The following is a 44,153-nucleotide window of genomic DNA, read 5'->3' as shown; positions in this document are numbered from 1 at the left end:
GCTCCGGGCTCGGTGGGCACGGCAGGCACGGCGACGCCGGCCCCCTCGGCGCCGCCCCGGCCGTCCGGTGCGCCAGCGCCAGGCTTCACGCCAGGGGCCGCGTCACGTCCGCCGCCCCGGGGTCCCGGGATGGGTGGACCGCCGCGCGCGGGTGGGCCTCCGGGCCGCTTCGCGCCGCGCCCCAGCACGCCGCGTCCGCCTCCCACGCCGGAGCAGATCCTGGCGCTGGCCACGCGCGAGCACGTGCCGGCGCGCATCGCCAAGGGTGAGCTGGAAGGGAAGATGAAGGCGCGCATCTGGCGCAAGCTGCACGCCGAGGAGGCGAAGCGCTTCGACCAGGTCTACGAGCTGATGGGCCAGACGCCGGGCCTGTCGCTGGGAGACGCGTTCGGCATCCTCCAGAGCGGCCTCACCGTGCAGGAGTTCATGGCGCGCAAGGAGCGCAGCCAGCGCAAGGCGGCCATCAAGCAGGCGCGCGGCCAGGTGGACAACGCGCTCGTCGCGGACTTCCTGGGCGCCTTCATCGAGCAGAAGACCGAGCTGTCGGTGGTGCTGGCGGAGCGGTCGCTGCTGGACACGCTGCTGGCGGAGGAGGCCATCGCCTTCACCTTCGAGCGCACGGGCCGGCTGGAGAAGCTCCAGGTGGTGCTCATCGCGCGCAGGGGTGACTGGGAGCGGCTGATGCCGACCCTGGAGCGCGACGCGAAGCTCACGCAGAAGCCGGCGCAGGTGGCACGGCAGCCGGACAAGCGCCCGTATTCGGACCCCCGGCCGTTCCTGCCGCACATCGGGCAGACGGTGAAGCTGGTGCTGCGCAACGGCATCACGGTGGAGGCGCCGCTCCTGCGCGTGGGCCGCTTCGACGTGCTGCTGGGTGAGCCCGGGCACGAGCTGTTCATCCCGCTGCACGCGCTCCTGCGCTTCGAGGCGCCCCCGGCCCCCGCCGAGGACGCTTCCGACGACGAGGCCGGTTCGACGCCCGACGCCGAGGGCTGAAAGCGGCTCGCGGTGCCGTTACTTCCGGGCGGCCCTGCCTTCATGGCGGGCCGCCCGTGTCCTTCCTCCCCCTGGAGACTCCATCCATGCGCCCCTTCTTCTCCCGCATCATCAAGCCCTGGCTCGCGCTCACCGCGGCGGCGGTCCTCGCGGGGGCGTCGCAGCAGGCGTGCACCAAGGAGTCCTCCGCGAAGGAGCCGGGCGCGCCCGCCGCACAGGAGGTGGGACGGCGGGAGAACGGCGTGCACGTGGTGGAGCTGGCCGTCACGGAGAAGGGCTACGAGCCCTCGCCGGTGCAGCTCAAGAAGGGCGAGCCGGTGAAGCTGGTGGTGACACGCAAGACGGACCTGACGTGCGCCACCGAGCTCGTGATGGACGAGTATCAAATCGACACGAAGCTGCCCCTGAACACGCCGGTGGACATCACCTTCACGCCGAACCAGTCCGGGACGCTGAAGTACGGCTGCGCGATGGGGAAGATGATCGCCGGCACGTTCGTGGTGGACTGAGGCCCCGGCCTCCTCTTCCGGAGCCTTCCGCATGCGCCCGTCCTCCCGCCGAATCCTCGTGCTCACCGTGGCCGCGGTCCTCGTGGGGGTGACGCAGTTGGCGTGCTCGAAGGAGCCCGCCGCCGCGAAGGCGCCGGAAGCGGACGAGCACCGGGAACGCCACGGCTACACGGCCATCCAGGAAGAGGGGCACCTGGTGAACGGGACGCTGATGCTGGAGCTGTCCGTCACGGAGAAGGGCTTCGAGCCCTCCTCGCTGGTCCTGCTCCACAAGGACAAGCCGGTGACGCTGCTGGTGACGCGCAGGACGGAGGCGACATGCGCCACCTCGCTGGTGATGGCCGACCAGGGCATTGACGTGAAGCTGCCGCTGAACACGCTGGTGGAGATTGCCTTCACGCCCCGTCGGTCCGGGATGCTCCATTACGGGTGCCCGACGGGAGATACCACCGGCCGCTTCTACGTGCAGTAGCGCCCCGCTCCGTTAACTGGCGATGTCCGCCCGGGCGGGTAGGCTCACGCGCCTGCATGGGCAGCTCGGAGCTCTTCACCCGGCACGTCTTCCTGGACCTCGAAACGACGGGGCTCGATCCCCGCGTGGACGAGGTCATCGAGGTGGGCTGCCTCTTCTTCGAGCACGGCCGGGAGGTGGACCGCTTCTCCCAGCTGTATTCGGCCTCGCGCCCGCTGAACCTCACCATCCGCCGGCTCACCGGCCTCTCCGACGCGCAGCTCTCCGGACAGCCCCGCTTCGACTCGGAGCGCGCCCAGCTTCGTGAGCGGCTCAAGGGCTGGACGGTGGTGGCGCACAACGCCCCGTTCGAGAAGGGCTTCCTGCCGGACGTGCTCGGCGGTGTGCCGGTGCTCGACTCGTGCGAGCTCATGCACTACCTGCACCCGGAGCTGCCCAGCCACTCGCTGGAGTCGCTGATGCGGTGGGCGAAGCTGGGCTCACAGCAGCCGCACCGGGCGCTCCACGACTGCGTGGCGGTGCACGCGGTGCTGGTGCACGCGCTGGATGGCTGCGTGCGTGACGGGCGCGCGGAGGACGTGGCGGACCTGCTGGCCACGATGGACCCCAGGGCCCGCGCGGCACTGGGGCCCACTCCGCTGCTGGATGCCCTGTCCGAAGAGGACGCACGCGACCTGGCGATGGACGCGGAGGCGCGCCCGCTGCTGGAGCTGCTCTCGCGGCTGTGGGAGGCGTGCCGAGCCACGCCTACGCCGCTGAACCTGGAGACGACGGGCGGCTTCCTGCGCGCGCGGCCGGAGCGCAAGCGCGCGAATGGCGGCAGGCCTCCCCCGGAGCCCGAGCTGGACGCGACGCCGCTGCCGGTGCGTCCGGAAGAGGTGGCCCAGGTCCTGGGGCCCGGCGGCGCGCTGGAGCGGGGCGGCGGGTTCCTGTCGCGGCCCGCCCAGTTGGAGATGGCGCAGGCGGTGGCGCGCACGCTGTCGGACGGCGGGCAGGTGGCGGTGGAGGCCGGCACGGGCACGGGCAAGTCGCTGGCGTACCTCACGCCCGCGGCGCTGTTCGCCGCTCGCAACGGGCTGAAGGTGGGCGTGGCGCCGCACACGAAGACGCTCCAGGACCAGCTCCTGGAGAAGGACCTGCCCCGGCTGCACCAGGCCACGGGCGGCGCATTCGGCTATGCGCTGCTCAAGGGCCAGACGAACTACCTGTGCCGCCGCCGCGCGCTGGAGGCCACGCGCGTGGAGCCGGGGATGAACCACACGGCGCGGGCGCCCCGGGCCTATGTGCGCGCGTACCTGCGGCGCAGCGTGGACGGAGACCTGGACCGGCTGAGCCACTGGTTCCGCGAGCGCTTCCCGGGCATGCACGGGCTGGTGCCGGCGGTGCGCTCCGAGGCGGCGACGACGCTGGGCGAGCGGTGCCCGCATCACCACAAGTGCTTCTACCACTCGGCGGTGGCGCAGGCGCGCGAGGCGGACGTGCTGGTCATCAACCAGTCGCTCGCGTTCGCGTGGCCCGCGCGCTACGGGCGCCTGGACCACCTGGTGCTGGACGAGGCGCACGAGCTGGAGGACGTGGCCACCACCGCGCTCACCGTGGAGCTGTCCGACCTGGCCTTCCTGCGCCTCACGGAGCGGCTGCACGGACGCGATGGGCGCCGGGGCCTCTTCGCGGAGCTGCGCCGCGCGCTCGCGGCCACGCGCCGGGACGAATCCCGCGTGCTGATGTCCGAGGTGGACGACGCCCTGCGCACGCTGCTCCAGGAGGCGCGCCTGCTGGGCGAGCAGGTGACGGCCCTGTGCGAGCCCGCGGCTGCCATGCCCGGTGAGGACGCGGACGACGCGGCCTACGCGCCGGAGCTGCGGGTGACGGACGCGGTGCGCGCCCTGCCCGCCTGGGAGCCCGTGCGCGAGGGACTGGTGGCGGTGCGCACTGCGCTGCAACGGGTGCACACGCTGCTGTCCGTGCGGGTGCTGGCGGCGCTGCCGGAGCTGGCGGTGAAGCAGCCTTCGCTGGAGCGGGAGCTGGCCGGCGCCACCACGGAGCTGGGTGAGCTGTCGGTGCTCGCGGGCGAGCTGGCCGGAGAGCCGGACGTGAAGCGCTGCTACGCGGCGCGGGCGGAGCCTCGAAAGCAGCGATGGAGCGTGGGCGCGCAGCCGGTGGACGTGTCCGAGTCCGTGGCGAAGGACTTCGCCGCGAACAAGCGCGCGCTGGTGATGGCGTCCGCCACGCTGGGCACGGGTGACAATGTGCCCTTCGTGCTGAAGCGGCTGGGGCTGAGGCCGCCAATTCTTCGCGCACCTTCGCCGTTCCATCTGGGACAGCAGGCGCTGGTGGTGCTCGTCACGGACGCGCCGCGCGCGCACGAGGAGCCGTTCATCGACTGGGCCTCCGGGCGCATCTCCGGACTGGCGCAGGTGATGGGCGGCCGGGTGCTGGGCCTGTTCGCCTCCACGCGGCGGCTGGAGCGGGTGTCGCGCGAGGTGCAGGCGCGGCTGGAGCCGCACGGCATCGAGGTGCTGCGCCAGTCTCGCGGACACGGCCGTTCGCTGGCGGCGCGGCAGGAGCGCGACACGGGCACGGTGCTGCTGGGCACCAAGAGCTTCTGGCAGGGCGTGGACATCCCCGGGCGCGGCGTGGGGTGTGTCTTCATCGACAAGCTGCCCCTGGAGCCGGCGTCACGGCCGCTGGTGGCCGCGCGCGAGGAGCCGCTGGCGAAGGCGGGCAACGAGTACCTGGGCTTCCTCCAGTACCGGCTGCCGCGCGCGCTGCTGCTCCTGCGTCAGGGCGTCGGGCGGCTCATCCGCTCCACCACGGACCGGGGCATCGTCGTGGTCGCGGACCCCGGTCACGCCAGCTACCGGCCGCTGCTGCTCCAGGCGCTCGCGGGCTACCGCGTGGTCGCGCTGCCATGGGCGCAGGCGCGGCTGCTGCTGCACTCGGAGCTGCTTCAGATGGGGCTCACCGCGGACACCGCGCGGGTGTGAGGCGCCTCGCGCGCTGAAGCAAGGCGCTGCTCTGCTCCACCGCGCTCGTGGGCCGCGTGCTTCGGGTGAGCGGCGCCTCGCGCGCTGAAGCGGGGCGCCTGCCCTGCCCTACCGCGCCAGCCGCTCGCGGTAGCGCGCCTCCAGGGCGCTCAGCTCGTCCACCCAGGGGCCCGTGGCGCCGCTCGTCTTCGCCTGCGCCAGGGCCTCTGACAGTGCGCGCGCGTCCTCTGTCTGCTGCGCGCGCAGCCGCTGGGTCATGTCCCGCGCGACCTCGAAGACGTCCTGCAGCTCGTCGCCTTCGCGCAGGCCGTGCTGCGGCGGGTTCAGGTGGCCTTCCGCGACCTCGCGCATCATGCGCTTGATGCGGAAGAGCGGGCCCACCATCCGGTGCGTCACCACGATGGTCGCCAGCGCCACCACCGCGATGAACGACACCAGGCAGCCGCCCAGCACCCACCACGTCAGCTGCTGATGGCGCTCCAGCTCCGCGCGCTGCGTGACGATGGCCGCGCGCTCCGCATCGTACTTGGCGTCGATGGCCTGCGCCTGCTCTCGGAACTGCTTCTCGAACGCCGGGTCGTTCATGTGGGCCATCAGCTCGTTGGAGAGCGTGGCTCCAGACAACTCGCGGCTCACCTCCGCCGCCGCCGAGCGCGCGTCCACCGCCGTCGCAGTCTCGTGCATCAGCGAGTTCGCCGCGCGCACCAGGAAGATGCCCAAGAGCGCCGCCATCACCAACGACACACCGACGATGTACGCGGTGAGCCTCAGCTGGAAGGGCGCGTCGAGCAGGAAGTTGCGCCAGCGGCGCTTCGTCGTCGGGGCCTGGGCCGTGGTCGTCGTCATGTCTCGCTGCTCCAGTCGAAGGTCGCGGCGGCTTCCTCGATGGCTCGGGGGATCAGGGCCTTCAACAGGTCCGCGGGCGGAGCCCCCGCGGCGTTCACTTCCACCTGTCCCATCAGGGACTGCTCCGGGTACGTCATGCACAAGAGAGCCAGGCGCAGGCCTCCACTGTCCGTCTTCTGGATCTCCGCCGTGATGCGGTAGCCGTGCACGCCCAGCTTCTTGAGCGCGCCCTTCGCCGCGGCCTTGGACTCCTTCTCCGGCGCCATCTGCGCGCCCCGGCGCACCAGCTTGGAACGAAGCCGCGCCTCCGTCACCTTCACGAGCTCCGCGGGCACGGTGCCCGTCTTGTCCTTCAGCGCGTCCAGCGACAGGTAGAAGCGCGGCCGGCGCGTCTGGTACGCCTTGATGGCCTTGATGGACTCCGCCACCGCCGCCTGCACCGTGGCGTCCGCCTCCCCCTGCACCGCCTGGAGGCAGTCGAGCCCCTTCGGCTCCAGCAGCGCGCCCAGCCCCTTGGCCACCGCCGCGCGCACCAGCTCGCTCGGGTCCTTGAGGCCGCCACACAGCGGTGTCACCGCCTCTGGGTCCTCGGTGGCGCCCAACACCAGCGCGGCTTGTGAGCGCGCACGCGGATCCCTTCCCTTTTCCAGCTGACGACCCAGGAAGGTGATGCGCGTGTCTCCCTGCGCCAGCGCAGCGCACGGCAGCAGGAAGAGGAAGAGCAGGAGTGCTGTCGGCAGCCGCATGGGGATGGGCAAAGAAGTGCCAACAGTGTAGCCGCGATTTACCTGTCCACGACAGTTGCCTCTCAGGGCAATCGCTCCCACCTTCGATGCGCACAAGGGCCGACGTCCTCCAGGGGGAGGGCGGCTGGGGTGCCGGGGACCCGAGGCGGGTCACTCCGGGCTGGGGGAGCAATGAAGCGCGGATACATCCTGACGGGTGTTCTTCTGCTGGCGGGGTGGATGGGTGGCTGCCGTGACTCGGACCGCCTGACGTCGGTGGGCAAGCCGCGACCTCCCGGGCCGACTCCTGTGGAATCCACGCCCACCCTTCCCGACTCCGAAACGTCCCAGCCCCCTCCTGGCCGGCCACCGCCGGAGCCGGAGGTGGTGGACCCGCCGCCCGACCCGGAGGCGGAGGTGTTGGACCCCACGCCCATCCCGACGACGGACGGCGTCCCGGGACCCCTGCCGGGCGTCTACACGGACAAGGGCGAGGCGCCGGTGACGGACCTCATCCGCGGGCTCGTGTCCTTCCCCATCCGCGACCCATCAGCGCTCGAGGAGCACATCGCGGACATCTACAAGCCGGGCGGATCCCGCTTCCGCCAGTACATGACGCCCTCCGAGTGGATGGCGAAGCACGCCCCTCCGGAGAAGGACGTCACCGTCGTCACGGACTGGCTGAAGTCCGAGGGCATGCAGGTGCCCTACGTCGCCACCAACCGGCTGCTGGTGCAGTTCGTGGGCACGGTGGCCCAGTTCAACAAGGCGTTTGGCGTGACGCTGCGAGTGCTGGAGCGCAAGTCGCCCCAGGGCGGAAATGATCCGCACGACGTCTACGGCCTCACGGAGACCATCAAGGCCCCCACGTTCGTGCAGCAGCGCATCCACGCCGTCGTGGCGCTGGACCTGCCGGCGGAGACGGGCACGCTGCCGGGCGAGTTCGGCCAGCCGTCCACGGAGCCGCCGAACCCCGTCAGCCGGGGCCTCACGCCGCAGCAGGTGGCGCGCGCGTACAACGTGGACTCGCTCTATCAGCAGGGCTACCAGGGCCAGGGCATGAAGCTGGGCGTGGTGATTGGCGCCAGCTTCCGGTGGAAGGACCTGCGCGCCTTCTGGAAGATGTGGGGCATCGAGCGCGAGGACCCCAAGGTCATCCAGACCATGGAGCCGCCCGTCACGCGCTACCGCGAGGGCACGCTGGACGTGGAGTGGGCCGCGGCGATGGCGCCCAAGGCGGAGGTGCTCGTCTACATGGGGCCGGACGCGCGCAACACGTCCATGCTCTACACCTACAACGAGGCCATTGGCCGGGGCGAGGTGAGCGTCATCACCACGTCCTTCGCCCACCGCGAGGACTCCGAACCCAAAGCGGTGCATGAGGCCTACAGCCACGCCAGCACCATGGCCGCCGCGCTGGGCATCACCGTCGCGGCGGCGAGCGGCGACTCCGCGGGCGTGGACGTCCCGGGCAACAGCCCCTACGTCACCGCCGTGGGCGGCACGCAGTTGAAGATGAACGGCATGACGGTGACGGGCGAGACGGCCTGGTACTACTCCGGCTCCGGCATCACCCGCACCTTCGCCACGCCGGAGTGGCAGAAGGGCATCGTCCCGCTGCCCGCCAAACGCGCGGTGGTGGACGTGGCGCTGAACGCGGACACCGGCTTCTGGTACACGTGGCTGGGTGTCACCACGCCCAACACCGGCACGTCGTTCTCCTCGCCCATCTTCGCGGGGATCATGACGGTGGTGAACGGCGCGCGCGCGGAAGCGCAGAAGCCGCGGGTGGGCTGGCTCAACTCGCAGCTCTACACGCTGCCCGAAGTGCAGCAGACGTTCCGCGACATCACCGTGGGTGTCACCGACCGTCAGTACGAAGCCGGGCCGGGCTGGGACATCCCCACCGGCTGGGGCGCACCCGACGCGGAGGGACTGCTGCGGACCCTGCCCTGAGCGGGCGGGTGACATAGGGCGGACGGGCAAACGAGCCCCGCTCCGGCTGTCATCCCGGATTGACGGGATGCGAATGCATGCGCAGGGCGTGCTGTTCGGGACAGGACCATGTCCCTGCTCCCCCTGCGTGCATCCTTGTCCTGCCTCCTGCTCCTTGCAGCCGCTTGCAGCAGTGCCGTCGCCGGGCCGAGTGACGCCGTGGCGGAGAGTCCCTCCATGTCCGCTCCGGGGACCATCGTCGAGACGCCCACCGCGCCTACCGCGCCCGAGGAGGACGCGAGCCAGGCACCCACGACGGAGACGCCCGCGGCCGAGACGCCGGTCGTCAGCGCGCCTGCCCCCACGACGGGCGTGTGCTCGCCGCTCAGCTCGCTGTCCACCCTGACGGGCAACCTGACGTCGTGGCTCCAGACAGCGCCCATCGCCGCGGCGAACAGCGGCGGCTTCAAGGAGCCGGGCGGCACGGAGCTCGCCGCGTTCGAGGGCGTGTTCCGCACGCTGCTCACCGAAGGTCCCACGCCGCAGGTGGTGCAGGATCTGGCGGGGATGGGCTACGGCGTGTCCACCTTCCGCAACGACACGGGCGGCGGGTGGCTGGTGGTGCGCGAGCAGGGGCTGCTGTCGCGTGGCGGCGGCACCTTCATCCTCAACCTGTTCCCCGCGCGCGACCTGTGGCTGGAGGCGCCGCACGCGGACTCTGATGAGGGCACGCTGCGTCAGACGGCCACGCAGCTGGTGACGCTGGGCGCTCGCGCGCTGCTCATCACCGGCAGCCACCGCTGCGCCGTCACCACCGCCAGCCCGTGCAGCGGAACCACCAGCGTGTGCGGCACGAAGGGCCTGCGCATCTCCGACGTCGCGCACTACGGCAACAACTTCTTCACCGCCGCGCACCGCGCGCTGCGCGACACATACCCGGGCGCCATCGCCGCCAGCATCCACGGCATGGACGCGGGCGACGGCCCCGAGGCCGCCGTGGTGAGCGACGGCACCAGCACACCGCGGCCGGATGCGCTCTCCAACCGCCTGCGCGACGCGCTCAACACCCACCTGACGGGCACCAAGAAGGCCTTCTCCTGCAACGCGGCGGATGACTCGGGCAAGCACCGCACCCTGTGCGGCACCAGCAACGTGCAGGGCCGCATCGACAACGGGGCCGCGGACGCCTGCTACACGGAGGCCGCCGCCGCCACGGACCGCTTCGTCCACCTGGAGCAGTCCGCCACGCTGCGCGGCACCGGCGCGTCATCCAGGGCCGTCCTCCAGGCGCTCGCGGACACCGTGCCCTGCACGCTCGGCGGCTCCGGCCTGGACTGCCCGGCCCTGGTCGCGCAGGACTGCCCGTGAAGTGTCTCGCGGGAGACGTCCGCACGTGCCGTGCCAGACAGCGTCGCCTCCTGTGAAGCAGGTGGGCTGATCCGCCCACGGGTCCCACACCAGTGTCCGGGGTTGGTCATTCAGTGACACTGAAGGCCCGAAGTTTCGGTTGGACAGCGGACGCTTCTCAGCGGCCAAGAGGGGCAACCCTGGTCGGGTCCGGCGCCCTCCCTAGATTCGAGCGGCCACCATGGCGCTCCTTTCGACCCTGACACTCTTTCCGGCCTACTCCCTCGATACCTCCATCCTGGTGGCGGTGCTCGTGGGCGTGCTCATCCTGGCGCTCCTCACGGAGACGCTCGGGTGGGTCTTCGTGGGCCTCGTGGTTCCCGGCTACCTGGCCTCGGTGTTCGTCATCCACCCGGAGGCGGGTTGCACCGTTGTCGCCGAGTCGCTGCTCACGTACGGCCTGGCGCTGGCGTTCTCCAGCGGACTGTCCCGCACGGGGGCCTGGAGTGAGTTCTTCGGCCGCGACCGCTTCTTCGCCGTGGTGCTCGCCAGCGTGGTGGTGCGCGCGGTCAGCGAGACGTGGCTCTTGCCCGTGCTGGGACACTGGATGGACGAGCGGTGGGGCACGTCCTTCATCGTCGACCGCAGCCTGCACAGCATCGGCCTGGTGCTGGTGCCGCTCACCGCGAACGCCTTCTGGAAGCTGAAGCTGCGCCGGGGGCTGTGGCAGGTGGCGGTGCCGGTGGCGCTCACGTACGTCATCCTCCGCTTCGTGCTGCTGCCCGGCACCAACCTGTCCTTCTCCAGCCTGGAGCTGATGTACGAGGACGTGGCGCAGGACTTCCTGTCCAGCCCCAAGGCCTACATCATCCTGCTGACGACGGCGTTCCTCGCCGCGCGCTTCAACCTCAAGTACGGCTGGGACTTCAACGGCATCCTCGTGCCCGCGCTGCTGGCGCTCACGTGGCTGGAGCCGTTGAAGCTCGCGGCCACGCTGGCGGAGGTGCTGCTGCTGGTCGCGGCCGCGAAGGCGGTGCTGTCGGTGCCGGGGCTGCGCACGCTCAACCTGGAGGGCCCGCGCAAGACGGTGCTCGTCTTCTGCCTGGGCTTCCTCGTGAAGTGGGGCATCGGCTGGGCCATGGGCGGCCGGATTCCAGGCCTGAAGGTCACGGACCTGTTCGGCTTCGGCTACCTGGTGCCCACGCTGCTGGCGGTGAAGATGCTGCAGAAGCAGGTCATCGCGCGCGTGCTCCTGCCCACGCTGCACACGTCTCTGGCGGGCTTCCTCATCGGCAGCCTCGCGGGCTTCGGGCTGTCGCTCATCGAACCGCGTCCGGCCACCGCGCTCACCGCGGAGGCGCCACACGAGCAGGTGCCCGGGCTGGGCCTGGACCAGTCTCCGCTGGGCCTGATGGTCATGGGCCGCGCCACCGCGCGCGAGAGCGACGTGGGTGGGCAGTCGCTGCGGCTGAAACACGGCGACCTGCGCGAGTACAGCGGGCTGTGGAACGGACTGGACGCGTGGCTGGAGTCGGGCCGCGCGGAAGACTTGAACGCGCTGCGCACGAAGGCGGTGGCGCTGGGACTGGAGCTTCGCGAGCTGCCGAAGCAGGACGGCGTGCCCGCGCGCTTCGCGCTGGTGGAGCGCGTGGAGGGCGCCGGCAAGGCGGGCTGGGACACGTCGCTGCTCGTCCCCGGCGCGCAGGGGCCGGTGCTGGAGGTGCCGCGTCCCCTGACGGAGGCGCCGAGCGCCGAGGCCGCCGCGCTCCTGTGCGAGCGCGTGAACTGCCGCGCCATCATCGTGAGCGGCGTGGATTCCCGCCGCGCGGGCCTGGTGCTGGGCGACGCGCTGGCGCAGTCGGAGACGCCGCTGCGCCACGCGCACGACGCGCTGTCCTCGCGGGAGCGGGTGCAGCTGCGCGTGGATCCGTCGCTGAAGCCGGGCCAGGTGGTGCTGCACACGCCGGACGGCAAGGCGCCCCAGGGTCTGGACATGCTGTGGCCCGGCGCGACGCTGACCGCGAACCCGCCTCCGGAGCCCGGTGGCAACTGGGGTGAGTCGCGGGTGAGCGTGCTGCGCGCGGGCGCCGCGGACCTGGCCTCGCTGGTGATTGAGCACGCCCAGGCGCTGGCCGCGTCGATGACGGAGCGCGACGCGCTGGGCACGCTGATGGTGACGCCGGAGGTGGCGCGCGTGCCGGCGGTGCGGCCGTCGGACGCGGAGCTGCTGGTGCTGGAGCAGCAGGTGGCCTCGCCGCTGTTGGGCGGTGGGACGGCGGACGTGCCGAAGGAGCTGCGCTCGCGCTGGGCCGGGGCCATGGCGGCGCTGATGGGCCTGCGGGTGCACCCGGTGACGGAGTGCGCGGGCGCGACCACGGGGTGCTGGTGGGTGACGGACGCGGAAGCCACGCCGGGCCGGCTGGGCGCGGGGCTGATGGTGCGTCCGGGCGGTGCTCCGCTCGCGCTGGAGGTGCCGTCGCCAGCCCGCGAGGCGGGCACGCTGCCGGTGGCCGCGGAGCTGTGGCACGAGTCGCGTTCCACCGCGCTGGTGTTCGCCACCGCGTCCGGCGACATGCCCCACCCCGCCACCTTCGGTGAGCTGCGCACGAGCTTCCAGGCGTTCCACCAGGCGGTGCACCGCGCGCTGCCGAAGGAGCAGGGCTGGGTGCTGCACCTGCGCGGCTTCTCTGGCCGCCCGTCCGTGGAAGCAGACGTGCTGGTGGACGTGGGCAGCCCGGTCCTCACTCCGGCGCAGCGGCCGGCGGACCTGGAGCGGCTGTTGTCGCAGGAGGGCCCGCTGGGCTGGCTGGGGCAGCGCGTGCGCTACCACGACGGCTCTCCGGAGCTGACGGGCCTCAACGACGCGAGCCCGCAGCAGGTCTTCTCCCGCACCTTCGGCGGGGCGCGGCTGGCCACGCTGTGGCTGTCCGAGCCGCTGCGCGGCGCCTTCGTGGGCCCGCGGCTCGTGGCGGAGGAGCTGGCCATCACGGGCCTGTTGCCCGAGGAGCCGCGCGAGTCTCCCGAGCGCGCGCTGCTGGCGGACCGGCTGGTGGCGCCGACGCAGCCGGTGTCCGCCGCGCTGAAGGAGCACTTCGCGGAGCTGACCGCGAGCGCGGAGCGCTACGTCGCGCAGCAGAACGTGCATGACCTCCGCGCGCTGGCGCAGACGAAGCGCGTGGGCAATGTGACGCGTCAGGTGAAGTCCGGCTTCAGCGCCGAATACGGCCTGCCCTTCCTCCTGGTGGAAGCGCGGCAGGGCAAGCAGGTGCTGCGCGCCGTCTATTTCCTTCAGCAGCACCCGTCGCCGGCGAAGCGCGCGGAGCTGACCGCGGGTGACGCGGAGCTCGCGAGCACGGTGGACCTGGCGCTGCGGCACCGCCGTCCGGTGGTGCTGACCGGGGAAGTCTCCCGTGAAGAGGCCCGTCGATGAAGACCCGCAGCCGCGCCCTCGTGGCGCTCCTTGGACTGATGGTGGGCCTGGCCCTTATCTGGGGCGCGAGCCTCGCCGTGCTGAGCAACACCGACACGCCCACCGCGCGGCGCGACGCGAAGTTCGTCAACGCCGAGCGCCTCATCTTCTACCGCCTGGAGCCGGGCCGGGAGATGCGCGTGCGCGTCCCCGCGGAGGCCGAGGAGCTGCTCATCGTCACGCACGAGCTGCTTCCGGACGGCTCGCCGTACGCGCCGGAGAAGCAGTACCAGTACGGCCTCAAGGCCATCCTGCGCGGGCCGGACGGCGTCCTGCTGGAGCGCTCCATCTTCACGCGCACGCGCCAGAGCAAGGGCCAGCCGCAGGAGGACGGCACGTTCCTGCAGGAGAGCGCCTTCACCACGCACGCGGATCAGCAGGTGACGGACGAGCGCGAGTTCGTGCTGCGCCTGCCCAAGGAGCGCCCGGACTACTCCGTGCTGTACCTGCGGGCCGCGGGCGCGAACGACACGCTGCTGGCGCGCGTCTACGTGCGCGCGCACCGCACGCTGCCGCTGCTCGCGTCGCAGAAGCTGGCCCAGGCCCGCGCGGAGGTGCGCGCCGGGCGTGCCACCTTCGAGCCCTTCGAGAAGCTCTCCACCGACACGCGCCGCTGGCTCGCCGAGGAGCACTGGGAGCGCCTCAACGCGGAGGGCGAGGCGGGCACCGACTACCAGATTGAACCCGTCTACCGCACCCCCTACCGGCTGCCGCTGGTGGAGGCCACCGAGTCCGTGCAGGAGCGCCTGGGCGCCGGCCGCGCCGTGGCCCTCAACGTCACCGGGCCCACGAAGCCGGTGCTGTGGCTGTGGAGCGACGCGACGGACGCGCATCCCCAACCGCACGGACCGGTGACGGTGCAGACGCTGTCCGCGGACGGCACGGCCCACACGCTGGAGCTGCCGGGCCCCGTGGCGGGTTCGCCCATGTCGCATCCGCTGGAGCTGCCGGCGGGCGTGCACACGGTGATGGTGCGCAACGACGGCCAGGAGGACCTGCGCTACACGGTGGAGGGCCCGTTCGAGTCGTGGCTGCTGCCCACCGAGTCGCGCCCCCAGCCGGGCGTCGCGTCGGAGGGCCGCGTGGCCTTCCTGCCGGACACGCGCCGCACGGAGGCGTTCGCCACCGGCCCGGCGTGCCCGGTGCTGGAGCTGGACATCGATCCGCGCATGGACGCGGTGGGGCGGCTGGTGCGCATCGACGCGCGCTCGCTGGACCGCGCGCCCTCGCGCGAGCCGCTGCACCTGAGCCTCACGGTGCTGGATGCCCAGGGCCAGTCCCTGGGACAGGCTTCGCTGGACGCGACGCCGGAGCCCGCGCCGTTCGAGAGCGCGGCCCTGGTGCCGCTGCCGGGCGGCGCGCTGCCCTGCACGCCCGTGGCGACGGCGGCCCAGGACGCGGGCTCTGGAGAAGTGACTGACCTGCCGGCGTGGGTGTCGGGCGCGACGAGCGCTCGGGTGTTCCTGCCGATGGGGGCGCGCAAGCTGCGCGTGGAGGCGCCACGCACGACCATCGTACAGCTCTACAGCTTCCTCTCCAGCGGTCAGCCCATGGCGGCGTCCGCGCCGTACACGAACGGCGCGCTCACCGGCGTGCGCTGGCGCAACGCGCCCGTGGATCAACGCGCGTGGCACCCGATGCGCCCGGCGAACCTGAACGCGCTGATGCAGGGCGGCGCGCGGATGGAGCTGCTCAGCCAGGTGCGCCTGGAGCCCGCGGGCCCCGAGGAGGAGACGCCTCCGCCTTCGGGCGACGCGGTGGTGGTGCGCCCGTATGGCACGCCCCCGGTGGTGGAGGTGCTGGAGTCCGGGCCGGCGGACACGGTGGACATGGTGAGGGCGCTGTCCACGGTGCTGGAGCCGGGCCGCGCGGTGCGGGCGCGCTTCGATGCGCGCACGCCCACCCGTCCGGAGGTGCGCCTGTCGCTGAAGGACGCGGCGGCGCTGGGCAACGAGGTGGAGGTGCTGCTCGACGGCGAGCCGCTGCACCGCTTCACCGTGCGCTCCACGCGGGCGCGGGAGCTGCTGCCGCCGCTGCCGCCGGGTGAGCATGAAGTGCTGCTGCGTTCCACTGCACCGGGGCTGACGGCGCTGCTCAACCGGCCTCCGGCGGCGGGCAGCGGGCTGCGCTCGCGCACGGTGTATCCGGTGGGCCAGGGTGGGCTGCGTGTGCCGGTGCGCAAGACGGGGCCCGGCTCGGTCACGCTCAACGTGGTCGTCTACACGCCGGTGGCGGAGGGCGCGACCGAGCCCCAGCTGTCCGTGACGGTGGATGGCGGCAACCCCGTGCGCCGCGCCAGCGTGCTGGTGCCGCACGTCACGCGCGCCGAGCGCACGGTGGTGCTGCCGGCCTCCGAGCGCGAGCCGGCCATGCCGGTGGGCCGCCCGGGCGTGAAGTGGTACGCGCGCACCGTGCCGGTGACGCTGGGCGAGGACATCGCGCCGGGCGTGCACACCGTGCGCATCCAGTCACTGGGCACGGGGCCCATGTGGGCGCGGTTCTTCATGTTCGGTCAGGCGGTGGAGAACACCGCGCCGCGCATGTGGAACCGGGGCGGCTGGCAGCCGGACGAGGACATGTTGTGAGGTTCCTCGGGAGGACCGGGTCGTGGCGCCCGCTCGTGGCCGCGGGAGTCGTGTCGCTGCTGGGCGCTGGCGTGAGCGCCTGGGCCCAGACGGTTCCGAGCGCTGCGACGACCGCGAGCGCCGCGACAGGCGCGAAGGCTTCGAAGCAGGACGCGGCCCGCGACGCCATGCGCACGAAGGCGGCCGCGCGGCCCGCTCCGGAGCGCGTGCCCCAGGAGGATCCATCCGTGAACGTGCCCGAGCAGTCGGGGTGTCGCGTCGACGCGCGCTTCTCGGGGCTGTGGCCCCATGCGGACGCCGTGACGTTCCACCCCACCACGCTGGAGGAGCGGACCGCGTTCTCGAAGCTCATCCCCGCGTTGCTGGCCGCCGCGCCGAAGCAGAAGGACGTGCCCCCGGAGCTGACGAACGTGGCCGCGTCCGTGGGCTTCTTCCTGGAGACGTGGACCACGCCGCGCGACACCTTCTGGGTGCTGCGTGAGCGGCCGGACGGTTACCACGGCGCGGGCGCCTATGTGATCCGCACGGGCGAAGCGACGAACGACGTGGTGCAGGTGCCGCACCCCTACTTCGACATCGGGACGGAGGACATCGGCTCCGCCCTCTTCGTCTGCCCGCCCGAGGGCCGCGCGCCGCGCCTGTTCATGACCGCGACCGCGCACCGCTACAAGGGCACGCCCGGTGAGACGCCCGAGGATCCGGAGCACCCCGCGGACGTCGCGCACAACCCGGAGCACCTCTTCCAGACCGTGACGGACCTGGCCGCGCGCCAGCTCGTCGCGCCGCACGTGGTGCAGCTGCACGGCTTCGGCGAGTCCAAGGTCCAGAAGGGCCGCACGGAGAAGCTGGCGGCGGTGATCAGCGACGGGACGCGCAGGCCCGGGAGGTGGGCCCGGAAGGTGGCCACACCATTGGAGGAGGCGCTCGGCCCTGGAGTGAAGCTGTTCCCGGACGGAGTGCAGGTGCTCGGCGGGACACAGAACGCGCAGGCCCGTCTGCTCCAGTCGTATCCGCAAGCCCGCTTCCTGCACCTGGAAATGTCATCCCGTACGCGCAAAGCGCTGGTGACCCCGGCGCGTCTGGACCGGCTGGCCCAGATTCTGTTCGCACCCTTGGAGGACTGAGCGCCGATGTTTCCTGTTCGACGCCGCGCCCGTTACACCCTGCTCGTGGGAGCGCTCGCGGCGCTGCCCGTCATCGCGCAGCCCGCCGTCTCCCAGCCGTCCGTCATCGCCCGCAGCGAGGAGGGCATGACCTGGCAGCCGCGCGCCATCCGGGGGCCGGTGGCACTGGAGGACCTCCGGGGCCACGCGCCCTACGTGCCTGGCGGCATTCCGCAGGTGACGGGCGCGATGGAAGTCACGGCCCAGAAGGGCGCGGCCGTGTGGCTGGGTCCGCTGGACGTGGTGCGCGTCACCGGCCCCGCCGGGGCGCTGCGCTTCACCCGCGTGCCGCTGTCGGAGGGCGGCGAAGCACCCGAGCTGCGCGTGGAGGAAGAGGGAGTGTCGGAGCGTCCGGGCCGCTGGTACCTGGCGGAGCCTATGGGCGCCGGCAGCATCTGGTGGGTCTCGGCGACGAAGAACGCCCGCATCGTGGTGGAGCGGCCCACGCACACGTCCACGGCGCGCACCGAGGAGCGGATGCGGGACGCGCTCCTCAAGTGGGTGGACGGCAAGGGGCCGCGCCCGGCGCTGGCGTTCGACGCGGCCACACGAGCGCGGCTGGACGTGGACGCGGCGCTGGAGGCGGAGCTCGTGAAGGACGAGCCTGAGTCCTCGCCCTTCCGGACCGCGGTGCGCGACTGGCGCAAGGCCTCCGCGCTGCGCGAGTGGGCGCTGGTGTCACCGCTCTACGGCCGGGCGGTGCGCGTGGAGCGCCCGCGTCCCACCGGCACGGAGGTGGTGCTGGACGGAATGGACGCGCCCTGGGTCCGCCCGGAGGAGAAGGGCTCGGTCTGGGCGTTGGAGATGGAGGGCCCGGGCGTGCTGTCGCTGGAGGCGCGCGCAGTGCTGGGCGATGGCACGCCCGCCGAGGCGCCGACGGTGGAGGTGTACGGCGTGGGCGGGGTGCTCGCGCAGGCGCAGCTCACGCCGCAGCCCGCGTGGGCGGAGGCCGCCGAGGGCGCGGCGCTGCCGGACGGGCGCACCGCGCGGGTGCTCGCGTCGGGTGAGCGCGTGGGCATCGCGGAGGAGATGCGCGTGGCGCTGCCTCCGGGCAAGCACAACTACCGCGTGAGCTGGAAGGGCCCCGCGCCGCTGATGCGTGCGCGCGTCGCCACGCGCCGGCCCACGCTGTCCGAGGCGCTGTCGCACCAGACGCACTGGACGGAGCTGGCGGAGAAGGCGTGGGAGGTGGTGAAGAAGGACCCCGCCGCCCGCCCGTCGCTGCTGCGTCAGCGGCTGGTGGCCCTGATGCCGGACCTGGCGCGCGGCACGTACGGACGCATCAAGACGGAGGGCCTGTCGCCGCTGCTGACCGTGATGGCCGCCCTGGGTGACGGCGACACGGACGTGGCGGTGGAGACGCTGAAGGGCGCGGATGCGTCGCCGCTCGCGTGGCACCTGCGGCTGCTCACCGCGAAGAAGCTCCTGGACGCGAACAAGCCGGACGTCGCGCACGCGCTCCTGGGCACCGCGCCCGCGCTGCCGGACGCGGGCTTCCTCACCGCCGAGGCGTCGGAGCTGGTGGCCCGCCTGCCGCTGGGGGATCCGCTGCGCAGCCGCGAGCTGGCCGCGCTGGAGCTGGCGTGGCGCGCGGATCCGCTGTCGGAGGACATCCGCCGGAGCTACCGCACCGCGTGGTGGCGCGCGAGCCGCTGGTCGCAGGTGACGCCCGCGCCCCGCGACGACGGGACCGAGGTGAAGGCCTCGCACTGGCTGGACCTCCAGGGCATGGAGGCCGATGCGTCGATGACGGGCAGCGCGCTGTGGCCGCTCGCCGCGGGCGGCACCACGCACGTGCAGGCCACGGGGCTCGCCGAGGCCCCTACCCTGTTGCGCGCCTACGTGATGACGCCGCCGGGCGCGAAGGCGAACCCGGTGCTGAGCGTGGGGAGCAACGCCTTCCCGCTGCTGCCGCTGTCGGCGGTGGAGCCGGTGGAGATTGCCCTGCCTCCGGGCGAGCACGCCCTGAAGCTGGAGGGCGTGGAGGGCACACGCGCGTTCCTGTCACTCGCGCCCGCGAAGGCGCAAGGGACGCCGGGCGAGGTGGGCTACGTGCGCTCGCAGTGGCCGGTGAAGGTGGAGAAGAAGGCGGTGCGCTTCCGGGTGCCGGACGCGAAGCTGCCCTCACCGGTGCGCGTGCAACTGCGTCCGTTGAATGCCACCGCGGGCAAGCCGCTCGTGGTGCGCATGAACACGGACGTGGGCCATCCGCGCAGGCTGGTGCTGATGCCCACCGCCGCCAGCCCGCGCCACGTCGCGCTGGAAGGCGCGAAGGGCACGTCGTCCGCGCCGGTGTCCGCGGTGGTGACGCTGCCCGCGCAGGCGCGCGAGGTGTGGTTCGAGCCCGAGGATCCGAAGGCACAGCTCGCCGTCTCGCTCGCGGTGCGCCGCGCGGAGGTGGCCACGTCCGAGGAGCCCCCTGCCCTGCCGCGGCAACCGCAGGCGGGCACGGCGTACGAGACGCTCCAGACACTCTCCCGCGCGCTGCGCACGGGGCCCGATGAAGTGGAGCCGCGCCTTGCTCGCGCCGAGCTGCTGTCGTCGCTGCAGGAGGACGGCTTCGCTCGCGCGGACGTGGGCCGGCTGTTGGACGTGCAGGCGAAGCTGACGCCGGAGCAGCAGCGGCGCCTGCTCGCGCTGATGGACCGCCTGTCGCAGGCGGCCCCGCGCACGGTGCGCTTCACGCAGGCCATCACCCAGCCCACGCTGGTGTCCCCTGCCTTCCCGGCGCTGGACACGGACGGCGCGAAGCTCGCGGCCACCAGTGCACAGGTGCGCGAAGGCCACATGGACGCGGCGCTCACGGCGGTGTCGGGAGACAAGAGCCTCGCGGGCCGTTACCTGAGAGCGCGGTTGCTGTCGGCGTCCGGCGAGGACGCGGCGGGCGCGCTGGCCATGGCGGCGCTGTACCGCGAGACGGGCCTGCCGCAGGTGGGCCTGGAAGCGCTCGGCATGCTGGAGCGGCTCCAGGACTCGCCCCAGGCGTGGAAGGACGGCGGTGCGCCCCTGGGCGCGGCGCTCGCGGGCCAGCTCCAGGCGTGGGCGGATCATCCGGATGTCCGCCGCATGCGCTTCACCGCGGGCCGCTGGACGCGCTGGGAAGGTCTGCGCGACGCGGAGGAGACCGCTGGCTCGCTCCTCGCCACGTCGGAGGCCGGCACGGACGACGAGGACGTCGCCATGTCCGTGCGCAAGGCGCTGCTCGCGCCCCCGTGGAAGCTGTCGGAGGCGAAGCTGCTGCCCGCCGGTGCCTCGCGCGTGATGAGTCTGGTGGTGAAGCAGCCCCGGCCCCTGGGCGCGGAGGTCCTCTGCGGCACCACCCCGCGTCCGGGCGTGGCCGCCGCAGGCACCTGCTCGTTCGCGCTCCGCGTGGACGGCCGCGTGGTCCGCGAGCTCCAGGTCCCCGAGGGCGAGACCGCCATCCTGGGCACGCGCCTGGACGTCCCCGGCCGACACCAGGTGGAAGTGGTGATGGCGCGCGCCGACACGCAGCAGACCGGCCTGGTGCGCTTCGTGGAGTCCGAGGAAGCCAGCACCCACGCCCGCGTCATGGCCGCCCCGCAGCCCCTCTCCCTCCTGCGCAGCCGTCCGGGCGCGCCGGTGGTGATGACCGTGCTGGGCCCTACCGCCCTGCGCGTGCGCGCCACCGCTCTGGCCCCCACCGCGGGCCGCGAGCTGCTCCTGCGCAGCACGCCGCTGCCCTCCGGTGACGGCACCGGCGGCTCCAGCGCGGAGGAAGGTCCGCTCATGCACCTGGGCCTGCCCGAGGACGCCGACCCCGGCCTCCAGGGCGCGTCCCAGCCGCTGGGCCGCATGGGAGAGACGTGGCTGCTGCTGCCCTCGCGCGGTCCGCACCGCGTGAGCCTGGAGTCGCCCGCGGGCGAAACCCTGGTGCAGGTGCAACTGGGTGTCGCATCGGATCCGAGCGCGCTCGCGGCCCCCTCGTGGGCCCAGGGCACCACGGGCCTGGAGCCGCTGCCCTGGCCCGCGCTGCCTCCCAGCCTGTCGCTGCTGCCGGAGGGCATGCCTCCGGAGGCGCGCACCGGCGGCCTGGGCATGGTGTCCGCGGAGATGGGCTATCGCAGCGAGGACGTGGAGGAAGGCGAGCTGCTCAACCGCCCGCTCCAGACGGGCCTGGAGGTCCGCCTGTCCCTGCGCCGTGAGCTGTCCCCGGGCCGCGCGTGGCTGCGCTTCACGCCCGAGGCGCGCTACCCGCTGAACCAGTCCGCCGTGCTCGGCGGCACCGTGGCTGGGTACGTGAATCAACTGCCCGGCGACCTGCGCCTGTCCATGCAGGGCTCCGTGTTCTCGCAGACCATCGACGGCACGATGCGCTGGAGCGCGCGAGGCCGCGTGGCGGCGGACCGCTACGTGCGCCTGTCCCCGGACGTGGGCCTCATCCCCGGCCTGGGCCTGACGCTGGAGCCCATGCAGGGCGGCAGCGCGGTGGACGCCACGCGCTACGACCAGAACGTCTACTGGCTCTACGGCAAGGACCACCCGCGGCGCCTGTCGCCCCGGCTGTCGCTGCGCTGGCAGCCCTTCCAGGACCACGTGGTCACGCTGGGCATGTCCGCCGTGAGCAACGCGAACATCTACACGGTGGACAACGCGGGCGCCTACGCGAGCTGGGCGGCGCTCCTGGGCGGCAAGCTCCAGGGCACGCGCGTGGAGCTGGGCTACGGCGCTTCACAGCGCTTCCAGGATGCTCACCGCGCCACGGAGTACCTGCGCCACCGCGTGTCGGGCCGCCTGGACTGGAACGTGTGGATGGGCAGGGGCGGCAACCGGCTGATGCTCTTCGCGGAGGACCGCGCCTTCCTCTCCGGCCCGTACGGGATGCAGAACATGTTTTCACTCGGAGCGCGGTGGGATTGGACGGGTGGACGTGGGCTGAAGGACGTCACGCCCACCGAGGAGGAGTTCGAGGAGCTGCTCGATGAACGACGTTTGCAGCCTTGAGGAGGGGTGAGCTGTCCTGATCCGAACGCGTGCATGGAGTCGCCGGGCAGGTTTCTCAAGCAATGAATAGCTCTGGCCGCGACATGCACCCGGCGAACGAACCTCTCGAGTCCCAACTGCTGGAAGCCCTGCCCCCGCTGCACCGTCGAGTGCGCGGGGCCCAGGTCGAGGTCCTGGCCCAGCGGCTGGTGGAGTCGTGCCCTCGCCCCGCCGGCCTGGAGGGACTGGCCCCGTGGCTGGGCGTCGCCCTGGAGGCCCTGGAGACGGAGCTGGCCGCGGTCCACGCGGAGATCGTCCAGTTCACGCGCCAGCACAACGAGGCGCAGGATGACGCCGCCCGCCGCCAGGTGCTGGTGGAGCACATCAAGGCCACGGTGAAGGACCGCAAGGACCGCAAGGAGGACCTGCGCGCCCTGGACCGGTGGATGGGCTTCGACGCCCTGCGCGAGCGACTGGAGAAGCGCCGCCACAAGCTGCTGATCGAAGAAGAGACGGCGCTCCGCGCGCTGACGGGAGTGCTGGACAAGGCCCACGAGCAGGAGCTGCGACCCGCCGCCGTGCCGCTGGCGAGGCAGCTGCTGGACCGCGCCGTGGACGCGCCCCGGGCGCAGAACCGCTCCGCCGCGCTGGAGGCCTTCCGGCAGCTCGCGCGGACGGTGCCGGGCGTCGCCGCGTCGCTGCCCGAAGTGGGCCCCACGCTGACGAGCCTCGCGGGCCAGGAGGACGTGAGTCCGTTCTTCCAGGCGGAGGCCCTGCGCGCGCTGCTCTCGGTGGACGCGCTCACGGGCCTGGCCCTGCTGCGCCAGCGTCTGCGCGCGAAGGCGCCGTCGGAGAAGGACTTCCTCTTCCGCCGCCAGGTGCTGGAGCAGTGCGCGCCGCTGCTCTCGGAAGAGCACCGCATGCCGCTGCTCACCGAGGTCGCGCACCACGACCCGAGCGAGTACGTGCGCATGGGCCTGTGCGCCCTCATCGCGCAGCGCCCGGACGGACAGCCACTGCTGCGCCGTCTCGCGGGCCTGGAGCAGATGCCATCCGTCGCGGGACAGACGCTGTCGGAGCAGAGCCCGCGCGTGCGCACCGCCGCCGTGCTGGCCGCGGTGGACGCGGCGCTCGCGGCGCCAAAGGTGAAGGGCCCTGCCCTCCAGGTGCTGGTGGACGTGCTCGGCCGTGACACCGCGCCGCTCGTGCTGCGCGTGTCGTGCGAGCGCGCCGCCGCGCTGGCGGAAGCGCTGGGCGCCGCCGGACTGGGCCCCGCGCACGCGGCGCTGCTGGACGCGGTGGAATCCCTGGCGACGCAGCCGGGCGCCACGGGGCCGGTGGTGGAGGCCGCCGCCGCCGCCGCGCAGGTGCTGCGCCGGGTGAAGGACCCCGTGCGCCAGGCATGGACGGCGTTCCTCGCGGGCCGAGTCTCCAAGCTCCGCCCGGGCAGCCGCACGCGCATCCCGCTCCAGCCGGCGCCGGAGGACCTGCCGCCGATGCCGGAGGGCCCCGCGTGGCTGGGCGCCATCCTCGCGGACCTGTCGCAGGACGGGCACGGCCTGTACGCGGAGCGCACGGACAAGACGCTGACGCTGTGGCACGGCGACCGGCAGGAGCGCCGCCTGTGGCGCATGTGGCACGAGCTGGGCCGCCCCGCGCCGAACAAGCGCCAGGCGTTCCTGCACACCACCGGCCGCGTGATGTCCGGCACGCTGCGCGCGCACCCGGGCCACCTGGATGAAATCACGGAGACGCTGGTCCCCGGCGAGCGCGTCCACGTGGCGAGCCAGGGCAGCTGGGGCCGTCACCTGCCCACGGTGGACGACCTGCTGGACATGCCGCTGTCGAAGGACGGCAAGGTGCACCTGTTCAGCAGCCACGGCGAGACGGTGCTGGTGCCGCCTGCCTCGCGCCTACGCCGGCTGACGAACCGCCTGAAGGTGTCGAAGGACTACCGTCGGCTCGCGTCGCTGCGGCTGGACTCGCTGGGAGGCGAGGAGCCCCGCGAGCGCCGCCGCTTCGTGGAGCAGGTGGAGCGCGAGCTGGGCGTCCAGGTGCGCTTCACGCCGTACGGCCAGCACAAGCAGGTCCCCGCTCCGCTCGCCACGCTCTTCCACGAGCCGGAGGCCGCGCCGAAGCCCACGTCCACGCTGCACACGCCCGCGCTGCTGGGCCTGCAGAGCGGATTCCTGGCGCTCCTCACCGAGCGCATCATGGAGAACGAGGGCTACTTCCTCGGCATGGGAGGCAACGGCATCGCGGCGCTGGGCCTCTTCACCGCGGCGCTCTTCTCCGTCTTCCTGGGCGACACGTACGTGAAGCGCCAGAACGTGCGGAAGTCCCGGGAGAAGATCCCGCTCGTCATCGGCGGCTGGGGCACGCGCGGCAAGTCCGGCACGGAGCGCCTGAAGGCGGCGCTCTTCTCCGGCATGGGCTTCGAGGTGTTCGCGAAGACGACGGGCTCGGAGGCGATGTTCGTGCACAGCGCCCCGGGCGCCGGGCCGTCCGAGTTCTTCATCTTCCGCCCCTACGACAAGGCCACCATCTGGGAGCAGAAGGACATGGTGGAGCTGGGCGCGCGCCTGGGCACGGAGGTGTTCCTCTGGGAGTGCATGGCGCTGCAGCCCAACTTCGTCGAGCTGCTCCAGAACGACTGGATGAAGGACGACTTCGCCACGCTGACCAACGCCTATCCGGACCATGAGGACATCCAGGGTCCGGCGGGCATCAACGTCGCGTCGGTCATCACCAACTTCATGCCCAAGGGCGGCCGGGTGGTGACGACGGAGGACCACTTCCTCCCGCTCTTCAAGCAGGCGGCGCAGGAGAAGGACACGACGCTGCTGCACAGCGCGTGGTGGGAGGCGGAGCTGATTCCCGAGGAGTTCCTCGCGCTGTTCCCCTACCGCGAGCACCCGCGCAACATGGCGCTGGTCGCGACGCTGGCGGAGCAACTCGGCGTGTCGCGGCCGTACGCGCTGGCGCTGATGGCCGAGCACGTGCAGCCCGAAATCGGCGTGCTGAAGGTCTTCCCGCCAGCGAAGGTGCGCGGGCGGCAACTCCAGTTCATCAACGGGCACTCGGCGAACGAGCGCACGGGCTTCATGAACAACTGGATCCGCACGGGCCTGGGGGACGTGGATCCGGAAGCGAACCCGGAGCGCGCGGTCATCACGGTCATCAACAACCGCTGGGACCGAGTGTCGCGCTCGGAGGTGTTCGCGCGCATCATGGTGGAGGACGCGCCCGCGGACCGGCACGTGCTCATCGGCACGAACCTGGAGGGCCTCCAGAAGTACGTGCGCGACGCGTTGGATCGGCACCTCTTGAGCACGGAGGTCGTCGCGGTGGAGGAGGTCGCGAGCCCCGAGGGCCAGGCCCGCGCGGAGGCGCGGCTCGCGAAGGAGCTGACGAAGCTGAAGGTGCCGCGTCCCACGACGGCCACGTTCATGGACCGGCTGGAGCGGTACGCGGCCGGCGCGGGACTCCAGGCGACTGCCACGCTGGCGCTGACGGCCGCGGTGGAGAAGGCGCTGGAGGGCGGAGACGACGACGTGGGCGTGGAGAAGGTGCGCCGCGCGCTGGAGCGCGAGGTGGGTCCGCTCATCGACGAGGCGCTGTCTCCGGCGACGCGCGCGCTGCCGCAGACGCTGCCGGAGGTGCTGACATCCGCGACGAAGGACGAGGTGCGCGAGCACGCGCTGTATCTGCTGGCCCGCATGGCGGTGCACGCGCGGCTGAAGGCGCTGCTGCCCCGAAGTGAAGCGGATGCTCAGGGCCGAGTGAAGGCGTTCCACGCGAAGTTCCGCGACGCGTACAAGGCCATGATGCTGGAGCAGTTGGTGCCTGTGTCCGACTCGCAGGCGACGGGCGACCAGGTGGTGGACGCGTGCGCTCGCGCGGTGGCGCCCGGGATGCAGGTGAGCATCATGGGCGCGCAGAACATCAAGGGCACGGGCCTGGACTGGGTGTACCGCTGGATGGCGCTGGACCGGGTGACGACGGCGCTGAAGGCGCTGGAGGGCACGTCGGTGGAGGCGCGGCGGCGGGCGCTGGAGTCGCTGGAGACGTTCGACGACTCGGGCTTCGTGGACGCGGGCCTGGCGCGCACGGTGCTGCCGGGGCTCGTCAGCAAGGCCGCGTCGCCGGATGAAGCGGACCGGCTGCGCAAGCTGGCGGAGCGCGCGAGGACGCGGCACGAGTTGAAGATCGCCGCGCTGACGCACACCGCGGCGGGTGGCGCAACGCAGGTGGTGGTGCGCAAGCTGGAGAAGGTCTTCGACTACCTGGACAGCGTGACGCGCCGCCGGCTGAGCGAGATGTTGCTGGAGGACCTGGAGACGGGCCGCGTGTCGCACGCGCGAGCGGCGGTGGAGACGCGCAAGCTGTACGAGCGCCAGAAGGGCGGCTGGCTCTTCCGCGGCCTCAAGAAGCAGCCGAAGCAGCTGGTGCCGGTGGTGGAGGCGCCCACGCCCGTCATGCCGGCCCCCGCGGAGGCGGTGTTCAAGGCGATGGTGGAGCTCCCCAGCACCAAGGTCCCGGTGCAGGTGCACCACGTCCCCCTGGACACCAACGCGCTGACGAAGATCGAGGGCCCCGTGCTGCTGCGCGACGAGCCCTTGAAGAAGCAGGGACCGGACGTGCTGGGGCCCGAAGCGGCGGATGACGCAGGCGAGCCGCTGTCCTGAGTCCCCCCGAGACAGAGACCCGAGGAGCGATGTTCATGGAGGAGAGTCCCATCACGGACGCGGTGCTCGGGGAACGCGTCCCTTCCCTCCCCCGCCTCAAAGCGGTGGAGCCCCTGACGCGCGGGCGCGTGGAGCCCCTGTGCGTGGCGGAGGTCCGGAGCCTCGCGGCCTTCAATGCATTGGAGGCGGAGTGGAACGCGCTGGTGAAGCGCGCGGACGACCAGGTGTTCCACCGGCACGAGTTCGTGCGCTGCTGGATTGAAAACTTCGCGCCCGGCGCGGCCCTGCGAATCCTGACCGCGAGGAACGCGCTGGGCATGCTGGTGGCGGTGCTGGGGCTCCAGGAGGAGCAGGGCCACCAGTACGGCGTGCCGGTGCGGCAGTTGTCGTCGCTGACGAACAAGCACTCATGCCGATTCGACCTGGTGGCGGAGGAGCCCAGGCACGCCGCGGTGGCCTTCCTGTCGCATCTGATGGGCGACCCGAGCTGGGAGGTGCTCCGGCTGTCGGACGTGCCGGAGGGCGGCGCGGCGTGGGAGCTGCTCAACGCTGCGAGGGGCGCGGGAATGCCCTGGGGCGCGTGGCCGAGCGCACGCTCGCCCTACCTGGTGTTGCCTTCCACGGTCGCGGCGTGGACGAAGGGCCGGAGCAACGCGAAGCCGCTGCGCAGGAGGCGCAGGCGCCTGGAGGAAAGGGGCCGCGTGGAGGTGGAGCGCGTGGCCGAAGTGGAGGGCCTGGGGTCGAAGCTGGAGGAGGCCTTCGCACTGGAACAGAGCGGCTGGAAGGCGCAGGAGGGCACGGCGATCGCGCAGGCGGAGCACCGGCGCGGCTTCTACACGGGGTTGGCGCGCACGGCGGCGGAGCGCGGCTGGTTGGGATTGTATTTCCTGCGGCTGGACGGACGGGCCATCGCGTTCCAGTACGGGCTGGAGTACGGCGGCCGCTATCTGGCGATGAAGCCGGGCTACGACGAGACCCTGGCGGAAGTGAGCCCGGGGCACCTGCTGACGGAGAACCTGATCCAGGACTGCATCGGAAGGGGCCTGGGCGAGCTGGACTTGTTGGGGGACGACGCTCCCTACAAGCGCGAGTGGACGGAGCAGGTCCGGCAGCACCACTGGCTGTTCATCTACCGGGACACCTGGATGGGGCAGACGCTACAACGCTCGAAGTTCCGCTGGGCTCCAGTGGCGAAAAGGATGGTGGGCAGATGGGTCCGACGGCGCTGACGTTCTACCGAGCCGCGAAGCGGCTCCAGGCGCTCCCGAGGCTCGCGAACATGGTGGCCACGGTGGGCGACCGCCTCCACAACAGCCACGTGGACACGAAGGCCGTGCTGCACCCCACGGTGGAGCTGGGCTACGGAGGCATTGGCGTGATCATCGCGCCGGGCGTGGAGATTGGAGCGAAGAGCTTCATCTCCCAGAACGTGAGCCTGGAGCCCCTGCCCGGACGTGTCGGCGTGCCCCGCGTGGGCCGCGACGTCTACATCGGCGTGGGCGCCCAGGTGCTGGGCCCGGTGGTGATTGGCGACGGCGCGAAGATTGGCGCCAACGCGATCGTGCTGGACGACGTGGCGCCGGGGACCACCGTGGCGGGGATTCCGGCCCGCGAGCTGAAGCAGAAGGTCCCGCCCACGGGGACGTGAAACTCAGCCGCCCTTGGGCATCTTCAGCGCCATCGCGACCAGAGAGAGCGTGAGGTCCTCGGGCTGGTAGGGCTTGAACGGGTTGAGCGTCGTCCCGGTGGAGTCCAGGTGATCCAGTCCGGACAGGGTCACGGACTTGGAGCCGGGGATGAACGCGTCCTGCGGGAGCACCAGGCCGTCCGACTTCACGCCGTAGCGCTGATGCATGTACTCCTGCATGGCGAACAACGGCGACGTCGGGTTCGCGGTGGTGGAGGCCATGGAGACGGTGGGGATGCCCGGCGGCATCGGGTGCTTCGCCAGGAACTCCTTGCGCGAGTCGTACGTCAGGTCCTCACCGGCCTGGATGCTGCCACCGAGCGCCTCGACGGCGCCGCCCACGCCGTAGCGCACGAGCGGGTTGTCCAGCAGGTCCTGCGCCATGGGCGAGCCGCCGTAGGGCGACTGGATGGTGACCAGGGCGCGCACGTGGTCCTTCAGCTCCGGGTACATCGACAGGGCCGCAGCGGAGTCCAGGCCGCCCTTGCTGTGGCCGATGAGCACCACCTGCTTGCCGTTCTTGGAGGCCTCGAGCACGGCCTGCCGGACGATGGCGGCGTTGTGCTCCACGCCCATGTCCGTGTCCACGGGAACGCGGCCGACCTGCAGGCCCTGCGCTTCGAGCGCGTCCAGGTTCTTGTCGAAGTAGATCTGCTTGGGCGCGGCCTCGGAGAGCAGACCGCCCACGGCGAGGAACACGCAGTTCTTGGCCTCGGGGGGCATCACGTTCTGGCCCGCGCGCACGGCCTGGTTGAGCTTCATGAACTCCGCGGTGGAGTCCTTCGCCGGCGGATACGCCTTCTGGATCCAGCCGATCTTGTCCGCCTCGCCCTTGCCGGGCCAGGGGATGGGAAGGCGCAGGGCATTGACCTGCTGCGACCCCGCCGGAGCCACCGACGAGAAGCTGTCCCCCTTCACGATGGCGTTGAAGCCCTGCGCGCCCTTGGCCCGGGCAGGAGCCTCCGGAGCGACCCGCGTCTGCGTGGACGGCGTGAGGCTGGAAGGACGCGTGACCTGGACCATGAGGGGACCTCGGGAGGGGGAGCCGAGTTGAGCAGCAGGGAGGCTTGCCTACATTGTCGGTCAATGGCGCCGGGAGTTGCGTGCCCGTTCCAAGTCCGTGAGAAGCCGAGACTCAGAGCATGTGTCGCAGCGCGGCGAACTCCGCTGGCTATGGCTGATCAGGCGGACCGCACACGTCAGAACGCTGGCTGTTCATACCAGGGACGCTGCACCGGATGACGCTTCTCCCAAATCCCTTCGGCAACACGGTCCCACTTGCCGCGAGTCGACCGATAGCGGACCTGGAAGCCCACGGGCGCCGTCTTCCAGTAGGTGGCTGACCAGGGCCGCCGGACCGTCCACACCGCGCTCCCAGGCACCAAGACTCTCGACGGTTGCGAGGACGCCCTGGCGAACTCCTCCTCCGCGAGTTCATGTCCCCCCGCCTCAATGCAGTGTTCTTCCCCATCACTCCAGCCCGTGAAATAGCGGCTCCAATCCGGCCGGGCCAGCGACTCCCACACGGCCCCGCCCTCGGGCGTCAGTCCATACCAGAAGCCCGAGTAGCGCCCCGGCGCGCACGAACTCATCGCGAGCGCGCTTTCAATCTCCGGGAGCGTCCGGGCGAGAGCGTCTGTTTCAGAGTGTTTCACCCTGATGAGCCCGGCCTCGCACAGGGAGGCCAGCATTGGCGCCAGCTCCCGCGCCGCCAGCCCATGGGGGCGCCGGTTGGTGATGACCTCGATGTTGGGACTTCCCAGGACAGCCAGGTTCTCTCTCAGCTCTACGACGGCATCCAGAAACCAGAAGCTCCTGCGATCAATGCGCATGGCAAGGCCCTGGCGAAGCAAGCTGCTCGCTCGCATGTGGGCCAGGGCCACTCTACCGCGATCGCCCGCCTGCACTCGGAACCTGGGACCGCAAGCGCTGCCAGCAGCCCCCCCGCCGCGCCCTTGCCCCTGTCGCCATCCCTGCCTACATGCCCCGTCCGCCTCGGGATGACCCGTCCAGGAACTGCTGCGCATCAAGATCCACGCGGCACCAGCCGAGAGCAGGTGGTGGATGGCCCCGAGTGCGGCAGCGCCCGGACCGAGTTCGCAACGGGCCCGCGGCGTCCGATGGGCCCGATGCGTGCGGTCGCGAGCCCCTCGGGTTTTAGAGGAGAACCAGGAAGTGAAGCTGCGCTGAGCGCCGATGGACTCTTCCATGCTCCGCATGAAACCGAAGAAGCAGGAGTGAGGTAGAACCGGCGGCATGTTCAAGAAGCTCCACATCCAGAACTTCAAGGCGTGGAAGGACACAGGCGACATCCAGCTCGCGCCGCTCACGATGTTCTTCGGAACGAATAGCTCGGGGAAGACGAGCCTCCAGCAATTCCTCCTCCTGCTGCAGCAGACAGCACAGTCGCGAGACCGGAAGCGGGTGCTCCACCTGGGTGACGAGAGCACGCTCGTCGACATGGGGACCTTCCCGGAAATGCTCTTTCGCCAGAACCCTGCCGCGCTCCTCCGCTTCAACATGGAGTGGAGCATGAGGGTGCCGGAGGAAGGAGTGCCGGACTCAATCGAGGTTCCCTCCACCTCGCAAGGCAAGATGGAGAACTTGCCACTTCCTTCCCGCTCCTTCGAGGCCCTGATTGGCCAAGAAGACAAGCAGTCCGCCAGAATCGAAGTAAAGCAGTTCATCTATCGGCTGAACACACCACGGTCCACGCTCGGCATCGGCATGGCCAGGCGCGCTCATGGGCCAGGGTACGAATTACTTCTGGAAAACTTGGCGTTTGCCAAAAAAGAAGCTGCAGGGGAGGCGCTATCAGCCCCCATTCACTTCTACGGGTTCCCCCATGAAGCCGATACGCACTACAAGTTCCCCGGCGACATCGACAGCCTTGCGCTCGAACTCGAAGACCAACTGGACGCAATCCATTACCTGGGCCCACTGCGACAGCCCCCCCATAGAACCTATCTCTGGTCGGGTGAGGCCCCTGAGAGCGTAGGCGAAGACGGCCGCCTCGCGGTTGCCGCGCTTCTGGCCGCGAATGAGCGCTCAATCGAGGTGGAGGACCAACCTGCCCGTCCTTTTGCGCAGTTGATCGCGGAAAGGCTGGTCAGCATGGGACTGCTGGAGTCCTTCGAGGTGCAGCCCATCGCCCCCAATCGGAAAGAGTACGAAGTCTTTGTTCGCACTCCTGGCAGCCCGATGGCGGTTCGCCTGCCGGACGTTGGGTTCGGCGTGTCCCAGGTCATGCCTGTATTGCTTCAATGTTTCTACACCGAGCCCGGCTCCACATTGCTCTTCGAGCAGCCCGAGCTCCACCTTCATCCCAAAGCACAGACGGAGCTCGCGGACGTTTTCATCGACGCGATTCACGCCAGTGAGGATGGGCAGCCTCGAAACATCCAATTGCTCGTCGAGAGCCACTCCGAGCACCTCTTGCGCCGGATCCAGCGGCGCATCGCGGAAGGGAAACTGCTGCCGGAGGAGACAGCCATCTACTTTTGCTCGCCCGGCCCGGAGGGCTCGCGCATCGAGAAGCTGAAGCTTGATGAGTACGGGAACATCATCAACTGGCCGAAGGACTTCTTCGGCGACGACATGGAAGACCTCGTCGCGATGACCGAGGCGGCGATGAAGCGCCAGCAGGAGCAGTCCCCCGAATGAACGCGTCCCCTGCGCTATTCGTCGTCGACACCAACGTGCCGCTCACCGCCAACAATGCGAACACGGTCAGCCCCGCGTGTGTTCAGGCCTGTGTCCGGGCGATCAACTCAGTGATGCAGAGCGGACGCATCGTTCTTGATGACGACTGGATCATCATCAACGAGTACAAACACAAGCTATCTCCTACGGGCCAGCCAGGCGTGGGAGACCGCTTCCTCAAGTGGGTCCTGACCAATCACGCCAATCCGGCTCGCTGCGTCCGGGTTTCGCTGACGCCACGCCAGGACGATCCCCGCGACTTCGAGGAGTTCCCCCGTGACCAGGCGCTTGCCGGCTTCGATCCGGCGGACCGCAAGTTCGTCGCGGCGAGCTGTGCCCACGAGGAGCGGCCGCCCATCCTCCAGGCAACGGACAGTAAATGGTGGGGACTGCGGAGAGAGTTCGAGCGCTGCGGGGTCCGCATCCACTTTCTCTGCCCCAAGGACATCGAGGAACTCCACGAGCGTAAGGGTGGCGAGTGATGGCTGACGACTTCTTCAAGTTCCCCCACACCCCGCACCTCGCCTGGCTTTCCGCCAGACCGGTACGCCATGACAAAGTGCTCTCTCCACCTGAGGCACGCGAGTTCCTCGATGGCGAGGTCCTCGTCGAGGAAAAGATAGACGGGGCGAACCTTGGCATTTCCGTAGGCCCTGACGGCGAGCTGCGAGCCCAGAACCGCGGCGCCTACCTCGGTCCCCGAGCATCCCCCCAGTTCCAGCCGCTGTGGCCCTGGCTGGAGACAAGGCGCCAGCAGCTTGTCGAAACCCTGGGCCAACACCTGATGCTCTTTGGCGAATGGTGCTTCGCGGTCCACAGCGTGCACTACGACGCCTTGCCCGACTGGTTCCTCGCCTTCGACGTCTACGACAAGCGGGCCGGACGATTCTGGTCCTCCCCGAGACGAGACGCCCTCGTGGCCTCGCTCGGCCTCGCGGCCGTCCCGACTGTCGCGCGCGGGCATCTGACTGCGGACGACGTGGTGAACCTGCTCGGCCCCTCGCGCCACACCCATGCCCCCATGGAGGGCATCTACCTCCGTCGCGATGAGGGGGACTTCCTGCTCGCGCGCGCGAAAATCGTTCGTCCCGAGTTCGTCCAGGCCATCGAGGAACACTGGTCCTCCCGCCCTCTGGAACGAAACACCCTGGCTCCGCGATGACGCGATAGGGGGGCGCGGCATGGAGCGCGATGGCCAGAGGGACGCCCGGGGCCGGAACCTGGGACTCCAAGCGTTCACAGCAGGCCACCCACCCCGCCCCTGGCCGCTCCCCTGCCCTCCGGTCGTCAGCCCGGACTACATGCCCCGTCTCAGGGGGGATGACCCGTCCAGGAACTGCTGCGCCCGGCCCTCTTGTGGCATATACCCACACCATGCCTTCCGCCCTCACCGCCTCCCAGATCCGCGAGGCGTTCCTCCAGTTCTTCGAGGAGCGCGCCCACCGCCGTCTCGCCTCCTCCTCGCTGGTGCCCGTTGGCGACCAGACCCTGCTGTTCACCAACGCCGGCATGGTCCAGTTCAAGGACGTCTTCACCGGCCGTGAGCAGCGTGACTACCGCCGCGCCACCACCTCCCAGAAGTGCGTGCGCGCTGGCGGCAAGCACAACGACCTCGACAACGTGGGCTACACCGCGCGCCACCACACGTTCTTCGAGATGCTCGGCAACTTCTCCTTCGGCGACTACTTCAAGGCCGACGCCATCTCGTTCGCCTGGGAGTTCGTGACGAAGCGGCTGGGCCTGGCCATCGACCGGCTCGCCGTCACCGTATTCAACGGCGAGAACAACATCCCCTGGGATGAAGAGGCCTTCGACCTGTGGGCGAAGGAGGGCGTGTCTCGCGACCGCATCCTGAAGCTCGGCTACAAGGACAACTTCTGGGCCATGGGCGACACCGGCCCGTGCGGCCCCTGCTCCGAGATCCACTACCACCAGGGCGACGACATCCCCTGTGTCGAAGAGGCCGCGGGCCGCAAGTGCCAGGGCGTCGCGTGTGATTGCGACCGGTGGCTCGAAATCTGGAACCTCGTGTTCATGCAGTTCGAACGCAAGGAGAAGGACGCGCCGCTCATCCCGCTACCCAAGCCGTCCATCGACACCGGCGCCGGCCTGGAGCGCATCGCGTCCGTCGTCCAGGGCAAGCGCTCCAACTACGACACCGACCTCTTCCAGGGCATCCTCTCCACCGTCAGCGAGCTGTGCGGCAAGCCCTACACGCAGGAGACCGGCGCGTCCCAGCGCGTGGTCGCGGACCATGCCCGCGCCACCGCGTTCCTCGTGGCGGATGGCGTCCAGCCCTCCAACGTGGCGCGCGGCTACGTCCTGCGCCGCATCATGCGCCGGGCCATCCGTCACGGTGCCACGCAGCTGGGCATCAAGGAGCCCTTCTTCTTCAAGGTCGTGGACCGCGTCATCGAGCTCATGGGCGACGCGTTCCCCGAGCTGCGCGACGGCCGAACCTTCATCCTCGAAGTCGCCAAGCACGAGGAGGAGGGCTTCCGCCGCACGCTCGACCGCGGCCTCAAGCTGATGGACGAGGAGCTGGTCAAGCTCCAGGCCTCCGGAGGCAAGGTCCTCTCTGGCGATGTCGTCTACCTGTTGCACGGCACCTACGGCTTCCCGTGGGACCTCACGCAGATCATCGCGCGCGAGCGCGGCTACGACGTGGACCTGGAGCGCTTCAACAAGCTCAAGGTGGAGGCCGAAGACCCGGACTTCCTCCCCGACGCCAAGAAGTCCACCAAGGACGTCTTCCAGACCGTCCTCACGCGCACCGCCCCCACCCAGTTCCTGGGCTACGACGGCGAGGGCCACGAGGGCGAAGGCAGCGTCATCGCCCTGGTGCAGGACGGCGTGGAGGTGCCTCAGGTTTCCGCGGGCGCCACGGTCGACGTCGTGCTGGACCGCACGCCCTTCTACGGCGAGTCCGGCGGCCAGCAGGGCGACACGGGCCGCATCGTCGCGCACGGCGGCAAGACCGTGGTGCAGGTGAAGGACGCGCAGCGCCCGGTGCAGGGCCTCATCGTCCACAGCGTGGAGGTGAAGGAAGGCACGCTGAAGGTCGGCGACATGGTGCAGACGTCCGTGGACGTGGAGCGCCGCAAGTCCATCCGCGCGAACCACTCCGCCACGCACCTGCTGCACAAGGCGCTCAAGCGCGTGCTCGGCGAGCACGTGAAACAGGCGGGCTCCGTCGTCGCGCCGGACTTCCTGCGCTTCGACTTCTCGCACTTCTCCCCCGCCACCCAGGAGCAGTTGGAGCAGGTGGAGGACCTGGTCAACACCTGGGTACGCGACAACGCGGATGCGCAGACGCGCGTCATGAACCTGGACGACGCGAAGAAGTCCGGCGCTGTCGCCATGTTCGGTGAGAAGTACGGCGAGACCGTGCGCGTCGTCACCGTGCACCCGGAGTCCACGGAGCTCTGCGGCGGCACGCACGTGAAGCGCAGCGGCGACATCGGCCTGTTCAAGGTGACCAGCGAGAGCGGCGTCGCGTCCGGCGTGCGGCGCATCGTGGCCGTGACGGGCGTGGGCGCGCTCCAGTTCGTGCGCGAGCAGGAGCACGAGCTCAAGAAGGTCGCGGCGCTCCTGCGCACGAACCCCAAGGAGGTCGCCACCCGCGTGGAGGCCACCCAGAAGCGCGTGAAGGAGCTGGAGCGCAAGGTGGAGGAGGTCTCGGTGAAGGCCCAGTCGGCCTCGCAGAAGGACCTCCTGGACCAGGCGCGCGAGGTCAACGGCATGAAGGTGCTGGCCACGCGCGTGGACCCCGCGGACGACAAGGTGTTCCGCGGCATGGCGGATCAGCTGCGCGACCGCATCGGCTCGGGCGTCATCGCCATTGGCGGTGAGAAGGACGGCCGCGCCGTCATCCTGGTGGCGGCCACGAAGGACGTCGTCGCCAAGGGCATCAGCGCGGGCAACCTGGTGCGCGAGATGGCCAAGGAAGTGGGCGGCAAGGGCGGCGGCAAGCCGGACATGGCGCAGGCCGGTGGCCCGGACGCGGACAAGCTGCCCGTGGCGCTCGAGAAGCTCTTCGAGCTGGTGAAGGGCGCGAGCCCGGCGTGAGTCCTCGCGCTTCAACCCGCGCCCTGGCGTTCCTGACGGCGGCCCTCCTGTTGGGGGGCTGCACGAAGGAAGCCTCCACGTCCGAGGAGGGCCAGGAAGCCGACGCGCGCACGCTCCAGAAGCTGCGCGCGGAGGCGGACCGGGTGAAGCAGGGCGGCGCCGTGGCCACGCGTCCACAGCCGCCCCAGCGCGAGCCAGAGGAGTCGAAGCTGGCGGGCCTGGCCGCGGGCATGGGCGACAACGGCCCGCGCAAGCTGCGGCTGCCCGAGCGCAACGACACCGTGCACGTGGACACGGTGGCGGTGAAGGTGACGGGGCTGGAGGCCTCGCACTCGGTGAAGGGCTCCAGCAAGGCGGGGCTGAGCCTCACGACGGAGGACCTGTTCCTGCGCGTGGAGCTCATCACCCAGAACGTGGGCGGGATGCCCGCGCCGCTGACGCTGGAGGGCGTGAAGCTCACGGACGCGAAGGGGCAGACGTATCCGCTGGCGCGTGATGCGCAGGCGGTGGCCGGCACGAAGCCCCTGCCCTCCACGTGGGAGCCCGCGCAGCGCACGGAAGTCGTGCTGCTGTTCGAGGTGCCGCCAGACGCCGTGCAAGACGATGGGCTGGCGCTCGTGGTGCAGGGCGCTGGCGGGGACGTGCGGATCCCCTTGCGATGACCGGGCCGGCCCCCAAGCTCCTCCCCCTGCGCATCCGACTCCCGTACACGGGGGAGGAGGAGTTCATCGAGCGGTATGGCTCGAACGTGGGGCGCGGTGGAGTGTTCGTGGCCACGCGCGCGCTCAAGCCGGAGGGCACGGGGCTGGCGTTCGAGTTCGTCCTCGCGGACGGCACGCGGCTGTTGCGCGGTGAAGGCGTGGTGCTGAAGGCGCAGCCGGACGCGGGGAGTGCCCGCACCGGGATGACGGTGCGCTTCACCAAGCTGGACGCGGCGAGCAAGGCGCTCATCGATCGCATCGTCGCGCGGCGGAGTGGGACGGAGGTGGCGCCGCCGGGGCTGGTGCGACGGACTCCGGCCGTGAATCCGGCACGGCCTGCGTCAGGCAGCGAGGCGCCGGCACCGGTGGAGCCTCCGGCGAAGGTCGCCCTCGAGGAACCGAGGACGCGCGCCGCGCCGCCGAAGGCGTCCATGACGTTGCCGGCCGTGAAGCTGCCCGTCGAGGAGCCGCCGCCGGACCTGGCTGAACCGGATGAGCCGGTGTCGCTGTTTCCGGAGCACGCGGTCGACGAGGAAGAGGAACTGGCGCCACTGCTGCCGGCGGTGGACTTTCCGCGGAAGCCGCGGAGGCATCCGGTCGGCCTGGAGGCACAACGGGCGACCCAGGAAATGTTCACGGTCCAGCCGGCGACTCGTGCGTCCAGCGGAGTCCAGGCCGGGGAACGGAGGCCCGCGACCACCGGCACCTTCGCGGCCGTGAGGACGCCGGAGCCTCCCGAGGATCCACAGCAGGTTGAGGCTTCCGCGGGCGAGGCTGAGACGAACGCGCTGGCCGACTCATCTGCGGCCGATGCAGCGCGTGCGGAAGCTTCGAGTTGGGAGGCACCCGCAGGTGCCGAGAACGCCGCAACGGCTTCATTCACTGACGCCCCTGCATGGGATTCGACTCCGAGCACAGCGGATGCCCCACCTGCTCCGGACGTCGATGACGGTCGCGTGGAAGCGCAGGCCGCGGTGTCTGATGGGGACGCCTCCGTTCCGGATGCACGCGAGGCCGAAGCGCATCCGCCGGAACCCGAGGCATCTGGCGCTCCTGACGCGGGCGAAGCATCCGCGCACCACTTCACTCCCGCGTCAGTGGACGCGTTTGATCCGAACGCCGTGCTCGGAGCCGCGCACGCTCCCGAGCACTCCGGGTGGAGCGCTGAGTACGCGACGGAGGAGACTGGCGACACGGCCTCCGCGTTCGCGGACACGCCAGGCGAAGCAGAACCGGCACGCGTGGAAGCAGCAGCCGTGTCCGGTGGGACGCAGGCGGACTCCGACCCGGCGTTCGACTTCGACGTCGACCTCAGCATGGAGCCGGAGGCGGCCCCCGCACCCGCGGAGCCCGGTTCCTCGTTCGCACCGGACTCCCATGCGGCGGAAAGCGCCGCGGAGGCGACGCTCCCTCCCGAAGAGAGTCGCGACTGGGCTCCCTCGGACTCCGACGCCGTCAGCGCCCACGAACCGCTCCATCCGGAGGCGAGCAGTGAGTGGACGGCTCAGGACTCCGACACCGAGGGAGCCTCTTTCGCGGCAACGTTGCCTTCGGAAGAACACGATGCTCGGGCTGTGTCGGACTCCGATGCCGAGGGAGTCGATACCGAAGCAGCGCATCCGCCGGCGGAGCACTTCTCGGCCGCCCCGGACTTCGACGCAGGCGCTGGCTCGACTGAGGAGCCCCTCCCTCCAGCAGAGGCCTCCTCGGCGGTCACGGACGCCGACGCCGTAGAAGACTTCCGCCAGGCGACGACGCATCAGGAGGAACTCCGTCCGGCGGATGCTCCGGGTTCCGACGCAGTGGAAGAGGCTACGAAGGAAACGCTTCCTCCTCCAGAGCCACTCGCGACGCCGAGCCAACGGGAGGCCGAACGCCTTCGCGCATGGGGCATCGACCCGGACTCCCTTCCGCGCGAGCTCAGCACGGACACGGAGGATGTGGATCCGTTCAGCGCGGCGCTTGAACAAGCTGTCGGGGCCACGGACACCGACGAGCCCGAGCGCGACACGCAAGCCATCACGACATCAACGGTCGCGCCTACTGCGAGTTCGGACCATGTGTCCGAGCCCGTCTCCGCGCCTCCGCTGGAAGAAGAGGACGCATCGACAGTCGTCGTGGTCGAGCTGCCGACCGAGGATGCATGGACGGCGCTCGTCGGATCCTCCGCCCCCTCTGCATCCGAAGACACGCCCCCAGCAGTGGCTGCTCCCGCGGTGGACGCTTCGCCCGAACTCGAATCGGCGTCGGTCCAAGCGCCAGAGCACGATGAGGCACTCGCTTCGGTTCTGGCTGCGGAGTCCCATGAAGAGACGCGGTCCGCATCCCCGGTAGCACCGGCCACGGTGACCCCCGAAGAGCCCCCGCCTCCGACGGTGTCCACCCCGGCGGCCCTGGACGCCTCGAATGCGCTCGCTTCCGACACGAAGCCGCCCGTCGAGGAATCGACGCCCCTCCAGGTTTCCACCAGCGCCTCCGCGTCACCGGTCGCTTCGGGCGAAGCCACACCGCACTCCGCGGCGAATGCTCCCAGCGGCAACGAAGCCACCACTCTGGTCAGCCCGGCCGACGAGCAATCGCCGCGGGAATCCGCCGCGGAGCAGCCCACACGGAACAACGAAGCCCCCGGTGCGGACAGCTCGACGTCGGAGCAACAGCCCGCACCCGACAGCGGAACCACCGCACAGGTCAGGACGCCTTCGCAGCAGGCATCCGCCACGGAGCAGCCGCCTCGTTCCAGCGAAGCCACCGCGACGGTCAGCGCTGAGTCGGAACCCCAGCCCCCTCAAGCATCGGCCGCGACAGAATCCCCGCGCGCCAGCGAAGCCGCCGAGCCCAGCAACGCGGCTTCGGAACAGCCGCATCCCCAATCATCGGCCGAGACAGAATCCCAGCGTTCCAACGACGCCGCCGCAACCATCAGCGCGACTTCGGAACAGTCGCATCCCGAAGCCTCGGCCGCGCCAGAGTCCCCGCGCTCCAGCGATGCCTCCGCCCCCATCAGCGCGGCTTCGGAGGAGCCGCATCCCCAAGCCTCGGCAGCGACAGATTCCTCGCGCGCGAGCGAAGCCGCAGCACTCATCAGCGCGGCGTTGGGACAACCATCGGCCGCGGCAGCCTCCCCGCACTCCAGCGAATCCACCGCACTCATCAGCGCGGCGTTGGGACAACCATCGGCCGCGGCAGCCTCCCCGCACTCCAGCGAATCCACCGCTCCCATCAGCGCGGCGTTGGGACAACCGTCGACCGCGGCAGCCTCCCCGGGCTCCAGCGAATCCACCGCTCCCATCAGCGCGGCGTCGGAACAGCCGCGTCCTCAAGCATCGGTCGCGACAGAATCCCCGCGCTCCACCGAAGCCGCCGCACCTGTCCTCCCGGCCTCGTCACAACCCTCCACCGCGCCCCAGCCCCCGCGCACCGACGAACCCGCGCCGCCGCCGCACGCTGACGCACAGAGCAGCGCCGCCACCGCGCGCAGCCGCCGCCGCACGCTCTTCGACCTGGCTCCCGCCGTGCCCGTCACCCCGCCCGCGGCGGCGGAGGTCGTGCTCGGCATCGACGTGGGCACTTCGCACGCTCGCGTCGCCGCGCTCATCGACGGCGTCGCCACGCCCATCCCCATCCCCGGCACGGACGGCGCGGGCCTTCCCTCCGTCATCGCGGTGAACAGCGCCGGAGAGTTCCTGGTCGGTGCCGCCGCCCGCGTCGAAGCCGCCCGCGCACCCCGCCACGCCGCGACCGGCCTCAAGCGCCTGCTCGGCATGCGCGCCCGCTCCCCCAACCTGCGCTGGCTCTCCCCGCAGCTCCCCTTCCCCGTCGCCACCGACCGCCAGGGTGACGCGGGCGTGGAGCTCGATGGCCGCCTCGTCGCGCCCACCCTCCTCACCGCCATGCTGATGCGCGAACTGCACCAGGCGGCCACCACGCACCTGGGCCGCAAGGTGACGCGCGCCGTGCTCTGCGCGCCTTCGCACTTCACAGAGCGCCAGCGCGCCGCCCTGCGCGAAGCCGCCACCATGGCCGGCCTGGACGTGCCCCGCGTGCTCACCAACAGCGCCGCCGCGGCGCTCGCGTACGCGCACGGCCGGGGTCTCGCTCGCAAACGCGTCCTCGTCGTGGACCTGGGCGGCGGCGGCCTGGAGGTCTGCGTCGTGCAAGTCACCGGCGACGACCTGGAGGTCGTCACCACCGGCGGCGACCCCACCCTCGGCGGCATGGAGTTCGACGCCCGCATCGCCGAGGCGCTCGTCAGCGACCTCTCCGAACAGGGCCACCCCCGCCCCGAACACCCGCTCGACTGGGGCCCCCTGCGCACCCTCGCTGAAGCCACCAAGGAGACCCTCTCCACCCAGGACAGCGTGGACGTCACCCTGCCCACCGGCCCCGGCCCCAAGCTCGACCGCGAGCGCGTGGAGGCCCTCACCGCCGACCTCGCCCAGCGCGTCGTCTCCGTCACCCGCGAGGTGCTGGAGTCCAACGCCCTGTCCCCTCAAGGCCTGGACGCCGTGCTCCTCGTGGGCGGCCAGTCCCGTTCACCGCTCGTGCGCCGCCGCCTGGAGGAGAGCCTGGGCGTGCCCGTGCGCGACGACGGCGTGGACGCCCGCACCGCCGTGGTGCGCGGCGCCGCGCTGCTCGGTCACGCGCTCCTGCTGTCGGAGACCGGCAAGCCCGCCGCCAGCGTCTCGGAGGTCCTCACCGCCCCCATCGGCGTCGCCGAGGACGCCGGCACCTTCCGCCGCGTGCTGGAGCGCAACACCCGCCTGCCCACCGCGAAGACGCTCGTCATCCCCATCACCGTCCCCGGTCCGCTGGCGCTCGCCTTCTTCCAGGGCACCGCCGCCACCGCCACGGAGAATGAATGGCTCGGCGCCCTCACCCTCACCGTGGAGCGCCCCGGCGAGGTGGAGGTGCACCTGGAGCTGTCCACCGACGGAACCCTCGCCTTCAGCGCCACCCTGCCCGGCGCGAAGCGGCAGCCGGTGACGCTCGCGAAGGAGGAGCTGGACGACGCCTCCCGCGATGCACTCATCGCCCGCTCGCCCTTCCACACCGAACCGGAAGCCCGGCCAAGCGGCCTGCTTTCCGGCTTGAAGAAGCTCTTCGGCCGGCGCTGAGGCCCTCGGCCTCCTGGCTCCGTCCACAGGGCGGGTGCGCTGCCCGGCCCTCCCGTCCCAGCTTCCATTCCAGGTCCCACACTTCAAGCAGGAGGAACCTGGTCATGAAACGCACTTCGATGGTGGCAGGACTGGTGGTGGCCGGCACATGCGTGGCGGGACCGGCCCTCGCGATGGATGCGAGCGAGGTGTCGCGCAAGCTCAGCTTCAGCGAAGAGGACGCCACGGCCGGCCTGGACGTGGGCGTGGGCCTGGGCGGCTTCACCGGCGACCTGGGCGACGAGACGGGCGTGGGCGGGCTGTTCAACATCAACGCCAATGCCCAGCCCTGGAAGTACATCGGCGTGGAGGTTGGCTACGAAGGCCAGAACATCCCCATCGATGACGCCCGCGTCCGCGGAGGCAACCACATCTGGCGCAACAACGGCACGTTCATGGGCAAGCTCGGCCCCGTCGTCGACCACAAGTGGCACCCCTTCGTGGGCGCGGGCTTCGGCCTCAGCTTCCTGCACGCGTCCTCGGGCTCCGCGCCCATCTACGGCAATGACTGGCAGACGGAGTTGCCGCTGGCCGCGGGCATCGAATACCGCCTGGGCCACCTGTCCGCCGGCGTGCGCGCCACCTACCGCCTCGTCGGTGGCGAGGACCTGACCACCATCCCCGGCACCACCGAGGAGGCCAAGGGCAACCTCTTCAACGGCAACCTCACCGTGGGCGGCCGCTTCTAGCCGGCTCCGCGTCCGCGGGACTCACGCCCCCGCGGACGCATCACATCCTCACAGCTCGAAGCGCGTCATCAGCACTTCCGGACGCGGATCTTCCTTCCACGCGTCCAGCACCGCCTGCGCCGGCGACCGGCCCGAAGCCGCCACCGCCTCCAGCGGCGCGAGCAGCGGCGCGTCCTCGGGGTCCAACCGCTGCAGCCCCCGCTTCGCGATGGCCACCATCTCCCCGGCCAGCCGGTGCAGCTCGCGCGGCCCCAGCTTCCCGGACAGGCCCTCGCGGCGCGCGGTGTCGTGGAAGGCCAGGTGCTCGGTGAAGGTCAGCCGCGGCAGCAGCAGCTCCGCCTCCTCCAGCGCCTGCGCGTCGTAGAGGATGCCGCGCCAGAGCGCGCCCAGCGCCCCCGTCATGGCCGCGCTGGCGCTGTCCGCGCCGCGCACCTCCAGCACCTTCTTGAGCCGCACCTCCGGGAAGAGCGTGGACAGGTGGTCCGTCCAGTCCCCCATGTCCGGCGGCTTGCCCTCGTAGCCCTCCTTCATCAGCTGGCGGAAGGTGAGCTTCGGGTGGCGGTACTCGCCCTCGCGGCGCAGGAACAGGAGCGGCGCGTCCAGCGCCCAGTCCACATAGGCCTGATAGGAGAACGAGCCGTCGAACCACGACGGCAGGTAGCCGCAGCGCGTGGGGTCCACCTCTTCCCAGACGCGGCTGCGGAAGGACATGTAGCCGGACGGCTTGCCCTCCAGGAGCGGGCTGTTGGCGTACAGCGCCACCAGGAGCGGCGACAGGCGCGCCACCGCCACCGTCTTGCGCACACAGTCCGCCTCGTCCGCCCAGTCCAGCGACACCTGCCCGGTGGACGTCATCAGCATCATGTTCAGCGCCAGCCGGCCGCGCTCCGGCAGCGTGCGGCGCATCACCTGGTAGCGCGTCTTGGGCATCCAGGGCATTTCGCCCGTCGTGCCCACCGGCCGGTAGCCCAGCCCCACCAGCCGCAGGCCCAAGCCGGACGCCGCCGCCTTCGTCTCCTTCAGGTGCTCCAGGTTCTCCTGGTGCGCCTCCCGCGCCGTACGGAACGGGCTGCCGGACAGTTCGAACTGCCCGCCCGGCTCCAGGGAGATGGCCGCCATCCCGCGCTGCAGCGCGATGACCGGCGACTGGGGCGTCTCCCGGAAGGGCTCGTAGCCGCCCGGCGCGATGCGCTCCAGCAGGGCGCCCACCCCGTTCGGTCCCTCGTAGGGCACGGGTTGGGCGGACCCCACGGGGTAGATGAACTTCTCGTGCTCCAGCCCCAGCCGGTGCTGGGTCCGGGGCTTCTCCCCTTTGCGAAGCTCTTCCACCAGGGGGGCGGCGGAAGTGAGGGGCTCGGAGGCCACGCGCTTGAGGTCGAGGGACATGAGGGCGCCCTATATAACGGGGCCCGTTGGCCTTGCCCTCATTTGAGCACCCTGCCCCCATGCGCCCTGGAGGAAATCCGACAGACGGGGCCGGGGGGACAGGG

Annotated in this window: 27 protein-coding genes and 1 pseudogene; 21 read left to right on the top strand and 7 right to left on the bottom strand. The window is 71.0% G+C overall.

What is annotated here, in order from left to right; genetic code table 11:
* From D7Y21_RS43480 to D7Y21_RS18370, 4 genes are all read left to right on the top strand, one after another.
* A partial coding sequence (locus tag D7Y21_RS43480) for a hypothetical protein (protein ID WP_304988565.1) occupies positions 1–996 on the top strand: 996 nt, incomplete at its 5' end.
* 86 nt (positions 997–1,082) lie between these two features.
* Positions 1,083–1,505, top strand: a complete 423-nt coding sequence (locus D7Y21_RS18380) for a cupredoxin domain-containing protein (protein ID WP_121714710.1) — start codon at positions 1,083–1,085, stop codon at positions 1,503–1,505.
* A gap of 31 nt (positions 1,506–1,536) precedes the next feature.
* Positions 1,537–1,977 (top strand): copper transporter, encoded by a 441-nt coding sequence (locus D7Y21_RS18375; RefSeq protein WP_121714708.1) that lies wholly within the window; start codon positions 1,537–1,539, stop codon positions 1,975–1,977.
* A 56-nt stretch (positions 1,978–2,033) separates the two neighbouring features.
* The gene (locus D7Y21_RS18370; RefSeq protein WP_121714706.1) at positions 2,034–4,964 is read left to right on the top strand and encodes a helicase C-terminal domain-containing protein; all 2,931 of its coding nucleotides are present in this window, start codon (positions 2,034–2,036) and stop codon (positions 4,962–4,964) included.
* Positions 4,965–5,072: 108 nt separating this feature from the next.
* On the opposite strand, the gene D7Y21_RS18365 is transcribed toward D7Y21_RS18370, so the two are convergent.
* Positions 5,073–5,810 carry a HAMP domain-containing protein gene (locus D7Y21_RS18365; protein ID WP_120566306.1) on the bottom strand — a complete coding sequence of 246 codons (738 nt, stop codon included), beginning with the start codon at positions 5,808–5,810 and terminating at the stop codon, positions 5,073–5,075.
* Positions 5,807–6,556, bottom strand: a complete 750-nt coding sequence (locus D7Y21_RS18360; protein ID WP_120566392.1) for a HEAT repeat domain-containing protein — start codon at positions 6,554–6,556, stop codon at positions 5,807–5,809. The genes D7Y21_RS18365 and D7Y21_RS18360 overlap by 4 nt, the downstream gene beginning before the upstream one ends.
* Before the next feature lie 366 nt (positions 6,557–6,922).
* Between D7Y21_RS18360 and D7Y21_RS18355 the strand changes: the two genes are divergently transcribed.
* The 9 genes from D7Y21_RS18355 to D7Y21_RS18310 all read left to right on the top strand — a co-directional run bounded on the left by D7Y21_RS18355 (position 6,923) and on the right by D7Y21_RS18310 (position 28,311).
* On the top strand, positions 6,923–8,491 hold the full coding sequence (locus D7Y21_RS18355) for a protease pro-enzyme activation domain-containing protein (RefSeq protein ID WP_233612173.1): 1,569 nt from the start codon (positions 6,923–6,925) through the stop codon (positions 8,489–8,491).
* 216 nt (positions 8,492–8,707) lie between these two features.
* Positions 8,708–9,838 (top strand): hypothetical protein, encoded by a 1,131-nt coding sequence (locus D7Y21_RS18350; RefSeq protein ID WP_121714702.1) that lies wholly within the window; start codon positions 8,708–8,710, stop codon positions 9,836–9,838.
* Between the two features lie 220 nt (positions 9,839–10,058).
* Positions 10,059–13,247, top strand: a complete 3,189-nt coding sequence (locus tag D7Y21_RS18345) for a poly-gamma-glutamate biosynthesis protein PgsC/CapC (protein ID WP_121714700.1) — start codon at positions 10,059–10,061, stop codon at positions 13,245–13,247.
* Positions 13,244–15,871 carry a hypothetical protein gene (locus D7Y21_RS18340; protein ID WP_121714698.1) on the top strand — a complete coding sequence of 876 codons (2,628 nt, stop codon included), beginning with the start codon at positions 13,244–13,246 and terminating at the stop codon, positions 15,869–15,871. Before D7Y21_RS18345 ends, D7Y21_RS18340 begins: the two co-directional genes overlap by 4 nt.
* A 35-nt stretch (positions 15,872–15,906) precedes the next feature.
* Complete coding sequence (locus D7Y21_RS41830) at positions 15,907–16,995, top strand: hypothetical protein (protein WP_158627313.1); 1,089 nt, start codon at positions 15,907–15,909, stop codon at positions 16,993–16,995.
* A 6-nt stretch (positions 16,996–17,001) separates the two neighbouring features.
* On the top strand, positions 17,002–21,996 hold the full coding sequence (locus tag D7Y21_RS18330) for a hypothetical protein (RefSeq protein ID WP_121714696.1): 4,995 nt from the start codon (positions 17,002–17,004) through the stop codon (positions 21,994–21,996).
* Positions 21,997–22,058: 62 nt separating this feature from the next.
* Positions 22,059–26,663 carry a hypothetical protein gene (locus tag D7Y21_RS41825; RefSeq protein ID WP_158627312.1) on the top strand — a complete coding sequence of 1,535 codons (4,605 nt, stop codon included), beginning with the start codon at positions 22,059–22,061 and terminating at the stop codon, positions 26,661–26,663.
* A gap of 35 nt (positions 26,664–26,698) precedes the next feature.
* A complete protein-coding gene (locus tag D7Y21_RS18315; RefSeq protein ID WP_199735440.1) occupies positions 26,699–27,892 on the top strand; it encodes a GNAT family N-acetyltransferase in 1,194 nt (397 codons plus the stop codon).
* Positions 27,874–28,311, top strand: a complete 438-nt coding sequence (locus D7Y21_RS18310) for a serine O-acetyltransferase (RefSeq protein ID WP_120566299.1) — start codon at positions 27,874–27,876, stop codon at positions 28,309–28,311. The genes D7Y21_RS18315 and D7Y21_RS18310 overlap by 19 nt, the downstream gene beginning before the upstream one ends.
* 3 nt (positions 28,312–28,314) lie before the next feature.
* Here the strand turns inward: D7Y21_RS18310 and D7Y21_RS18305 are convergent, their stop codons facing one another.
* Both D7Y21_RS18305 and D7Y21_RS18300 read right to left on the bottom strand, forming a co-directional pair.
* Positions 28,315–29,373 (bottom strand): triacylglycerol lipase, encoded by a 1,059-nt coding sequence (locus D7Y21_RS18305; protein WP_120566298.1) that lies wholly within the window; start codon positions 29,371–29,373, stop codon positions 28,315–28,317.
* A 176-nt stretch (positions 29,374–29,549) separates the two neighbouring features.
* Positions 29,550–30,182, bottom strand: coding sequence for a hypothetical protein (locus D7Y21_RS18300; RefSeq protein ID WP_147469317.1), 633 nt, complete (start codon positions 30,180–30,182; stop codon positions 29,550–29,552).
* Positions 30,183–30,606: 424 nt separating this feature from the next.
* On the opposite strand from D7Y21_RS18300, the gene D7Y21_RS18295 reads away from it, so the two are divergent.
* The 6 genes and pseudogenes from D7Y21_RS18295 to D7Y21_RS18270 all read left to right on the top strand — a co-directional run.
* Positions 30,607–32,013, top strand: coding sequence for a DUF3696 domain-containing protein (locus tag D7Y21_RS18295; protein WP_121714691.1), 1,407 nt, complete (start codon positions 30,607–30,609; stop codon positions 32,011–32,013).
* Entirely contained in the window at positions 32,010–32,534 is a 525-nt protein-coding gene (locus D7Y21_RS18290; RefSeq protein WP_120566295.1) for a hypothetical protein, read from the top strand. The genes D7Y21_RS18295 and D7Y21_RS18290 overlap by 4 nt, the downstream gene beginning before the upstream one ends.
* Complete coding sequence (locus D7Y21_RS18285; RefSeq protein ID WP_120566294.1) at positions 32,534–33,214, top strand: RNA ligase family protein; 681 nt, start codon at positions 32,534–32,536, stop codon at positions 33,212–33,214. Before D7Y21_RS18290 ends, D7Y21_RS18285 begins: the two co-directional genes overlap by 1 nt.
* Positions 33,215–33,243: 29 nt before the next feature.
* Positions 33,244–36,120: an alanine--tRNA ligase gene (gene alaS, locus D7Y21_RS18280; protein ID WP_370038823.1), complete on the top strand. Its 2,877-nt coding sequence runs from the start codon at positions 33,244–33,246 to the stop codon at positions 36,118–36,120.
* Positions 36,117–36,782 (top strand): hypothetical protein, encoded by a 666-nt coding sequence (locus tag D7Y21_RS18275; protein WP_121714687.1) that lies wholly within the window; start codon positions 36,117–36,119, stop codon positions 36,780–36,782. Before alaS ends, D7Y21_RS18275 begins: the two co-directional genes overlap by 4 nt.
* Positions 36,779–37,072, top strand: a pseudogene (locus tag D7Y21_RS18270) (TIGR02266 family protein); the annotation flags it as partial. The gene D7Y21_RS18275 and the pseudogene D7Y21_RS18270, both read left to right, overlap by 4 nt.
* Before the next feature lie 2,534 nt (positions 37,073–39,606).
* On the opposite strand, the gene D7Y21_RS42805 reads toward D7Y21_RS18270, so the two are convergent.
* Both D7Y21_RS42805 and D7Y21_RS42800 read right to left on the bottom strand, forming a co-directional pair.
* Positions 39,607–40,101: a hypothetical protein gene (locus D7Y21_RS42805; protein WP_233612176.1), complete on the bottom strand. Its 495-nt coding sequence runs from the start codon at positions 40,099–40,101 to the stop codon at positions 39,607–39,609.
* A gap of 36 nt (positions 40,102–40,137) precedes the next feature.
* Entirely contained in the window at positions 40,138–40,377 is a 240-nt protein-coding gene (locus D7Y21_RS42800; RefSeq protein ID WP_233612175.1) for a hypothetical protein, read from the bottom strand.
* Between D7Y21_RS42800 and D7Y21_RS42795 the strand changes: the two genes are divergently transcribed.
* Both D7Y21_RS42795 and D7Y21_RS18260 read left to right on the top strand, forming a co-directional pair.
* On the top strand, positions 40,367–41,935 hold the full coding sequence (locus tag D7Y21_RS42795; RefSeq protein ID WP_233612174.1) for an Hsp70 family protein: 1,569 nt from the start codon (positions 40,367–40,369) through the stop codon (positions 41,933–41,935). The genes D7Y21_RS42800 and D7Y21_RS42795 overlap by 11 nt on opposite strands.
* Before the next feature lie 104 nt (positions 41,936–42,039).
* Positions 42,040–42,663 carry an outer membrane protein gene (locus D7Y21_RS18260; RefSeq protein ID WP_120566291.1) on the top strand — a complete coding sequence of 208 codons (624 nt, stop codon included), beginning with the start codon at positions 42,040–42,042 and terminating at the stop codon, positions 42,661–42,663.
* A 48-nt stretch (positions 42,664–42,711) separates the two neighbouring features.
* On the opposite strand, the gene D7Y21_RS18255 is transcribed toward D7Y21_RS18260, so the two are convergent.
* Entirely contained in the window at positions 42,712–44,049 is a 1,338-nt protein-coding gene (locus D7Y21_RS18255; RefSeq protein ID WP_121714685.1) for a glutamate--cysteine ligase, read from the bottom strand.
* Between the last annotated feature and the right edge of the window lie 104 nt (positions 44,050–44,153).

This window comes from Corallococcus sp. AB045, assembly GCF_003668895.1.
Lineage (GTDB): Bacteria > Myxococcota > Myxococcia > Myxococcales > Myxococcaceae > Corallococcus > Corallococcus coralloides.
Note: the sequence above shows the minus strand (reverse complement) of the source record. Positions and strands in the feature narration are given on the sequence as shown.

What these genes read in the sequence shown, in the direction of transcription:
- D7Y21_RS18255 (WP_121714685.1), bottom strand. Translation starts at nt 44,049, where the DNA reads ATGTCCCTCGACCTCAAGCGCGTGGCCTCCGAGCCCCTCACTTCCGCC.
- D7Y21_RS18310 (WP_120566299.1), top strand. Translation starts at nt 27,874, where the DNA reads ATGGGTCCGACGGCGCTGACGTTCTACCGAGCCGCGAAGCGGCTCCAG.
- D7Y21_RS41825 (WP_158627312.1), top strand. Translation starts at nt 22,059, where the DNA reads ATGAATAGCTCTGGCCGCGACATGCACCCGGCGAACGAACCTCTCGAG.
- D7Y21_RS18260 (WP_120566291.1), top strand. Translation starts at nt 42,040, where the DNA reads ATGAAACGCACTTCGATGGTGGCAGGACTGGTGGTGGCCGGCACATGC.
- alaS (WP_370038823.1), top strand. Translation starts at nt 33,244, where the DNA reads ATGGCCAGAGGGACGCCCGGGGCCGGAACCTGGGACTCCAAGCGTTCA.
- D7Y21_RS18330 (WP_121714696.1), top strand. Translation starts at nt 17,002, where the DNA reads ATGTTTCCTGTTCGACGCCGCGCCCGTTACACCCTGCTCGTGGGAGCG.
- D7Y21_RS18340 (WP_121714698.1), top strand. Translation starts at nt 13,244, where the DNA reads ATGAAGACCCGCAGCCGCGCCCTCGTGGCGCTCCTTGGACTGATGGTG.
- D7Y21_RS18345 (WP_121714700.1), top strand. Translation starts at nt 10,059, where the DNA reads ATGGCGCTCCTTTCGACCCTGACACTCTTTCCGGCCTACTCCCTCGAT.
- D7Y21_RS18350 (WP_121714702.1), top strand. Translation starts at nt 8,708, where the DNA reads ATGTCCGCTCCGGGGACCATCGTCGAGACGCCCACCGCGCCTACCGCG.
- D7Y21_RS18365 (WP_120566306.1), bottom strand. Translation starts at nt 5,810, where the DNA reads ATGACGACGACCACGGCCCAGGCCCCGACGACGAAGCGCCGCTGGCGC.
- D7Y21_RS18300 (WP_147469317.1), bottom strand. Translation starts at nt 30,182, where the DNA reads ATGCGCATTGATCGCAGGAGCTTCTGGTTTCTGGATGCCGTCGTAGAG.
- D7Y21_RS18370 (WP_121714706.1), top strand. Translation starts at nt 2,034, where the DNA reads ATGGGCAGCTCGGAGCTCTTCACCCGGCACGTCTTCCTGGACCTCGAA.
- D7Y21_RS18315 (WP_199735440.1), top strand. Translation starts at nt 26,699, where the DNA reads ATGGAGGAGAGTCCCATCACGGACGCGGTGCTCGGGGAACGCGTCCCT.
- D7Y21_RS18290 (WP_120566295.1), top strand. Translation starts at nt 32,010, where the DNA reads ATGAACGCGTCCCCTGCGCTATTCGTCGTCGACACCAACGTGCCGCTC.
- D7Y21_RS18295 (WP_121714691.1), top strand. Translation starts at nt 30,607, where the DNA reads ATGTTCAAGAAGCTCCACATCCAGAACTTCAAGGCGTGGAAGGACACA.
- D7Y21_RS18305 (WP_120566298.1), bottom strand. Translation starts at nt 29,373, where the DNA reads ATGGTCCAGGTCACGCGTCCTTCCAGCCTCACGCCGTCCACGCAGACG.
- D7Y21_RS18360 (WP_120566392.1), bottom strand. Translation starts at nt 6,556, where the DNA reads ATGCGGCTGCCGACAGCACTCCTGCTCTTCCTCTTCCTGCTGCCGTGC.
- D7Y21_RS42800 (WP_233612175.1), bottom strand. Translation starts at nt 40,377, where the DNA reads ATGCCGAGCACGACCTCCGCCGCCGCGGGCGGGGTGACGGGCACGGCG.
- D7Y21_RS18380 (WP_121714710.1), top strand. Translation starts at nt 1,083, where the DNA reads ATGCGCCCCTTCTTCTCCCGCATCATCAAGCCCTGGCTCGCGCTCACC.
- D7Y21_RS18285 (WP_120566294.1), top strand. Translation starts at nt 32,534, where the DNA reads ATGGCTGACGACTTCTTCAAGTTCCCCCACACCCCGCACCTCGCCTGG.
- D7Y21_RS18375 (WP_121714708.1), top strand. Translation starts at nt 1,537, where the DNA reads ATGCGCCCGTCCTCCCGCCGAATCCTCGTGCTCACCGTGGCCGCGGTC.